This window comes from Pseudomonas palmensis (genome assembly GCF_017848315.1).
Taxonomy (GTDB): domain Bacteria; phylum Pseudomonadota; class Gammaproteobacteria; order Pseudomonadales; family Pseudomonadaceae; genus Aquipseudomonas; species Aquipseudomonas palmensis.
The window spans coordinates 1-45480 of sequence record NZ_JAFKEC010000045.1 but is presented as its reverse complement, the minus strand read 5'-3'; the positions used below and the strand labels follow the sequence as shown (position 1 = coordinate 45480).

Genomic DNA, 45480 nt, shown 5'->3' with positions numbered 1-45480 from the left:
CAATCGACCCTCGATTCGCGCCTGCAGGGCCTGCGGCGAACTGTTCACCGCACTGAACAGCACATCCCGGCCCGGCACCCGCCCGGCCTCCTCGAATGCCTGCATCGCGCCGAACGCCATCTCGTCATTGGCCGACCACACCAGCTGCGTACGCGGATAACGCGCACCCAGCAACTGCGCCTGTTCATAGGCGCGCTGGCGACTCCATTCCCCATACACCAGCTGGCGCAGGTGCACGCCGGGCAACTCGGCCAACGCCCGGTGCATGCCCTGCTCACGCAACTGCGCTGCCGGGGTGTGCTTCAACCCAGAGAACGCCAGCAGGTCCACGCCCTGCTCTAGGGCAGCGGGCGGCAACTGCTCGACCAGCGTCTTGAGCATGCGGTAGCCGGCCTCCTCGTCGTTGCCGGTCAGGGTGCCGAGGACCGGCGGATAACGGTCCGGATACTCGTGCACCTGCCGCGCCTGGTCGACCGTCAGGCCGTTGTTGACCAGAAACAGCCTGACCCCGCTGCCGCGCGACAGGCGGATGATCTCCGGCGCCACGTACTGCTCGTTGACCAGCACCAGGTAGTCCGGCCGCTGCGGCCCCTGAAGCGCCTGTCGCGCCTGATGCAGCACACGCTGGCGATCACGCCCGCTGTACTCGACTCGCAGGGACATGCCCAGGTTCTGCGCGGCGCCTTGCATGAAACGCGAGTAACTGACCCAGAAGGTCTCGTCGGCATTGCCCGGATTGAGAAACACCACCGAGGCCGCCTGGGCGCCACTCACCAGCGACAGGCCCAGCCACACCGACAGGCACAAGGCCTTGAGCATTCGAGTACGCTCCTGCAACGCAAAGCGCCGAGTATAACCGCGACGGCACGGGCAACGCTCAGGTGACAGCCAAACGCTAGCCAGTCTCACTTAGTCCATATAGTTCTTTTCATATGCAAAAACATCACTTTTGCGCATAAACGCAAACTGCTATCTTGCCTCGGCTCCGCCCCGGAGTGCGCGGCCGTGCGCGCGATTAGCTGCAAGCAGCCTGAGAACAGGACCCCTATGTACGTATACGACGAGTACGATCAGCGGATCATCGAGGACCGCGTCAAGCAGTTCCGAGACCAGACCCGACGCTACCTGGCCGGTGAGCTGAGCGAAGAAGAGTTCCGCCCCCTGCGCCTGCAAAATGGCCTCTATATTCAACGTTTTGCCCCGATGTTGCGGGTAGCCGTGCCCTACGGCCAGCTGACGTCGCGCCAGACCCGGATGCTGGCCAAAATCGCTCGCGACTACGACAAAGGCTACGCGCACATCAGTACCCGGCAGAACGTGCAGTACAACTGGCCTGCCCTGGAGGACATCCCCGAGATCCTCGCCGAGCTGGCCACGGTGCAGATGCACGCGATCCAGACCAGCGGCAACTGCCTGCGCAACGTCACCACCGACCAGTTCGCCGGCGTTGCCGCGGACGAAGTGATCGACCCGCGCCCATGGTGTGAAATCGTGCGTCAGTGGACCACCTTCCACCCCGAGTTCGCGTACCTGCCGCGCAAGTTCAAGATCGCCATCAATGGCTCGGCCAGCGACCGTGCGGCCATCGAAGTGCACGACATCGGCCTGGAGCCGGTGCACAACGCGGCCGGCGAACTGGGCTTTCGCGTGCTGGTCGGCGGCGGCCTGGGCCGTACCCCGGTGGTGGGCGCCTTCATCAACGAATTTCTGCCCTGGCAGGACCTGCTCAGCTACCTGGACGCGATCCTGCGCGTGTACAACCGTTACGGTCGCCGTGACAACAAGTACAAGGCGCGCATCAAGATCCTGGTCAAGGCCCTCACGCCGGAGGTGTTCGCCCAGAAGGTCGACGCCGAAATGGAGCACCTGCGCGGCGGCAGCACCACCCTGACCGATGCCGAAGTGCATCGCGTGGCCAAGCACTTCGTCGACCCCGACTACCTGGCGCTGGACAACCTCGACAGCCAGCTGGCCGAGCTCGACCAGCAGCACCCGGGCTTCGCCCGCTGGCGCACGCGCAATACCCTGGCGCACAAGAAGCCGGGCTATGTGGCCGTTACCCTGTCGCTCAAGCCGACCGGCGTGGCGCCGGGCGACCTGACCGACAAGCAGCTGGACGCGGTGGCCGACCTTGCCGAACGCTACAGCTTCGGCCAGTTGCGCACCTCCCACGAGCAGAACATCATCCTGGCCGACGTCGAGCAGCGCCAGCTGCACGCGCTGTGGCTGGAGCTGCGTGAAAACGGCTTCGCCACGCCGAACATCGGCCTGCTGACCGACATCATCTGCTGCCCGGGTGGCGACTTCTGCTCGCTGGCCAACGCCAAGTCGATCCCGATCGCCGAATCCATCCAGCGCCGTTTCGACGACCTGGACTACCTGTTCGACATCGGCGAACTGGACCTGAACATCTCCGGCTGCATGAACGCCTGCGGCCACCACCACGTCGGCCATATCGGCATTCTCGGGGTGGACAAGAAGGGCGAGGAGTTCTACCAGGTGTCCCTGGGTGGCAGCGCCAGCCGCGACGCCAGCCTGGGCAAGATCCTCGGCCCCTCGTTCGCCCAGGACGACATGCCGGACGTGATCGAGAAGCTGATCGATGTGTACGTCGAGAAACGTACTGAAGACGAGCGCTTCATCGACACCTACCAACGTATTGGCATCGACCCTTTCAAGGAGCGCGTCTATGCAGCGAATCATTAAGGGCAACCAGATCGTCGACGAAACCTGGCACCTGCTGCCCAAGGACGTCACCCTGGACGAACTGACCAACTGCGACGACTACATCGTGCCGCTGCACCTGTGGCGCGAGCACGCCCATGCCCTCAAGGCCCGCGACGGCGGCCTGGGCGTGTGGCTGGATGCCGACGAGGAAGCCGAGGAAATCGGCGATGACGTGGCCAGCTTCCAGGTCATCGCGTTGAACTTCCCGGCCTTCACCGACGGGCGCAACTACTCCAATGCGCGCCTGCTGCGTGACCGCTACAAGTTCACCGGCGAGCTGCGTGCCATCGGCGACGTGCTGCGCGACCAGCTGTTCTACATGAAGCGTTGCGGTTTCGACGCCTTCGCCCTGCGGGCCGACAAGGACCCGGTCGAAGCGCTGCAGAGCCTGCAGGACTTCTCGGTGACCTACCAGGCCGCCACCGACGAGCCGCAGCCGCTGTTCCGTCGACGCTGAACACCGCCCCATGAAAAAGGCCCCTTGCGGGGCCTTTTTTTGTGGCGTCGAATTTACAACCGGGTGACCTGGTCGGGCACGCTGTTCCAGATTTCTGCCGTCAGCGTCTCCAGCAACTTTTTCTCCTCCTTGGCCAGGTTGGCTTGCAGTACGTGGCTCTGGCGCAGGTACGCCGCTTCGGTGATGTGCCCTGCATCTGCATCTGCCTGCAAGGCCTCCATGCGGGCGTGCAGCGGCTTGGCGATGCGCTGGTAGCGCTCGGCATACTGCACCTTCAGGTAGCTGACCCAGAAGTCGCGCTGGGCAATCGAAGCCTTGAGCACTGCCGGCGTCTCGCCCTCTTCGATCTCCTTCTGCGCAGCCTTGATATCGGCATCGGTGACCTGGGCAGTGGCTCGGTAGCGCATGGTGTTGGGCTGCCCCGGCAGTTCGAGCGGCTCGGTCAGCGCGGTACGGTAAGCCAGCCGCACTTCGACCTCGTCCACCACCGTGCCAGCACGCACACGTGCATCGATGACCCGTTGGGCAATCAGCTCGACCTGCTCCAGACGATACAGCCCACGCGCCAGCTTCATCAGTGACCACTCGGCACCCAACTGGCTACCCAGCGCCAGGGCGTGGTTGATCAGCACCTGCACCTCAAGCTGGCTGAACACCAGGATCACCGCATCGCCACAATTGCGCACGCTGTCCAGGGTCTGCAGTACCTCCTCGCGCAGCGCCGTGTTGGCGCTCACTGCCTTGATCAGCGCCCACACCCGCTGCTTGAGGTCGTCGTAGGTCTCGCGAAAATCGGACGTCTCCCCCAGGTCATCGAACAGCCGGAACAGTTCGCCGGTGCCCGGTTCGGCCTTGAGCGCATCCCACATCGCCTGCAGTTCGGCCGCCTGCACCGCATCTGCACCGGCAAGCCAGGCCGTGGCACCGGCAGCCATCGGCTCGGGCGCAAAATGGACGCGCAGGTTCGGCGTCACGCCAAAGCTGATACGCGTGCGCTGACGATAGACCGTCAGCCTGACCTGGCTGTCGGCATCGATCGGGTTGCCGTGCAGGCTGGTGACCCGATTGATCCTCAACACCCGATCGACACGCTCGGCTGAGGGCGCCAGCACGTCCTGCGGCACCACCTGAATGTTGTTGGCGCGCAGGTCGACCTCTTCGAGCATGTCAAGGTCCATCAGGCCGGTCGGCCAGGTACTGATGCCCGTGTGCTGCAGCCTGAGCCCGCGCAGGTCGACCAGGGTCGAAACATCGGGCGCGGTTATCAACGGGTTATGGTCCAGGTTGAGGATTCTCAGGCGAACCAGTTTGGCCAGCACCGCATTGGCAGCAGCATCAATGACCAGGCTGTTGTAGCTGAACGTCAGCCGGGTGATGCGCGGTATGGCTTCCAGCGCGGCAGGCAGGGTGCTGAACAGGTTGTTGGAAAGGTTGAGCCAGCGCGTATTGGCAAACTGCTCGACAAAGGCTTCGGGCAATTCGCTCAACTGCATGTCGCGCATGAACAGCGACGCCACATGGCTGAAATCGGCACTCAGAATCGGCAGACCTTCAAGGCGCGTCTCCGACAGGTTGAGGGTGTAGCCGACGGTTCGCCCTTCAAAGGTTACCACCGGGCTGGTCTGGCGCCGCCAGCAACGCTCGATGCGATCGGCCGCCACCTCCCGGTGGCGACGGGTGGCGAAACTCACGGACTGATCGTTGCGCCAGGCGGTCAGCTCATCGATCAGCTTGAACAGTTCCTGGCGACGCCCCTCAAGCTTGACCAGCAGCTCCTCCTCACTGAGCCCCTCGCCTAGCTCCTGCAAAAAGGCCTGCACCTCGTCCACCGCCAGGTCGGGGTACAGCGCCCGGACCCTCTGCATCGGCGTCTGCGGCCTGCCGAACGGGCGCCGGCCACTGAGCGGATAACCGATCTGGCCATCGAGCATGCGCATTGGCGGCTTGAACCAGCGCGTGCGCGGACGCACGCCGATGCTGCTACGCACCGCAGCCGTATCCTTGGCGGCATTCTCGGCCAACATCAGGCGCAACGCGTCGGCCTGGTTGATGTTCAGGCCCAGCAGCACGCGCTCGCTGTCGGGCAGCGCATGCAGCATGGCGGCGCACAACGGCTCCACCCCGCCCAGCGCGTTATGCTCGCTGTCATAGGCCTGATAGCCTTCGTCCAGCCGCGCGAGAATACGCTTGGTGCCGGTGGCCGTGCTGCTCCCGACCGCCTTGAGCTCATCGCCCCACGGGCTGCCCTCACGTACCTGCAACAGCACATCGCCAGACCAACCCGGCAAGGCCTGCAACTGGTCCATGGCAACCTTCAGGCAGTCCAGGCGATCGGTGTAGCCCAGGTAGAGGCCCTCACGGGCACGCACCACGCGCGCCTGCTCCGCCAGCCAGCGGGCCTGTTCGGCCAGGCGCAACGGCACCCGCGGCGGGTTGGCGGTGAGCTGCGCTCGCTCGCTGACGCTGGCACTCTCGACCAGCTCTCTGGCCTGCCGCCACGCCAGCCCGGCAAACTGCTTGCGTACCACCGCCATGCCCGCCACCTCCTGCACCGGGTCGGCGCGGTAGAGGCTGTCGAACACCTGGCTGCGGTTGACGCTGGCGTAACGGGCATAGGCTTCACGCAATTGCGTCAGGCGACCAGCCTCGGTCCTGGCCAGGTAGGGGCCGAACAGGGCCTTCTCTTCCTGTTCGGTCAAGCCCTGCAGCAGCGTTGTCAGGAAGCGACCGTCGACCAGTTCCTGGCGCGTGATCGACAGGGTCCGGTTGTCGGCGCTCAGCGGCGTACCGTACTCCTTGACCAGCTGCCCGTCCTCCATCACCCGCACCAGCACACCGGCCGGCCAACCCGGCATGCGTGTGAGCAAGGCCAGGGGCAAGGCATCGAGCTCGGTGGCCAGTGGTTGCCCGTCGCGCATGGCCGCAATCACATCCGCCACCCTGCGGCTCATCTGCCAGCGCACCAGGCTGTCGCCGAGCAACGCCGGCAAAGGCTCGTTGTTGCTGTGCAGGCGGCGCAGGCGTGCCTCGTCGATGCCGGTGATGGCGGCCATGTTCAGCAGGTCCTCGTCACCCATGCCGTCCACCAGATGGCCCAGGCGCCGCCACAACGTCAGGCCTTCCCACTGCTGCGGGTCTTCGGCCTCGAGGCGCCAGGCCCCGGCGCCGTTGTGCACCACCGGCGGCTGGTAGGCGTCATCGCGAGGATGGCGGACCTGGTACTGGCCCGCTTCGGTGCCGACCACCTCGTAGGCGCGGCCCTGCACACGAATGTAGGTCTTGTCGCCCACGCTGTAGCGCCCCTGAAGGTCCGGCACGACCCCCGACAGATCGACATCCGCGGCATAGGGCTCCAGCTGCGGCTTCCACAGCCGGTACTGCCCGTTGGCCAGCCTGATCTGGACTGTGCCTTCCAGCAACTCGCTGCCCGGCCCGACGGCCAACGGCTTGAGGGCAAGCCCCAGGCCCACGGCGAATGCAATGTTCAGTGCCACCGACTGCAGGTGCGCCATGGCCAGCTCGCGATCACCCACCTCCCAGTCTTCGATGCCCTCGACCACCTCCCCGATCAACTGGCCGGCCGCCACCACCGCCATCACCTCCCCCAGCCCGGGTACGAAGAAGGCGGCGCTGTTGAGCACGTTCAGACCGATGCTTTCCCAGTACGCCAGGCGCGCCTCGCGGGCCGCTTCGTCCGCGTCGGCACTGGGCACGGCCAGGTGCCGCGCATCAGCCTTGGCCTTCTCGATCAGGCGTCGATGCTGCAACTCGAACAGGTCATCTTCCACACGGTGTTCACGCAGGTACAGGTCCGCCTCCAGGTTGGGCTGGCGCTCCAGCAGCCCGTGCTGGCCATCGACCAGGTGAAACAGATTGCTTTCCAGCAGCCCGAAGAAGCGCTCTTCATCGGCCCGGGCCACACACGCGCGCATGGCCTGCTGATAGGCCGGCGAAATCAGGTTGATGCGCAGGTCGCGCTTGAACGCCTCGATGCTCGGGTATTCCTTGAGCGGGTACAGGGGCGCGCCAGGCACATACACCAGCACAGGCTCGGTCTGCTCGCTGAGCAGGCGGTCGGCACTGGCCACCCAGATACCGGACAAGCCAATGCCGAACATTTCCAGGGTGCTGAACACCAGGGGCTTGCCGTTGTACTGGGCGGCACCGGTGCCATCGAGCCAGCCGAGCAAGGCGCTGCGGGCAGCCTCGCCAATCTCGCCCTTCATCGCCGCAATCCAGGTGCGCACGCGCAGGCGCGCCTTGTAGGCCTCGATGGACTGCCGGCGAACCCGATCATGGGTGGCCGGCGCCTCGTACACCGCAGCCAGGTGGTCCTGGTACTGCTTGCCCAAGTCCAGCTCATGGCACACGCGGGCAAAGTCGCGCGGGGCCACCGCCAGCTTGCTGCTGTAAACGTAGCGATAGCGCGGCGCGTGCTCGCTGCCAGGTACCAGCGCCATGGAAAATGCGCCCTTGGCCGCCAGGGCCGTACCGTCGTCGAATTCGGCATCCCGGGCAAAGTTCTGCAGCGCCGCCTGCAGCAGGCTCTGGCGCCTGGGCACCACGCGTACCAGCGCGCCCAGCAGTTCGGTGTCGTGGGTGACGTGCACGAATTCGTGGGTGTTGACGTCGTCGTCGCGCTGCAAGTCGCGCTTGAGCCTGGCCTTGAGCAGCGGCTCGGCGAACTCGACGATGCCTTTGAGGGGGCGCAGGGTACGCGCCAACGCGTCGGCGCAGGCGCGGGCGCGCTGCTGGCAGGCGAGCAGTGCCTGGCGCTGGTCCTCGCGGGCATGGCTGAACCAGGGCGCCGGCGCATCCCCTGCGCCCTGGTGCTGTTCGGCGCCCCAGGGCCGGCTCAGGGCCGCGAAACTTGCAGGGGTGGAGTGCTTGAGCCAGTCAGGCATGCGCTGATGGATGAAGGGGCCATGCGGCCCCGGGGTGACATAGGTGTGGGTGGAATCGGTGGGAGTGGTCATGATGGTCCTCGGGGTAGATTGAACCCCAAGCAGACCCCATCATGACGCAGGTGAAGTGCTACATATTGCTCAGCGCCAGCGGCCCAGACGGCTCCACAAGCCCACCAGGGTGTTCTCGATGGAGGCGCTGGCAGCCAGGCCAACGCGCTCCTGCAGGCTCTTGCGTTCGGCAAAATGCAGGTGATACAGGTTCGAATCGCGAGCGCGTTCGCTCAGGTATTCGTCACTGGTGCGCAGCTCGTCCACCAGTTGCTTGTTCAGTGCCGCCACACCCAGCCAGACCTCGCCGGTGGCCACCTCATCGATGTGCAACTGCGGGCGGTAACGCGAGACGAAATCCTTGAACAGCTGATGGGTCACGTCCAGGTCTTCCTGGAACTTCTCGCGGCCCTTCTCGGTGTTTTCGCCAAACACGGTCACGGTGCGCTTGTACTCACCCGCCGTGAACACCTCGAAGTCGACATCGTGCTTTTTCAGCAGGCGGTTGACGTTGGGCAACTGCGCCACCACCCCGATGGAGCCCAGAATGGCGAAGGGCGCACTGACGATCCTGTCACCGATGCAGGCCATCATGTAGCCGCCGCTGGCCGCCACCTTGTCGATGCACACCGTCAGCGGCACGCCGGCCTGGCGGATACGCGCCAGCTGCGAGGAGGCCAGGCCATAGCTGTGCACCATGCCGCCACCGCTTTCAAGGCGCAGTACCACTTCGTCCTTGGGCGTGGCGAGGGTCAGCAGCGCGGTGATTTCATTGCGCAGGCTCTCGGTGGCCGAGGCCTTGATGTCGCCGTCGAAATCCAGCACGAACACCCGCGGCTTGTCCTCGGGCTTTTTCTTCTGCTGCTTGTCGCGCTTGGCCTGCTGCTTGCGCAGGGCCTTGAGCTGGGCCTTGTCGAGCAGACCCGACTCCAGGCGCTCGCGCAGGTCCTTGTAGAAATCGTTGAGGCGAGTCACGTGCAACTGCCCCCCGGCCTTGCGCCGGCCCTTGCCGCGCAACCCGGCAATGGCCGACAACACCACCAGGAGCGCGATCACCAGGGTCGCGGTCTTGGCCAGAAAGCTGGCGTATTCAGCAAGAAAATCCACAGTAGCTCCTTAACATGTCTGCGCCCGTACGGCGCCAAACGTGGCCCAAGCATACCGGCGCGGCCACGCCTCCACCAGCGTGGGCAACGCCCCGAAACGCAGTTCAAACGACCTTTTCAAACGCTTGTATGTTTTTTCGTTGACAGGCCGCCATCGGCCACCTACCCTCGCCAGAACCTTCACTCCAGGCATACGACGTGGGCAGCATCTACCTCATTCGACATGGCCAGGCCTCCTTTGGTGCCGACGACTACGACGTGTTGTCGCCGACCGGCATTGCCCAGAGCGAAGCACTGGGCGATCACCTCGCCCAGCTGGGCCTGCGCCTGGATCGCTGCATGGCCGGCGACCTGCGCCGCCAGCAGCACACCGCCCGCCTGGCCCTGGCCCGCCTGCAGGCTGCCGGCAGCGCGGTACCCAGCCTGGAAACCGACCCTGCCTTCAACGAGTTCGACGCCGACGCCGTCATACGCGCGCTGCTGCCCGGCCTGCTGCCGGACGAGCCCGAGGCGCTGCACATCCTGCGCAATGCCCGCGACAACCGCAGCGAGTTCCAGCGCCTGTTCGCCCTGCTGGTGCAGCGCTGGCACGGCGGCGAGCACGATGTCGACGGCCTGCAAAGCTGGCAGGGCTTCGTCGAGCAGGTGCACGACGGCCTGCAACGCCTGCTGCGCGAGGCCGGGCAAGGCGACAACATTGCCATCTTCACCTCCGGCGGCACCATCACCGCCCTGCTCCACCTGATCACCGGCATCACCCCCAGCCAGGCGTTCGCGCTGAACTGGCAGATCGTCAACACCTCGCTCAGCCAGCTGAAGTTTCGTGGCCGCGAGGTGGCGCTGGCTTCCTTCAACAACCAGGCCCACGTGCAGTTGCTGAGGGTGCCGGCGCTCATCACCTACCGATGAGCACCGGCCTGTTGCGGCCCCAGGGTCGCTTACATCACTTAATAAGGAATACACCATGACCGACGTAGCTAAAGCCGTTCAAGCCATGCAAGAGAAGTTCAACCCTGCCGCCGCTGCCGGCCTGGACCTGGTGTTCGGCTTCAACATCACCGACGAAGACAAGCACTTCTCGCTGATCGTCAAGGACGGTACCTGCGACCTGCAGGAAGGCGAAAACCCTGACGCCAACTGCACCCTGGTGCTGGACAGCGAAACCCTCAAGGGCATCGTCAGCGGCGAAACCGACGGCATGCAGGCCTTCATGGGCGGCAAGCTGCGCGTCGAAGGCGACATGATGCTGTCGATGAAACTCAGCGAGCTGTTCCCGGCCTGAGCCTTGCGCTGATGCCGACCAGAACCGAAGCCTTGTGCTTCGGTTTTTTTTCGCCCGGCATCAGGGGTGGTGATCGTGGTGCAACACGCTGGCCTATAACACAGTCAAACACTTGTTCGGTTTATCCACGAGAATTAGATTAAACAATAATCAGCGACTTTCAGAATAAGGGAAAAGCATGACGCTCACCGACCAGTCGACCCAGGTTCGCCCCGGCGAAGAACTCGATGCCGCCCTCATCGACCCTTATCTCAAGGCCAGCATTCCGGGCCTGAGCGGCACGCCGGTGATCAGCCAGTTCCCCGGTGGCGCGTCCAACCTCACCTACCTGCTCAGCTACCCGGACCGCGAGTTCGTGCTGCGCCGCCCGCCGTTCGGGCAAAAGGCCAAGTCGGCCCACGACATGGGCCGCGAGTTTCGCATCCTCAACCAGCTCAACAGCGGCTTCCCCTATTGCCCCAAGGCCTACGTGCACTGCACCGACGAGTCGCTGATCGGCGGCGAGTTCTACGTGATGGACCGGGTCAAGGGCATCATCCTGCGCTCGGACCTGCCCCCCGAACTGGGCCTGGACAGCCAGCGCACCGAAGCCCTGTGCAAGAGCTTCATCGACCGCCTGGTCGAGCTGCACCAGGTGGACTACACCGCCTGCGGCCTGGCCGACCTGGGCAAGCCCGAAGGCTATGTGCAGCGCCAGATCGAAGGCTGGAGCGCACGTTATGAAAAGGCCCTGACCCCGGATGCACCGCGCTGGGAAGCGGTGATCGCCTGGCTGCGCGAGAAGATGCCGGCCGACCACCCACGCCCCGCCATCGTGCACAACGACTACCGCTTCGACAACGTGATCCTCGACGCCGACAACCCCATGCGCATCATCGGCGTGCTGGACTGGGAAATGACCACCCTCGGCGACCCGCTGATGGACCTGGGCAATACCCTGGCCTACTGGATCGAAGCCGGCGACCCTGCGCCCGTGCAACTGATGCGTCGCCAGCCGAGCAACGCACCGGGCATGCTCACCCGGCGCCAGTTCGTCGACTACTACGCCGAACGTGCCGGGCTGCAGATCGACAACTTCGACTTCTACTACACCTACGGCCTGTTCCGCCTGGCCGGCATCGTGCAGCAGATCTACTACCGCTTCTTCCATGGCCAGACCCAGGACAAGCGCTTCGCCCAGTTCGTGCACATGAACAAGCTGCTGGAGCACATGAGCCTGCAGGTCATCGGCAAATCCACGCTCTGACGCCCTACAACTACAAGGAACCCGCCCCATGTCCAAGACCCAGTTGTTCGACCTCGACGGCAAGATCGCCTTCGTGTCCGGCGCCAGCCGCGGCATCGGCGAGGCGATTGCCCACCTGCTGGCCCAGCAGGGTGCCCACGTGATCGTGTCCAGCCGCAAGCTCGACGGCTGCCAGCACGTGGCCGACGCGATCATCGCCGCCGGCGGCAAGGCCACGGCGGTGGCCTGCCACATTGGCGAGATGGAACAGATCGGCGCGGTGTTCGCCGGCATTCGCGAGCAGTTCGGTCGCCTGGACATCCTGGTCAACAACGCCGCCACCAACCCGCAGTTCTGCAACGTGCTGGACACCGACCTGAGCGCCTTCCAGAAGACCGTCGACGTGAACATCCGCGGCTACTTCTTCATGTCGGTCGAGGCCGGCAAGCTGATGCGCGAAAACGGCGGCGGCAGCATCATCAACGTGGCATCGATCAATGGCGTATCGCCGGGGGTGTTCCAGGGGATCTACTCGGTGACCAAGGCGGCGGTGATCAACATGACCAAGGTGTTCGCCAAGGAATGCGCCCCCTTTGGCATCCGCTGCAATGCGCTGCTGCCGGGGCTGACCGACACCAGGTTCGCCTCGGCGCTGGTCAAGAACGAAGCGATCCTGAACACGGCGCTACAGCAGATCCCGCTCAAGCGCGTGGCCGATCCGAAGGAGATGGCGGGCGCGGTGCTGTACCTGGCCAGCGATGCGTCCAGCTACACCACCGGTACGGCGTTGAATGTGGATGGGGGGTTCCTGTCCTGATACCACATAGCGGGTCAAGCCCGCTCCCACAAGGATCACCGCTATTTCTGTGGGAGCGGGCTTGACCCGCGATAGGGCCCTGACAGGCACGCACCATCTCCTTTACCATAGCGCCCCTCAGGCGCAGCTTTACCGTTCTGCGCCCCAGTCGAATAAGCCCAACACCATGCCCTTCGAACTCAGCGTAGATCTCACCACCCTTGCCATTCTTGCCGCCGTGGCCTTCGTGGCCGGGTTCATCGACGCCATCGCCGGCGGCGGCGGCCTGCTCACCACCCCCGCCCTGCTCACCGCCGGCATGCCGCCGCACCTGGTGCTGGGCACCAACAAGCTCAGCTCCACCTTCGGCTCGGCCACCGCCGGCTTCACCTACTACCGGCGCAAGCTGTTCCACCCCGCACAGTGGCGACACGCCCTGGTCGGTACCCTGGTAGGGGCCTTCATCGGCGCCATCGTTGCCCACTACCTGCCGGCCGAATGGCTGAACAAGATGCTCCCGGTGGTGGTGTTCGCCTGCGGTGTTTACCTGCTGTTCGGCGGCACGCCCAAGGCGCCGCTGGACGCCGATGCGCCGATCAAGAAGAAGTGGCAACTGCCCCAGGGCCTGACCCTGGGTTTCTATGACGGCGTGGCCGGCCCGGGCACCGGCGCGTTCTGGACCGTCAGCACCCTGCTGCTCTACCCCATCGACCTGGTCAAGGCCAGTGGCGTGGCGCGCAGCATGAACTTCGTGAGCAACGCCGCAGCACTGTCGGTGTTCATCTTCTCCGGCCAGGTAGACTGGGCGGTGGGCCTGGCCATGGGCTCGTCGCTGATGGTCGGCGCGTTCTTCGGCGCACGCACCGCCATCAGCGGCGGCAGCAAGTTCATCCGCCCGGTGTTCATCACCGTGGTGCTGGCCCTGACCGTACGCCTAGCGTGGCAGCACTGGTTCGGCCAGGCCTAGGCGGCGCGCCACGTACAGGTCGATCAGGTAACGCGCAATCGAGCGGCCCGCCGGCAACGGCGGCAGCGCATGCACGCTGAACCACTGGGCATCCTCGATCTCGTCGGCCTGCATCACGATCTCGCCGCCGGCGTATTCGGCATGAAAGCCCAGCATCATCGAATGCGGGAACGGCCAGCACTGGCTGCCCACGTACTGGAGGTTCTTCACCTCCAGCGCCACCTCTTCACGCACCTCGCGCACCAGGCAGTCCTCGGCCGACTCGCCCGGCTCGGCAAACCCGGCCAGGGTGCTGTACACGCCGGTCACGAAGCGTGGCGAGCGCGCCAGCAGTATCTCGTCGCCACGGGTGATCAGCACGATCATGCTCGGCGAGATGCGCGGGTAGCTGCGCAGCTCGCAGCCGGCGCAGTACATCGCGCGCTCCCACTGGATCTGCACCATCGCCTGCCCGCAACTGCCGCAAAAGCGGTGCTCGCGGGCCCAGGTGGCGATCTGCGCGGCGTAACCGAGGAGGGTATAGGTATCGGAATCGCCTTCCAGCATGAACTGGCGCAGGCCGCGCCAGCTGCAGCCCTGCGGCGCCTGTGCCGAGCGCAGTTCAAGCAGAAACACCGGCTGGCCGTCGAAGTGGCCGATGCCGTGCTCGCACACCACGTCCAGGTCCTGGCGCCTGAGCCAGTCCCGCGGGAACAGCGCGCCGTTGGCGTCCACCAGAAAGCCCTCGGCACAGTGGGCGACGGCCAGGCCGCCGGGGGTGTTGGGGTCCAGTACTGCAGTGGTCCAGCGCGCTGACATGTTGCGTTCCTTGAGGGTTCGCGACCGGGCTCAGTCGTCGAACTGCGGTTTCTGTTTGCTCATGCTGGCGGCCATCGCCACCCGCAGGTCGGTGGATTGCAACATGGCAGCGTTCCAGGTGGCAATGTATTCCAGCCCGTCGTCGATGCGGTGATCGCGCATGTAGCTGAGCATCTCCTTGGTGCCGGCCACGGCAATCGGGGATTTGCCCGCGATCTCGGCGGCAATCGCAAAGACCCCGTCCAGCAGGCTGGCCTGATCGTCGAAGGTGCGGTTGACCAGGCCGATCTGGCGCGCCTCGTCAGCGCCGACAGTGCGCCCGGTGTAGGCCAGCTCGCGCAGCATGCCGTCGCCGATGATGCGTGGCAGGCGCTGCAGGGTGCCGACGTCGGCGGCCATGCCCATGTCGATTTCCTTGATCGAGAACTGCGCATCGGCAGCCGCGTAGCGCATGTCGCAGGCGGCGATCAGGTCGATCGCGCCGCCCAGGCAGTAGCCCTGGATGGCTGCCAGCACCGGCTTGCGGCAAGTATCCACGGCATTGAACGAGGCCTGCATCTGCAGGATCTTGCGCCGCAGCAGGCGCGCGTTGCGGCCTACGTCCTTGCCCATTTCGTTGGCCACCGAGGCCAGCAGCATCAGGTCGATGCCGGAAGAAAAATGCTTGCCGGCGCCGCTGATCACCACCACGCGCACCGCGTCGGTCTCGTCGATCCACTGGAAGATCTCGACGATCTCGCTCCAGAACGCGGCATTCATGGCGTTGATCTTTTCCGGGCGGTTGATCTGGACGTGGGCGATGCTGTTCGACAGTTCGACCTTGAACGCGGTGTAGTCGGTCACGTGGCACTCCTTGGGCTGACGCGGGATGGGGTGGCTGGACTATATCGCAGACCGTAGGCGGCGCTTGTGCCAAAGGCTGGGCTGTTGCTCCTGCACTGCAGGAGCCGACCTTGCCGGCGAAGCGGCCGCCGCAGTCACCCGCAGCGGGCCCTGTCGCGCACCGGACACTGCGCCCGGTGCAGGTTCAGCGCCGTGTTGATGATGCCGATATGGCTGAAGGCCTGCGGGAAATTGCCCAGCATGCGGCCACCTTGCGGGTCGTACTGCTCGGCCAGCAGCCCCACATCGTTGCACAGCCCGCACAGGCGCTCGAACAACGCCTGGGCCTCTTGCTGACGCCCCAGCAGCACGTACACGTCCGCCAGCCAGAACGAGCACACCAGAAACGTACCCTCCCCCGGCGCCAGCCCATCGCAGCCGCTGTCGCTGTCGTAGCGGCGCACCAGCCCGTCATGCAGCAGGCGCTTCTCGATCTGCGCCAGGGTTGCCAGAAACCTCGGGTCGTCGGCTGGCAGAAAACCGGTCAGGGCAATCTGCAGCAGGCTCGCGTCCATCTCCTGCGAGCCATAGGCCTGCACAAAACAGCCCAGCTGCGCATCGACGCCCTGCTCGCACACCTGGCGATGGATCTGCGCGGCCACCTCGCGGTAGTGCGCAGCCTGGGCTTTGCCCTCCTCGGTCGGCTCGCTCAGGCTGGCGGCCCGATCGAACGCCACCCAGGCCATCACCTTGGAGTGGGTGAAATGCTGCTGCGGCCCGCGCACCTCCCAGATGCCCTCGTCGGGCTGGCGCCAGATGGTCTCCAGGTACGGCATGATCACCCGCCCGATCGCCGCACTGCGCGGCAAGCGCGGCAGGCCGCCACGCATCGCCTGACACAGCGCATCGGCCACCTCGCCATAGATGTCCAGCTGGTGCTGCACCGCCGCGGCATTGCCCACCCGCACCGGCTGCGAACCGGCATAGCCGGCCAGCCAGGGCAGCTCGTACTCCGGCAGCCGGCGCTCGCCGGCCAGGCCGTACATGATCTGCATCTGCTCGGGGTTGCCCGCCACCGAGCGCAGCAGCCATTCGCGCCAGGCCTGGGCCTCCTCGAAGTAGCCCAGGTTCATGAACGCCAGCAAGGTCATGGTGGCATCGCGCAGCCAGCAGTAGCGGTAATCCCAATTGCGCTCGCCACCCAGGTGCTCCGGCAGCGAGGTGGTGGCCGCGGCCACGATGCCGCCGGTGGGTGCATAGGTCAGCGCCTTGAGGGTGATCAGCGAGCGCTTGACCCGCGCCGTGTGCTCGCCCACCTGCGGGCAGCGCGCAGCAAACTCGCGCCACTTGTGCGCGGTGTCCAGCAGCGCCTGCTCCGGCTCGAAGGCCGGCTGCAACGGCAGGTGCGATGGCTGGTGGCTCAGGCTGAAGGTGTGGCGCTGCCCGGCTTTCACGCTGAAGCGGCTGCCGGTATGGTGATCGCGCGCGTGGGTGCTCACCGTGCTGCGCAGGGTCAGGCGGTCCGGCCCGGCCACGGCGGTCAGGGTCAGCGGATCGAGCTTCTCGACCCAGGGCACGCTGCTGCCATAGTCGAAGCGCATCACCAGGTCCATGTCGAAGGCCACCTCGCCCTCCAGCCCCTCGACGATGCGCAGCACGCTGTGGTGCGCGTCGTCCAGCGGCATGCAGTCGATCAGCCGCGCACGGCCGCTGGCAGTCACGAAGGTGGTGTGCAGGATCAGGGTGTCCTGCTGGTACTCGCGGGTTACCTCCAGTGGTGCTTCGCGCGGCGCGATCTGCCAGCGCCCGTTTTCTTCGTCGCCCAGCAGCGCGGCAAAGCAGGCCGGCGAGTCGAAGCGTGGAAAGCACAGCCAGTCCAGCGAGCCGTCCCGGCCCACCAGTGCTGCGCTGCGGCAATTGCCCAGTAGTGCGTAGTCTTCGATGGCGCCCGTCATGAACCTCCCGTCAACCAATGCTGTGCCAGACCCGCCGATCGCGGGCCAGCAGTTCGTCGGCCGCCTGCGGCCCGTCTTCCCCGGCCGCATACGGCTGCACCTCGCCGCCCTGCGCCCAGGCGTCCAGGAACGGCTGCACCGCACGCCAGCCGTTCTCGATGTTGTCGGCACGCTGGAACAGCGTCTGGTCGCCCGTCAGGCAGTCGTAGATCAGGGTCTCGTAGCCCGTGGAGGGCTGCATCTTGAAGAAGTCCTTGTAGGCAAAACCCAGCTCGACGTTCTCCATGGCCAGGGTCGGCCCCGGGCGCTTGGCCTGCAGGTCGAACCACATGCCCTCGTTGGGCTGGATCTGGATCTTCAGGTAGTTGGGCTTGGGCCGCTCGGCGTCGCTGTCGCGAAACTGCGCATAGGGCGCCGGCTTGAAGCAGATGGCGATCTCGGTGTCACGCACGCTCATGCGCTTGCCGGTGCGCAGGTAGAACGGCACGCCCACCCAGCGCCAGTTGTCGATCATCACCTTGAGCGCCACGTAGGTTTCGGTCTGGCTGTCGGGGTCGACCCGTGGCTCTTCGCGGTAACCGGCCAGCTTCTTGCGCCCCTGCTTGCCGGCGGTGTACTGCCCGCGCACCGAGTTCTTCAGGGCCATGGCCTTGGACCACGGGCGAATCGCGCCGATCACCTTGGCCTTTTCACTGCGCACCGCGTCCGCGCCAAAGGCGGCGGGCGGCTCCATCGCCACCATCGCCAGCAGCTGGAACAGGTGGTTGGGCACCATGTCGCGCAGTGCCCCGGTGGTGTCGTAGAAGGCGCCACGGGTTTCCACGCCCACCGTCTCGGCAGCGGTGATCTGCACGTGATCGATGTAGTGGTTGTTCCAGAACGCCTCGAACAGGCCGTTGGAAAAACGGCTGACCAGGATGTTCTGTACCGTCTCCTTGCCCAGGTAGTGGTCGATGCGGTAGATCTGCTTTTCGCTCATCACCTTGAGCAGGCAGGCGTTCAGCGCCTCGGCGCTGGCCAGGTCCGAACCGAAGGGTTTCTCCACCACCACCCGACGAAAGCCGTTGGCCTCGTCCAGCAGCCCGGCCGCCCCCAGTTGCTGCACCACGCCGCTGAAAAAACGCGGCGAGGTGGCCAGGTAGAAGATCGCGTTGCCGGTGCGCCCCTTGTCGATGCGCTCGGCGATGGCCTGGTAGGTGGAGGGCTCCATGAAGTCGCCGGTGAGGTAGCCGATGCCCTTGGCCAGGCGCTTCCACAGCTTGTCGTCCAGGCACCGGGTGGCACCCTCGCCCTGGTCGCGTTCACGCATGAAGGTTTCCAGGCGCTCGGCGAATTCGCCGTCGGTGGCCGGGTTGTGGTCGACCCCGACGATGCGCATGCCTTTGTCCAGCAGGCCGTCGCGGTGCAGGTTGTACAGCGCCGGCATCAGCAGGCGTTTGACCAGGTCGCCATTGGCGCCAAACAGGAACAGGGTACAGGCTGGTGCCGCTTCGACGTCGTGTTCACTCATTCGGGCTTCTCGACATGGCCACCAAAACCGAAGCGCATCGCCGACAGCAGCTTGTCACCGTAGGTGCCCTGCTGCTGGCGTGAGCGAAAGCGCGCGAACAGTGCGCTGGACAACACCGGTACCGGCACCGCCTGCTCCACCGCCGCATCGATGGTCCAGCGCCCTTCGCCGCTGTCGGACACCGAGCCGCTGTAGCTGCCCAGCTGCGGGTCGGCCACCAGTGCATCGGCGGTCAGGTCCAGCAGCCACGAGGTGACCACGCTGCCGCGGCGCCACACCTCGGCGATTTCGGGCAGGTTGAGGTCGAAGCGCTGGTCGGCCGGCAGGCTCTCGCTGGCCTTGGTCTTGAGAATGTCGAAGCCCTCGGCATAGGCCTGCATCAGGCCGTACTCGATGCCGTTGTGGATCATCTTGACGAAATGCCCGGCGCCGGGTGGCCCGGCATGGATATAGCCCTTTTCGGCGCGCTCGCTGGGGCCGGTTCGGCCACGGGTACGTGGAATGTCGCCCTCACCCGGTGCCAGGGTGGCGAACAGCGGCTCGAGGCGTTCGAAAATCGCCTGCTCGCCGCCGATCATCATGCAGTAGCCGCGCTCAAGGCCCCACACGCCACCGGAGGTGCCGACGTCCACGTAGTGCAACTGGCGCTCGGCCAGGTGCTGGGCGCGGCGGATGTCATCCTTGTAGAAGGTATTGCCGCCGTCGATGATCACATCGTCCGCTTCCAGCAGGTCGGCCAGTTGCGCGATGGTCTGCTCGGTGGCCTCGCCCGCCGGCAGCATCACCCAGACCGCGCGCGGCGCGTCCAGTTGCTGCACCAGTGCGGCCAGGTCGGCGGCGCCTGTGGCGCCCTCGGCCACCAGCGTATCGATGGCGGGCGCGTTGCGGTCATGCACCACGGTGTGGTGCCCCTCGCGCATCAGGCGTCTTGCAATATTGCCGCCCATGCGGCCCAGCCCCACGATTCCCAGTTGCATGTGCCGATGCTCCGTAAAGTGTAGAAAGCCTGCTCAGGCCTTCAAGGTTAGTCCAGGCAGGCCCGGGTTGGTTTCATCGACCAACGGCACGACAGCGATAAACAAAAAAGTTCCCATGACAGGAAAAAGAATTCAGAATCGCGGCCGATCGAGCGTCTACGCTCAAACCATGTACCAAACCAATTGCGAGGTGTGCAATGGGAACCTTGATGTCAGCGAGCCCACCCCAGACCCTTTACGTGAGCGTGCGCCGCGACGAACTGCGCCGCCTCAAGGAAGAACGCGACCAGTTGCAGCGTCAGGTGGCGCAGCTGAGCCTGCTGTTGCAACAGGCCCAGGGCAGCGACAAGGCCGTGGTCACCCTCTAGGCGGCCAGCAGCGCCCGCGCCGAATACACAGCGCCCGCCACCGCCACCAGCAACAGCACCAGCCCCGACAGCCGGGCCACCAGCACCCGGTGCCGCTGCGCCAGGGCGCCGCGCATCAGCGCGATGTACAGCGCCAGCACCCCCAGGTCGACCACCAGCCACAACGCCGCCAGCACCCCGATGCTGGTGCCGAACGAGGCCGTGACGTGGATGAACTGCGGGAAGAACGCCACGAAGAACAGAATGTCCTTGGGGTTGGCGATACCCACCGCAAAGCCGTGCCACCAGCCACTTGCCCTGGGCGGCGGCGCATCCTCCACGGCTGGCGCACGCAGCGCCCCCAGCCCCAGCCAGGCCATGAACACGCACCCCACCAGCGCCACCGCATTGAGAACCACCGGGCTGAGTGCCAGGCTGCCGGCCAGGATCAGCGCAGCGGCGGCCACCAGCACCAGGGAGGCGGCATTGGCCCCCAGCGCCGTGCGTATGGCCGCCCCGGTGCCCGAACGCCCGCTGGTGCCGACCACCAGCGCCACCACCGGCCCAGGGGTGGCGATCAGAATGAGTACAGTGCCCAGGTAGGCCAACAGCAGCGTGGTGTTCAAAAGAGGCTCCTTTGTCGTCAATGCAGGTCAGGTGCAGAGTGTGCGCAGCTGCATGGCCCTTGAAAAACGCAAAATGCTCTGCCCTACTACGACAAATACTCATCATGGACTGCCCCTGGCATGGTTGAACGTCTGCCCCCGTTGTATGCACTGCGCGCCTTTGAAGTGGCGGCGCGTACCTGTTCGTTCACCCGCGCCGGGGAAGAGCTGGCGCTGACCCAGAGCGCCATCAGCCGCCATATCCGCACCCTGGAGGCCCAGTTCGGTTGCCGCCTGTTCGAGCGCCACGGCCCGCGCCTGCGCCTCACCGATGCCGGGCGGCGCCTGGCCGAGCAACTGGGGGCCGGCTTTGCCCTGATCGAACAGGCCTGCCAGCCGTTTCGCAGCGCTTCGCGCCACCTGCGTCTGAAGGCGCCCTCCACCCTGACCATGCGCTGGCTGCTGGGCTGCATCCAGCGTTACGCCCAGGCCGACACCGTGCAGCTGGCAAGCGTGTGGATGGACGTCGACAGCGTGGATTTTGCCAGCGAGCCCTACGACTGCGCGGTGCTGCTGGGCAATGGGCAGTTCGGTGGGCAGGTCGAGGTGTGCAAGCTGTTCGATGAGCGATTGATCCCGATCTGTGCGCCGGGGTTGCTGGGAGAAGGCGTGTGGGATGCGCAGCGGCTGGCCGGGGTGGCGTTGCTGCACCCGTCCAATGACCGGCGGGACTGGCAGCGCTGGCTGCGCGGGGCGGGCCTGCTCGAGCAGGTCGACCTGCAGCGCGGCACGCTGTTCGATACGCTGGAGCAAGGGATTGCGGCGGCCATGGCCGGGCATGGCGTGTCGATCGGCGACCTGGCGCTGGTGAGCGACGATGTCCGCGCCGGGCGGCTGGCGTTGCCGTTCGAACAGGCGGTGGCAACGGGGGATGCCTACTACCTGGTGTGGCCGGTGGGCAGTGCGTGGCGCGAGAGCATCGAGCGATTGCGGGTGTACCTGCTGGCCTCTTCGCCGGCAAGGCCGGCTCCTACAGACGGCGCAACCTTGTAGGAGCCGGCCTTGCCGGCGAAGAGGCCCGCAAGAGCGACCTCAGAACCGCGTCGTGGCACTCACCCCGAACGTCCTGCGATCCCCCCGCGCATCCCACGCCACATCGAACGGCAGCGGCACGCTGTCGGTCTTGTACTGCTTGTCGGTGAGGTTGTTCACGTAGGCGGTGAAGTCCAGGTCATATTGCCCGCCCACATGGTACGTGGCGCTGGCATTGCCCAGTGTGTAGCCACCCTGCGACACGCTGTGGTCGGCCTGCGCGGTGGGCAGAAAGAAGATCCGGCTCTGGTAGCGCCAGTCGGTGCCCAGGGTGATGTCGTCGCCGTTCTCCAGCGCAATGCGATAACTGCCCCCCACCGCCAGCGTGCGCGACGGCGAACGTGCAATGCGGTTGCCCGAGTAGTCCACACCCCCCGATTCGAAGTCCTGCAACTCGGTATGCAGCAGCCCCAGCGAGCCATGCAGTTCCAGGTTGGCCAAGGGCAGCGCCTGCAACTCGAACTCGGCACCGCGTATCACGCCCTGGCCGCTGTTGGTCAGCAGCGACACCACCTGCCCGTTGCGCACCGACACCGCGTTCACCTGGATGTCCGAATAGTCGTAGTAGAACACGTTGGCATTGGCGATCAGGCGCTCGTCGAACCACTCGCTCTTGACCCCCAGTTCGTAGGCGTCGACGTTCTCCGGCGCCACCACCGAGGCCTCGGCCTGCACCTGCGCCCCGCCGCTGAAGCCGCCGGAACGAAAGCCCTTGGCATAACGCAAGTACACCCGCGCGTTGTCGTTGAGCTGGTATTCGGGGGTGAAATCATAGGTCAGCTTGTTCCAGGTGCGCTTCTCGTCCTGCACCACCGTGGTCACCAGCGGCCCGCTGTAATGCTTCCACCAGTCGTTGCGGTTGCTGAAGTCGACACTGGCAGCGTCTGGCGCGGCCACCCGGCGCAGGTCGATGTCCTTGGTTTCGCGGGTCCAGCGCAGGCCGGCGGTGAAGCTCAGGTCGTCGGTGGCCTGCCAGGTGCTGCTGCCGAACAGCGCGAAGCTGTCGGTCTTCTGGTCGATGTCGGTACGCCCGAAGTCGGCCACGCCGAAGGCCTGGTTGTAGGCTTCGGGGAACAGCGCGTTGCTGTTGTGGCTGTCGAGCTGTTCGTGGAACAGGTGGGTGCCGACGATCCAGCTCACCGGCTGGTTCTTCGCCGACGACAGGCGCAGCTCCTGCGACACCTGCTTCCAGCGGTCGTCGTTATAGCCACGGCCGAACTCGTAGATGCTCATGTTCGGGCTCTGGGCCTTTTCGTGCACGTCGTCGAAGGCGGTGATCGAGTCCAGCTGCAGCTCGCCCAGGTCCCACTTGAGCGCCAGTTGCAGGCCGTTGTGCTCGATGCGGTCATCGGCCTTGCCGGTGAAGGCGACCTTGTCGGAGGCAGGCTTGGGCGCAGGCCCGAACAGCGTGCTGCCGCCCGGCCCGGCACCCCAGGCGCGGGCCACGATACCTTGCCCCTTGTAGTCACGGGCGTGCAGCTGCAGGGTGGCCTGCAGGTCGTCGTTGACCTGGGCCAGCAGTTGCAGGCGCAGGGCCTGGTCGTGGATGTCGCCGGCAGTGTTGCCATCTACCTCGTTCTTGAGCTGGCCGTCGCTGCTCTGGTCGATGAACGCCACCCGCGCGGCCAGGCGGTCCTTGACCAGGGTATCGCCGTAGGCACCTTCGTACAGGCGCGAATTGTAGTTGCCCAGGTCGAGCTTGAAGTAGCCGTTGGCGCCGTCTTCGAAGCTTGGCTTGCGCGACACGAAGTTGATCGCGCCACCGGTGGTGTTCTTGCCCCACAGCGTGCCTTGCGGGCCGCGCAGCACCTCGACGCGCTCCATGTCGTAGAGCGGGAAGCCGGTGGCCACGTGCGGGTCGATGTACACGTCATCGGTATAGATGCCCACCGGGTACACGGTGGTCGAGGCCATGTCGCCCGAGCCCATGCCGCGGATGTACCAGCGCGGGCGCTGGTGCCCGGCGAACTCGGGGGCGATGGCGTTGGGCACGTTCTGCAGGGCCTTGCCGGCACTGAAGCCGCCGCCGCTGCGGTCGATCTGGCGGTCACTGACCACCGAGATCGCCGAGGGTACGTCCTGTACCGATTCTTCGCGCTTCTGCGCGGTCACGGTGACGGTGGGCAAGGCGTCGGCGGGCGGTGCGGCGGCAAGCGCAGCGGCGCCGTGCAACGTGGCGGCAATGGCCAGGGCAAGGGGTAGATAGGCGGTAGGGGCAGGCATGGCGGGGGTTCCGATGAGTCAGGGTAAGCGGACTATCGCAAGCGGCGTGCCAATGAGACATGTACTTGATTTATATGAGTTTTATGGATAAACAGCGAGCGTACTGCTGGCCAGGCAACAGTGAGGCAGCAGTGGGTTGTGTGCCAGGCATCAGGGCCTGTTCACCGGCAAAATGCTGCCCTGCGACAACGCCTTGATTTAAGGTAGGCGCTTGCTGCCACCCACCAGGAGCCTGCCGATGATCCGCCCCGCCACCGCCCACGACGTTGCACCTGTACAGGCACTGATCGAGGCTGCCTATGCGCTGTACATTCCACGCATCGGTGCCAGGCCGGGGCCGATGCTGGAGGATTACGCCGCGCTGATCGCCCAGGGTCGGGTCGAGGTGTTCGAAGAGCAGGGTCAGGTGCTCGGTGTACTGGTGCTGATCGCCCAGGCCGATGGCCTGTTGCTCGACAATGTCGCGGTAAGCCCGGCCGCTCAGGGCCGCGGGCTGGGGCGACAACTGATGGCGCATGCCGAAGCGCGGGCCCGGCAGTTGGGGCTGGAGGTGGTGCGGCTGTACACCAATGAAGCGATGAGCGAAAACCTGGGGCTGTATGAGCGGCTGGGTTATCGCGAAACCCACAGGGCCGTGCAGGCGGGGTTTCGGCGGGTGTTCATGGAGAAGCGGCTGGGCGACTGAAGTGCCTGGCCGGCAAGGCCGACGTCTACAGGCGTAGCGCTGAACCTGTAGGCGCCGGCCTTGCCGGCGAAGGGGTGTCTCAGTCTTCCAGCGGCTTGGGCGGCGCAGCCGGCTTGGCGGGCTTGGCCGGCTTGGCATGCTTGCCCGGCTTGCCCTCTGGCGCAGGCTCGGCGGCGGGCGCTGCGACCGTCGGCGCCACAATGGCCTTTTCGCTGGCCGGCAACTGGTCGACCGCCGCGAAGATCTGCTCCGGCTCCACCGTGCCGTCATGCTCGATGATGTGCTTCTCGCCGTCCTTGCCCACCAGCACCACCTGGGTGCCCTTGCGCGCGCCCAGGCTGAGTTCGCGAATCAGCGCCATGGTGGTCTGCTGCTCGAGGTTCTTGTCGTCACGCTTGCCGACCATGCCCGCCACGCTGTAGAGCACCAGGTTGCGCTCCTCGAACTTGCTCTTGGTCGCCGGGTCCTTGAGGGCCTCGTTCAGGGTGCGCAAGGTCGGGTCGGCGGTGCTGGGGGCAATCACGATCAAGGGTCTGGACTTGCCCAGGTCAACGGCCAGGGGCGCGTCGTCGGCGAGCAGCGGGCTGGCGACTGCCAGCAGGGTGGCGAAGGTCAGTGACCGAACAAGCATGTGCATCTCCTTCTTGTTTCCATGCACCAAAGACTACAGATCAAAGCGAAAGATCCGAGCGAGCCTAAACGACTGCCCGCGTGTGTGGACGTTTACAAAAGTAACTTTCGGTTTCAAAGGTAGCTGTGCATGTGCAGAGGATAGCTGAAGGTCAGGGATGTGTCGGGCCACTGGCCCCTTCGCCGGCCAGGCCGGTTCCTGCAGGTTCGCTCAATGGTGGTGTGCAGGGGCGCAACAGCCCCATCAGAACAACCCCATCTGCCGATCGATCAGGGTGCTGAAGTCATCCCCCACAAACGGCAGTATCGCATCGGCCACCGGCTGCAGCTGCCGGGTCAGGTAATGCTCGTAGTCGATGCCGTTGCGCCGGTTTTCCAAAGGCTCGGGCCCGGCCAGGGTCATCACGTAGCTGATCCACCCGCCATTCTGGTACTGGCGTGGCCGCCCCTGGCTGTCGTTGAACTCGTCGGCCATGCGTGCCGCCCGCACATGCGGCGGCACGTTGCGCTGGTAGTCGTCCAGGGGCCGGCGCAGGCGCTTGCGGTAGACCAGCTGATCGTCCAGCTCGCCGGCCAGGGTGCGCTGCACGTAGTCCTTCACATAGGCCTGGTGCGGCCTGCGCTCGAAAATGCGCTGGTACAGCTCCTGCTGAAAGTGCTGGGCCAGCGGCGACCAGTCGGTGCGCACGGCCTCCAGGCCCTTGTAGACCATCTCGTCGGGCCCGCCCTCGCGGTGTACCAGGCCCGCATAGCGCTTCTTGCTGCCCTCCTCGGCACCGCGGATGGTGGGCATCAGAAAGCGCTTGTAGTGGGTTTCGTACTGCAGCTCCAGCGCACTGTCCAGGCCGTACTCATCGCGCAGGTGCTCGCGCCACCACTGGTTGACCTGCTGCACCAGGGCACGCCCGATCTCCCCGGCCTGCGCCTCGTCATGGGCCCGCTTGAGCCACACGAAGGTCGAGTCGGTATCGCCGTAGATCACCGTGTAGCCCTGGGCCTCGATCAGCTCGCGGGTGCGGCGCATGATCGCGTGCCCGCGCATTGTGATCGACGACGCCAGGCGCGGGTCGAAAAAGCGGCAGCCACTGGAACCCAGCACCCCGTAGAAGGCGTTCATGATGATCTTCAGCGCCTGCGACAGCGGCGCATTGTGTTCGCGCTTGGCCTGCTCGCGGCCCTGCCACACGCGCTCGACGATGGCCGGCAGGCAATGCCGGGTGCGCGAGAAGCGTGCGCCGCGAAAACCCGGCACCGAGTGTTCGTCATCCGGCTCGCGCAGGCCCTCGACCAGGCCGATGGGGTCGATCAGGAAGGTGCGGATGATCGACGGGTACAGGCTCTTGTAGTCCAGCACCAGCACCGACTCGTACAGGCCGGGGCGCGAATCCATCACGAAGCCGCCGGGGCTGGCCTCGTCCGGGCGCCCGCCCAGGCTTGGGGCGACGAAGCCCTGGCGGTGCATCAGCGGTATGTACAGGTGACAGAACGCCGCCACCGAACCGCCGCTGCGGTCGGCCGGCAGGCCGGTGACCGTGGCGCGTTCGAGCAGAAAGGTCAGCAGCTCGGTCCTGGCGAAGATGCGCGTGACCAGCTCGCAGTCCTTGAGGTTGTAGCGCGCCAGGGCCGGCTTGTCCTCGGCGAACATGCGGTTGATTTCGTCCATGCGCTGGTACGGCGTATCGATGGCCTTGCCTTCGCCGAGCAGGGTCTGGGCGACGTTCTCCAGGCTGAACGAGGGGAAGCTCCAGGTCGCCGACCGCAGCGCCTCGATGCCGTCGATGATCAGGCGCCCGGCAGCGGCGGCAAAAAAGTGCGTGCGGCTGCCGTGCTCGCGCCATTCCATCACCTCGCCGCCGCGCCCCAGGCGCAGCGGCACCTGCAACTGCTGGGCATGGGCGTGCAGCACGCGCAGGTCGAACTGCACCAGGTTCCAGCCGATGATCGCGTCGGGGTCGTGCCGGGCCATCCAGTCGTTCAGGCGCTCCAGCAGCTGGGCACGGCTGGCGCAGTACTCCAGGTCGAAGTCCACGCCACTGGCGTCGCCGTTGGCCGGGCCGAGCATGTACACCTGGCGCTGGCCACAACCTTCCAGGGCAATCGAATACAGCTCGCCGCGCTCGGTGGTCTCGATGTCCAGCGACACCAGGCGCAGGTTCGGCCGGTAGTCCGGGGCCGGCTTGAGCTGGGCGTCGAGCAGCAGGCCGTCGGCATCGGGGCGGCCGCTGAACGTCACCGGGGCAGTGATGAAGCGCTCCATCAGGTAGCGCTCGGGCGGGCGGATGTCGGCTTCCAGCAGGTCGACGCCCGCGGCGCGCAGGCGTTTTTCCAGCTGCATCAGCTGGCGATGCTGGCGGCAGTACAGGCCCAGCACCGGTCGGTGGCGGAAGTCGCACAGCGCCAGCTCGCGCAGCTCGACGTCGCGTTCGGTGCGCAGCACCGCCTCGACATGGGCACGCTGGGTGGCGGCGACGAACGCCACCGACGTCTGCACGGGCAGGCGCAACTGGCGCGGGCCCTGGTCGGTCGCCAGCCAGAACTCCACGCATGTGCCCTCTGGCGTATCCCGCCAGTGCCGGGTCAGGACAAAGCCCTGTTGAACCTCCACCTCTGCAACCTCGTACCCCTGTCAATGCGCCGATTCTACCTGATAGTGCCGGGCTTACCCGGCATTGCGCCGCCCCAGCGGAAAACCGTGCCGGTGCGAACGCAGGGTCAGGGTCAACGCCAGCCCCACCAGCGCCAGCAGCAGCCACGGGAAACTCTGCACGCCCCAGTGGCTCAGCAGCACGCCGCCCACCAGCCCGGCCACGGCGATGGCCAGGTTCCACACGGTGACGATCATCGACTGCGCCACGTCCGCACCCTCGCCCGCCGCATCGGCACTGGCGGTCTGCAGCAGGGTGCCGGCGCCGCCGAAGCTCAGGCCCCACAGCGCCACACTGAAGTACACCAGCAGCGGCGCACCGGTAGCCAGGCCCAGCAGCACCGACGCCACGCCGAAACCGACCAGGCTGCCCAGCACCAGCCGGCGCAGGTGGCGGTCGATCAGCACGCCCACCACGCCAATCCCCACCAGCGCGGCGCAGCCGAACAGCAGCAGTACCGGGCCGGTGCTGCCGGCCATGCCGCCGGCCTGCAGAAACGGCACGATGTAGGTGTACAGCACGTTGTGCGCCAGCACCCAGGTGAAGATCACCGCCAGCACCGCGCTCACCCCGGGGGTGGCCAGCACCTGGCCGATGGCGGCACGCCTGCCGGCCGGCTGGCCGTCGAAGTCCGGCACGCTGAGCAGCACCCAGCCCATCAGCACCAGGGTCGCCAGCGATACCAGCACGAAGGTGCTGCGCCAGCCCAGCAGGTCGCCCAGCCAGGTGCCCGCCGGCACCCCCAGCGACAGCGCCAGGGGCGCGCCGATCATGGCCACCGCCATCGCCCGACCCTGCTGGCTCACGCTGACCATGCGCCGTGCGTACCCGGCGATCACGCCCCACGCCAGGCCGGCCGCCACCCCGCACATGAAGCGCGCCGCCAGGGTCAGGGTGTAGTGCTCGGACACCGCCGTCACCGTGTTGAACACCCCGAAGCCGAGCACCGCCAGCATCAGCACCCTGCGTCGGCGCCAGCCCTGGGTCAGGGTCACCAGCGGGATCGCCGCCAGCAGCGAGCCCAGCGCATAGGCCGTGACCAGTTGCCCGGCCATCGCCTCGCTGACCTGCAGGCCGCTGGCGATGTGCCCCAGCAGGCCGGCCGGCAGGGTCTCGGTGAGAATCGCGATAAAGCCGGCCATCGACAACGCCAGCAGGCCGGACAACGGGAACGCCGGTTCGGCCTCCACCCCTGCTGCGGCCTGGGCCGGGCAACTGCTCTGGGACATGGTGCAAACTCCTGAAATAAAAAAGTGACTGCACGGTAATCCTTCCCGCCACTGCGGAAAAAGACGGGTAGAATTCCGCACAATCCGGACACATCTGTCCGCAATCGGAGAACGACCATGGACAGCCTCAGCGGCTTCGTGGTGTTTGTGAAAGTGGCCGAAACCCGCAGTTTCGTGGCCGCCGGCAAGGCCCTGGGGGTCAGCGCCTCGGCGGTGGGCAAGCGCGTGGCACGGCTGGAGAGCCGGCTGGCGGTACGCCTGTTCCACCGCAGCACCCGCAGCATCACCCTCACTGCCGAGGGCGCGCTGTTTCTGGAGCGCAGCCGGCGCATCCTGGCCGAAATCGAAGCCACCGAAGCCGAGCTGTCCCAGGCCAGCCAGGCCCCGCGCGGCAAGCTGCGGGTGAGCCTGCCCCAGGTCAGCAGCATGATCGTGCCGCTGCTCAGCGACTTCATCGGGCAGTACCCGCAGATCGAACTGGACCTGGACTTCAGCGACCGCATGGTGGATATCGTCGGCGAAGGTTTCGACGTGGTACTGCGCGCCGGCGAACCCTCCGATTCGCGTCTCAATGCCCGCCGCCTGGGCGACTTCCGGCATGTGCTGGTGGGCTCGCCGGCCTACTTCGCCGAGCACGGCACACCGCGCCATCCCAGCGAGCTGGCCCGTCACGCCGGGCTGCACTACCGCTTCCTGACCACCGGCAAACTCCAGCGCTGGCCACTGCGCCGCGCCGACAACGGCGCCGACCACGAGGTGCCGGTGTCGATGGTGTGCAACCACCTGGAAACACGCATCTGCTTTGCCATGCGCGGCCACGGTATCGCCTGCCTGCCGGACTTCACCATCACCCAGCAACTGGAACGCGGCGAATTGGTGACGGTATTGGATGAACACCTGGACCACGGCGGTTGTCTGTACCTGTTGTGGCCATCGGGGCGACAGATGTCGCCCAAGCTGCGGGTATTCATCGACTTCATGGAGCAACGGCTGTTTGCCCCGGTGCCGCCAACCGCTAGAATGCCGACCCAGGAGCCCCACCCAACCATGGATAGCCGGATACCGACATGACCAGCGCTGCCCTTTTTTCGCGGATGGAACGTTAACGTGTTTTCTGCCTGTCGCTACATCAGCCTGCTCTGTCTGCTGCCCACCCTGGCCCTGGCCGATGAGGTGCGCATCGACCCCCACGCCGACCTGCTGTACCGCCAGGCCCTGCCGTTTCTGGAGCAGGCCGATGCACGCAGCCGTGCCCTGCCACTGACCCCCGAGCCCGGCGACCAGGAGCTGATCGGCGAGGTCGAGGCGCTGGGGCGCATCCTGGAACCGGCGGTGGCGCTGCTGCGCAAGGCGGCCGAACTCGACCACCCGGTGGCGCAGTACCGCCTGGCGCTGTTCTACATCACCTACCTGCCGCAGAACGACATCGCCAGGTCCGCCTGCCCGCTGCTCGAAGCCAGCATTCGCCAGGGCTTCGCCCCGGCCGCCCTGGGCATCACCACCTGGTGCCCGGCCTTCAGCGACAGCGCCGACTACCGCCAGGCGCTGGAACGCATACCGCTGAACAACACCCTGTACGCCCCCTATTACCCGCAGCCGGCGGTGCGCCTGGAATGCAATCGCCAGCAGCCCCAGGGGCTGAACATGCAGTGGGGGCGCCAGCGTGACTTCCAGGCCGAGGTCTACCGCCTGCTGGGCACCATCGACCCGGGCCAGCGCCTTACCTACTACCAGAAGGCCGTCGACATCAATGGCTGCCTGCCGGCGCAGCGACGCCTCACCAGCCAGCGCTGAAGTACGCGGGCACCGCAAGATCGTACAAGGCAAGCGCCCACGGCTCTGGCATCCTGTGCAACCGACCCCAAGCGTGTGTTGTCATGTCCCGTTCTGCCGTTGCCCGCACTGCCTACATCCAAGGCGCGATCGCCTGCCTGCCGCTGTCGCTGGCGGTGGCCCCCTGGGGGCTGCTGGCCGGTTCCATGGCCATAGAGGCCAACCTCACCCCGCTCGAAGGCCAGGGCCTGTCGGCCATCGTGTTCGCCGGCGCCGCGCAACTGGTGGCCATCGGCATGCTCAAGGGCGGCGCCAACCTGTTCTCGATCCTGCTCACCACCCTGCTGCTGACCTCCCAGCACCTGCTGTACGGCCTGTCGATGCGCCCAGTGATCGCCGACCTGCCGCTGCGCTGGCGGCTGGGCCTGGGCTTTCTGCTGACCGACGAATTCTTCGCCCTCACCAGCCAGTACGACCGCCAGCAGTTCAACCGCTGGTACGCGCTGGGCGTGGGCCTGACCTTCTACATTGCCTGGAACCTGTTCACCCTGGCCGGCATCGTGCTGGGGCGCAACATCCCGCACCTGGACCAGCTGGGCCTGGACTTCTCCATCGTCGCCACCTTCGTGGCGCTGATCGCGCCGCTGGTACGCAACCTGGCCACTGTGGTGTGCGTGGCGGTGGCCCTGTTCAGCTCGGTGCTGTTCAGCTACTGGCACTGGGAAACCGCGCTGGTGCTGGCCGGGCTGCTGGGCATGAGCGCAGGCTTCATCTGCCAGAAACTGACCGGAGCACGCACATGATCATGCTGCTGATCGTTGCCATGGGCCTGCTGGTGTTTCTCAACCGCTACGCCTTTCTCGAACCCCGCCTGCCGTTGCGCCTGAGTTCCAATGCGCGGCAGTTCCTGGGGTTTGCCGTGCCGGGCATGCTCACCGCCATCTGCGGGCCGATCGTGTTCATGCCTGACCACCAGCTCGACCTGAGCCTGGCCAACCCCTACCTGCTGGGCGCGATCGTGGCCGTCGTGCTGGTGCTGTGGACCCGCAGCGTGCTGCTGAGCATGTTGCTGAGCATGGGGTTGTTCTTCGTGCTGCGCTGGTGGTTGAACGGCGCCCCATGAAAACCGTGCTGCGTGAACAGACCCGCCTGTGGCAGGCCCAGGCGCTGGGCGACATCGAGATGCTGCATGCGCGCTACGTGCAGCAGCGCTTCGCCCCGCATGTGCACGAAGGCTACGTGATCACCATCATCGAGTCCGGTGCACAGCGCTTCTGGCACCGTGGCAGCGAGCACCTGGCGCCCGAGGGCAGCATGGTGCTGATCAACCCGGACGAGCTGCACACCGGTGCCAAGGCGCATGCCCACGGCTGGCGCTACCGTGGCTACTACCCCGAGCAGGAGCGCATCACCTCGGTGCTGGACGAGCTGGAGCTCAAGCGCGGCGGCCTGCCCATCTTCAAGGCCAGCGTGCTGCACGACCCGCAGCTGGCGCGTGCCTTCAGTGGCTTGCACAGCCTGGCCGAGCATGGCGCCAGTGCGCTGGAGCAGCAGACTGCGTGGCGCGAGGCGGTGTTGCTGCTGGTGCAGCGTCATGCCGGGGCGCGCGAGGCGCGTGCACCGGGGCAGGAGCCGCAGTCGGTGGCCAGGGCCAAGGAGCTGATGGAAAGCCGGCTGGCCTACCCGCCGTCGCTGGAGGAGTTGGCGCTTGCGGTGGGGTTGTCGCCGTTTCATTTTGCCCGGGTGTTTCGCCAGGCTACCGGCCTGCCGCCGCATGCCTGGCTCAAGCAGCGCCGGCTGAGCCGTGCACGGGAATTGCTCAAGGCTGATTGCCTGCCGTTCAACGTTGCGTTTGCGCTGGGGTATTCGGACCAGAGTCATCTGAACCGGCAATTCAAGCAGGCGTACGGCGTGACGCCGGGGGAGTATCGGCGGGCGTGTTCGATGTAAGGTGCCGGGCTGCCCCCACGACCTGGAGCCAATGCAGGAGTCGGCCTTGCCGGCGAAGGGGTCAGCCCCTCACCCATGCACCCAGCGCCGATGCAGCCCTCGCGCCAGTGCATCCAGCATGAAGCCCAGCACCCCGATCACCAGCACCATCGCCATCAGCTCCGAGTACGCCAGCCGGTCGCGGGTATCCAGAATGAAATACCCCAGCCCCGCACTCACCCCGAGCATCTCGCACGGCACCAGCACGATCCACACTATGCCGATGGCCAGCCGCACGCCGGTCAGCACATGCCCCACCACCCCCGGCAGGATCACCTTGCGCAAGGTCTCCCAGCGCGTGGCGCTCAGGCTGCGGCTCAACTGCAACCAGCGCGGGTCGAGCTGACGCACACCCGCCGCCGTGTTGAGCAAGATCGGCCACAACGCGGCAAACGCCAGCAGGAAGTAGATCGGCGCATCACCCACCCCCATCAGCATCACCACCACCGGCATCCACGACAGCGGCGAGATCATGCGCAGGAACTGGAACGCCGGGGTGGTCGCCGCGTCCAGGCGCCGGTAGCTGCCCACCAGCAAACCCAGCGGCACGCCCACCAGCAACGCCAGCACCAACCCCACCAGAATGCGCTTGAGGCTCACCGCCACATGCTCGTACAGCTCGGCATGCCCCAAAAGCTCCAGCAGGCTGGCAAAGGTGGCCTGCGGCGCAAACCGCAAGGCCAGCCCGTCACCGCCGAACAGCACGATCCCACCCCACCACAGCAACAACAGCACCAGCAGCCCGGCGATACCCAGGGCCGCGTGTTTGACTGGCTTGACCATCAGACCGCGAACTCCTCGCTACGCTCGAAGCTGTCGGGCAAGCCGAAGGCCTTGAGCCCGCCGACGGCACCGATGGCGTTGCGCACGAAGCGGTCATCCACCAGGTCGCGGGCGGTCTGTTGCGGGTCCAATGCGGCCAGGAAGCCCTTGTCGCCTTCGATCAGGGTGTCCTTGAGGCGGCGCACCAGTTCCTCGGTGTAGCTGGGGAACGGGTACGGCTGGAAGTCGATGCGCTGCTCGTCCCACTGCGCATGCCGGATCGCCCCGCTCTGCACATACTGTTCGCGGCTGTCGGCAGCCGGCGTGAGCACCCGGCCCAGCACCTCGGGGGCATGCGGGGTGTAGCGGTTGGCACCGCTCTTGGACAGAATCTGCGCCGCCTCGGCGCGGTGGTCGCGGGTCCACAGCTGGGCCTTGACGATGGCGTTGACCACCTTCTGCGACCACTCGGGGCGGTTGTTCAGGTCGTGCTCGTGCATGAACACCACGCAGCATGCATGGTTGCGCCACACGTCCCCGGTAAAGCGCTGCACGCGCCCGACCTTGAGTTCCTCGGCCAGGGCATTGAACGGCTCGGCGACGATGTAGCCGGCAATGCGCTTGCTGGCCAACGCCGGCGGCATGTCCGAAGGCGGCAGCACCACCAGGTTGACCTCGTTGGCCGCCACCGCAGCCGCCGCCGCCCGCGACACCGGCTCCAAGCCGTTATCACGGAACAGTTGCTGCACCACCACGTTGTGAATGGAGTACCAGAACGGGATCGCCACCGTCTTGCCGCCCAGCTGCTTCACCTCGGTGATGTCAGGGGCCACGGTCAGCCCCGAGCCGCCCACGTGGTTCCAGGCCACCACCTTTGCCGGCACCTTGCTGCCGTAACGCGCCCATACGGTCATCGGCGACAGCAGGTGGATCACGTTGACCTGCCCGGAAATGAACGCCTCGATCACCTGCGCCCAGCTGCGCAGCAGCACCGGGCGCTCGGCCTTGATGCCCTCGGCCTCGAACAGGCCATTGTTGTGCGCCACCAGCAGCGGCGTGGCGTCGGTGATCGGCAGGTAGCCGATGCGCACCGGCGCATCCGGCTCGGCGGCGGCACGCGCCTGCAGGCTGCTCAGCAGCGGCATCGCACCGGCGGCACTGAGCACCGCGCTGAGTTTGAGAAAATCACGACGAGTGTGGGTGAAGTCGTCCAGGCACATGGGCAGTCTCCGACGGCGTAGGCAAAGAATCGGTTGGGGAAGTGTGGGTGCGGCTCGCCCGCCGAAGGGTCTTGAGAATCTCGATGCGCAACGCGCCCAGCGCCTCGACCTGCTGCTCACGCGGGTGCGCCAGGTCGATGGGCCATTGGCCGAGGGTCCGCGCCGGGTGGTCGCCCAGTAGCAGGATGCGGTCGGACAACAGCAGGGCCTCGTCGATATCGTGGGTGATCAGCACCGCAGCGGTGCCGTGTTCGGCGATCACGCTCAGCAGCAGCTGCTGCATGTCGGCGCGGGTCACTTCGTCCAGCGCGCCAAAGGGCTCGTCCAGCAGCAGTACATGGGGCTGGCGCGCCAGGCAGCGCGCCAGCGCGGTGCGCTGGGCCATGCCGCCGGACAACTGCGCCGGGTAATGCTGGCGTGCATGCTGCAGGCCCACGGCGGCGATCGCATGGTCGATGCGCGCCTCGCGCTCGGCCTTGGCCAATCGCGGCTGGCGAGCGAAATCCAGGCCGAAGGCGACGTTGCTTTCCAGGCTCAGCCAGGGCAGCAGGCTGGGGTCCTGGAACGCCACCGCCACCCGTGGATGCGGGCCGTCCAGCGGCTCGCCGAGCAGGCTCACGCGACCATCGCGCGCCGCCTGCAAGCCGGCCAGTACCCGCAGCAGGCTGGACTTGCCCACCCCGCTGGGGCCCAGGATCGACACCACTTCGCCCGGCGCCAGGTCCAGGTCGAAGCCTTCGAGCAGGGTTTGCCAGCCCTGTTCGCGGGCGTAGCCCAGGCTGATACCGCGGGCCTGCAGTACCACCTTGCTCATGCTGCGCGTGCCTGGCGTTGCAGCTCGGCGCGCAGTTGCACCAGGCTCGGGGTCACGATCGGCACGAACGCCGACTCGCGCCAGCGCCGCGCAAAGCCTGCGCCGTACTCGCTCAGGTAGGCCTTGCCACCGCTGGCCTGCAGCTCCAGTTGCAGCGCCTCGCCAACAATCTCGGCCAGGCTGATGCGTACCTTGAACAGCGACGCCGGGTTGCCCAGGAAGCGCCCGTCGAGCAGGCCGGCCTTGAGCTCGCTCACCACATCGGCCAGCAGCTCGCGCTGCGCCTCGAGGGTTTGCGCCAGCACCGAACGCACCCCCTGCAGATGCCCCTGCGCTTCCTGCAAGGCGCGCCGCGCCAGGCCGATGGCCATGCCGCACTGCAGGCCCAGGAACGCCGGGCGCACCGCCGGCAGGAACTGCCGGGCATCCTCATGCAGCAGCCAGTCGCGGCCCAGGGCCACCTGATCGAAATCCAGCGCGGCGGTATTGCTCGACTGCAGGCCCATCAGTTGCAGGTCGGGGGAGCGCTGCACCCCCGCGATGCCGTCGGGGATCGCCACCACGAACGGTGCACCGCCTTCGGCGCGGTCGATGGCGGCGGCCACCACGAAGCCGCCCTTGCGCAGGTTGGTGACCCAGTGCAGGCGCCCGTTGAGCGCCCAGCCCTGCTCGCCGCGCGCCGTGGCGCTGACCTGCAGCGACTCGATGCCGGACAGAAACTTCATTGCGTTGGAGAGCCCGGTGGCACCGGCCAGCTCACCGCTGAGCAACGACGGCAGCAGGCGCTCGCGCAGGGCGCTGTTGGGGCTGTGCAGCAGGTATTCGATAAAGGCCCGCTGGCCCCAGAACACGAAGGCGGCGGCCAGCGAATAGCTGGCAACGCTGGCCACGGTTTCCACGGCGTCGGCCACACTGGCGCCGCTGCCGCCCTGACGCGGGTCCACACCCACACCCAGCACCTTGGCTGCGGCCAGTTGCCCCAGCACCTGCTGCGGGTCGCACCGGCCCTGGTCGAGCGCCTCGGCATTGGCCTCCAGCCAGTGCTGCAATACGGGATCAAGCATGTTCTTTCCTCCTTAGAACAGGGCGCCAGCCACACACTGGCGCCACGGGGCTCACTGAGCGTCGGCCTGCCAGCGGTACTTGGCCAGCTCGTCATTGAGCGGCGTGCGCGCAAACACGTTGGCGAAATTGCACAGCGTGGCCAGGCTCACCCCCAGGATAACTTCCAGGGCATGGCCTTCGGTGTAACCGGCCTCGCGAAACTCAGCGTAGGTGGCATCGCTCACATTGCCACGGGTGGCAATCACTTCGCGGGCAAACTTGGCCAGGGTTTCGAGCCTGGGCGATGGTAACTCGCCGCGCGCACGCAGGGCCTGCACCACTTCTTCGGGCAGCTTGGCCTTGTTCAGCGCCACCGCGGTATGGCCGGCCACGCAGAAGTCGCAGCCGTGCTGGGTGGCGGCAATCAGCTGCACCACTTCGCGCTCGGCCAGGCTCAGCTCGGCCTTGCCATTGAGCGCCGAAACCGTCACATAGGTTTCCAGCGCGGCCGGCGCGTTGGCCAGCACGCCCAGCAGGTTAGGAATGAAGCCGGAATTCTTCTGCGCGTTCTCCAGGAACGGGCGCGCGGCTTCCGGGGCGCTTTGCACGGTGTGTAGAGTGATGCGTGACATGGCGTGGTCTCCTACATACTGAAGGTGTTCGCCAAGTCTGTTGGTTATAAGAAAACCGATCCATATTCTACAGTCGCGATTACTTGCTCCTGAGTGTTTCCATTAGATGATTTCTTCCAGCGTTTTGGTCGATTGGTTATTAGAGCGTCTGGAACTGGACGCCAGCCTTTTCCATGTGGGGCGCTACTGCGGTGGCTGGCACGCCAGCACCCAGGGCCTGGCCCGGGCCAGCTTTCACGTGGTGGTGCAGGGCCACTGCTGGCTGCACATCGACGGCCAGCCCGAGCCGCAGCGGCTGGAGGCCGGCGAGGCGGTGTTCCTGCTGCGCGACCTGCCCTATCGCCTGTCCGACAGCGCCGACAGCGACACCGCGCGCTGCCAACCACGCATCCCGATGCAGGCATTCGACAGCCAGGCGGCGGATGGCGTGGGGCTGGTGTGCGGGTTCTTTCACTTCCAGCCGGGGCTGTCGTCGCTGATGGCCGAGTCGCTGGCCGACTGGATCATCCTGCGCACCGGCGACCCGTCGCTGCAGGCGGCGCGGGCGCTGTTCGAGCTGATTCTGGAGGAATGCCAGCGCACCCCCGCGCCCTCCTCCACCCTGCTGGAGCGCCTGAGCCAGTTGCTGTTCTTGTACGTGCTGCGCCAGCAGGTGAGCGACAACCAGGACCTTGGCGGCCTGGTCGCCCTGGCCCGTCACCCCGCGTTCGCCCCGCTGCTGGAGCAGTTGATCGAACACCCCGAACAGCCCTGGTCGCTGGAAAGCATGGCCGCCTGCACAGGGCTGTCGCGCTCGGCCTTCTTCAAGCGTTTCAACGAGCTGGCCGGCCAGTCGCCGGGCCAGGTGCTGCTGGCGCTGCGCATGCGTCACGCCTGCCAGTTGCTCAAGGCCAACAACACCGTCGAACAGGTCTGCCCAGCGGTGGGCTACCAGTCCATCGCCGCCTTCACCCGGGCGTTCGGCAAGGCCATCGGCGTGCAGCCCGGCGCCTACCGCCGCCAGCACGAGGGCCGCTGAAACAAAGGCTGTGCGGTAATCGAACAGAACCCGTAGTCGCCCCCTAAAGTCATGCGCCGCGCCTCCGATAGCAGCCTACCCACCGCACAGAGTGGGGGTATTTTTTACTGCCAGGAGTAATGCCCGCATGCTTGCCGACCTCAAGATCCGCACCGGAATGTTCTGGGTGCTGCTGCTGTTCAGCGCCACCCTGCTGTTTTCCACCGTCAGCGCCTGGCGGGCGGCGGTGGGCAGCGACGCGCAGATCAACGAGCTGGACCAGACCGCCCAGCAGTCCGACCGCCTCAACAACGCGCTGCTGATGGCGATTCGCGCCAGTGCCAACGTGTCGTCGGGCTTTATCGAGCAGCAAGGCGGCCACCTCGACAGTGCCAAGGCGCGCCTGGCCATGTCGCAAAAGCTGCTGGGCGACAGCCAGGCGCTGGTCGACGCCTTCGTCACCAACACCCATGAGCCGGCGCAAAAGGCCCTGGCCCAGGACCTGCAGCGCACCTTCGCCGACTACGCCAACGCCGTGGCCGGGCAGCGCGCCGCCACGCTCAAGGGCTCGCTGGACGACTACTTCACCGTCAACGTGGATGCCGGCAACGCCATGCGTACCCTGCAGGCGCTGCGTCAGCAACTGGTGGCAGCCCTGGCCGAGCGCAGCCGGCAGATCATGGCCGAGTCCGACCAGCGCCTGGCCACGGCCCAGTGGCTGAGCGTGCTGCTGGGGCTGTTGACCCTGGTGCTGGCCGCCGTGTGCTGGGCCTTTATCGTCGCCCGTGTGCTGCGCCCGCTGCGCGAGGCCGGCGTGCATTTTCAGCGCATTGCCGGGGGCGACCTGAGCGTGCCGGTGACGGTACGCAGCCACAACGAGATCGGCCAGCTGTTCGCCGAACTGGAGCGCATGCAGCACAGCCAGCGCGATACCCTGGGGCAGATCACCGCCTGCGCCACGCAGCTGTCCAGCGCCGCCCAGGCCCTGGACAGCGTGACCGAGCAGAGCACCCAGAGCCTGCGCCAGCAGGACCAGGAGCTGGAACAGGCCGCCACGGCGGTTACCGAGATGACCACGGCGGTCGAGGAAGTGGCGCGCAATGCGGTGTCCACCTCCCAGGCGGCCAGTGCCTCCAATGCCTTGGCCGAACAGAGCCGCCAGCAGGTGGCCGACAACATCGACGGCACCCAGGCCATGGCTCGCGAAGTGGCGATCAGCGGCGAGCGCCTGCAACAGCTGGCGGTGCAGATTCGCGAGATAGGCACGGTGCTGGAGGTGATCCGTTCGGTGTCGGAGCAGACCAACCTGCTGGCGCTCAATGCCGCCATCGAGGCGGCGCGTGCCGGCGAGGCCGGGCGCGGGTTTGCGGTGGTGGCCGATGAGGTCAGGACCCTGGCCTACCGCACGCAGCAATCGACCCAGGAAATCGAGCAGATGATCAACAGCGTGCAACAGGGCACCCAGGCGGCGGTGGACTCGATGCAGGCCAGTACCGGCCGCGCGCAGTCCACGCTGGGCATCACCCAGGCGTCAGGCCAGGTGCTGGAGGGCATCTACACGGCCATCGGCCAGATCAACGAGCGCAACCTGGTGATTGCCAGCGCGGCAGAGGAGCAGGCCCAGGTGGCCCGCGAGGTGGATCGCAACCTGCTGAACATTCGTGAATTGTCGGGCCGCTCGGCGGCGGGCGCCGAGCAGACCCGCGTCGCCAGCCATGCGCTGTCGCAGTTGGCCACGCAACTGACCACGCTGGTCACGCGCTTTATCGTCTGAGGTGCGGCGCCGGTTCGCCGGCAAAGCCGGCGCCTACAGGGCACCGCGCCCCTTCAGAACCACTCCCGACGCTCCTCGAACGCGGCCCGGATCATAGTCACCAGCACCTGCACCAACGCCGCCTGCGCCGCACGCTCATGCACCGCCAGCCACACCGTGCGGCGCATCGGCGCCTCCAGCAACCCCGGCAATGCCAGCAGGCCACGGTCCAGCTGCGCCGCATAATGCGGCAGCAAGCCGATGCACGCGCTGCACTTGATCAACTGGCTGAACAGGTCGTAGCCCGGCACCCGCGTCACCCCCGCCTCGCGCTCGCTCAACAGGCGGTTCCACGGCGCCAGCGCCGCCACCTGGGCCTCGCCCTGCCACTGCACCAGCATGTAGTCGCGCAGGTCGTCCCGGCACACCGGCCGGTTGCTCTCGCGCGAATAGCGCTTGGCAATGTGCGGGTGATACTCCAGCTGCGCCAGGCGCGTCGGTGCCTCGCCGGCAAACCCCGGCAGCGGCACGCTGCCCGCCTCGTCATCGAGCCACAGCACCACATCGGCCTGCGCCAATCCCTGTGCATCCAGGCCGCTGACGTCCAGGCGGATCCCGGCGTTCTGGCGCACGAAGGCCACCAGGTTGCGCGCCAGAATGTCCTGCATGATCGGTTCGGCCACCGCCAGGCGCACCAGCACCGGCGCATCCAGCGCGGTCATGGCCTGTGGCTTGCTGCTCAGGCTCGACTGCAGCAACGCCTGCAACTGGCGCCCCTCGCGGCTGAGCACCAGGGCATGGCCGCGGTTGACGAACAATGGATACCCCACCCGCGCTTCCAGCTGCGCCAGCTTCTTGCGCAACAGGGTGGACTTGAGGTTGAGGCTGCGCGCAGCCTGCATGAAGCAGCCGCACCGCGCACTGGCCAGAAAACAGCTGAGCATCTGCTCGTCCTGCACCCAGCCCAGCCCGGCCCGCACCTTGGCCAGCGGCTCGGCCGGCGGATAATCGGGCACGTAGTGCGGCATATCGAACATCGGCATCCTCGCCTCCTGCCGGGCCCCGGCCAGGGCCCGCTCTTCCTTGATCGACGCCGCCTAGCGGCTGGCGTCCATGACCTGATTGAGCGCAGCGCCATCGATACTCAGCGTCGCGCTGTTGAACATGCCGTCCACGTAGGCCCGGGCCACCTGTTCCTGGCGCTGGGCGCGCAACAGGTCACGCAGGCTGTCGCGCACCTCGTCCAGGCTGGCCACACGCGGCGGCTGCACCTCGATGAGCTTGACGATGTGAAAGCCCGCCGCACTCTGCAACGGCTCGCTCACCGCCCCTTCCTTGAGCTGCGGCACCGCATCGCGCACCTGCGGCAGCAACTGACTAAGCGGCTGCAGACCACTGTCGCCGCCACGCTGCGCGCTCTCGCGGTCCTGCGAGTTGGCCCTGGCCAGCGCGGCAAAGTCGGCATTGGCAGCCTGGGCCTGCTTGCTCAGGGCCAGCGCCTGCTTGCGCACGCGTGCCACCGACTGCTCGTCCGGCACCGCCAGGAAGATCTGGCTCAGGTGATAGCGCGTGGGCAGTTGCAGGCTGGCCTTGCCGTTCTCGTAGGCCGCCTGCAGTTCAGCCTCGCTGGGGTAGTCGGCCGGTACCTGGCTGACCGAGTTCAGGTAGTCGCGCAGCACGATCTGCTCCACCACCGCATGGGTCTGCGCCTGCACATCGGGACGCTCCGACCAGCCCTGGGCCTGGGCCTGCTGGTACAGCGCCTTTTCCGCCAGGCGCGAGCGAATCCAGCCCTCCAGGGCCTGGCGATTGCCGCTCAGTTCCTCGCGCGCCGGCGCCGGCAGCTTGGCGAACAGCGCCTTGAGCTCCTCCACGCTGACCTGCTGGTCGCCCAGGCGCGCCAGCGCCGGCCCCGCATCGCTCGCCACAGCGGCAACCGCCGGCGCTTTCGCGCTGGCTGCCACCGGGTCATCCCCCGTGCGCAGTGCCAACACCACTGCCACGCCCAGAACGGCCAGCGCGCCCGCGCCGGCCCACAGCGTACGTCGAGTCACGAAGCGCTCACCGCTTCAGCCCCGGCCACCGCCTCGTCCTGCACCTGGGCCACGTTGCGGCTGTAGTCGCGCAGGTACACGATGAACTCCTGCAGCAGGCGGTCCCACAGCACCAGGCTGCCCAGCAGGTGCTTGTGGCTGACGCCGTCGGCCACCATCACGTCCATCTCCATCACCAGGAACTCGCCCTGCACCGACAGCCGCGCGAAGCGGCGCGACACGTTCCAGCGTTCGGCCAGCCCGGCCGGCAGCTCACCCTGGATGCGCAGAGCGCAGCTGTAGGTGAAGTCGAGAAACTCGCCCTCGCGCTCGGCACGGTTGCCAAAGCGCACCGCATAGCCCACGCCCTGGCTGGCACTGAGCAGTTGCACCACGGCATTCTGCTCGCTGCGATTGACTCGGCAACCTGCATCCTGCAACAGGGTGGTCAGAGAGTCGGCGCTGACGGTTTCGATCAGTTGGTTGTCGCTCATGGCTTCGCTTCCTTGTGTCAATTGACTTGCGGTTTGCTGCCGCCCTGCGCGGCATCGAACTGGGTCTGGTACAGCTGATCGCCGTAGGCCTGGGCAAGTTCCTCGAACTTCACCCGGGCGCCCCCGGCAAAGGGTTGGCGCATCTTCATCACATCCGCCACATCGATCTTTTCGTAGGCCGCAAGAATCCCCTTGGCGACCCCGTACATCTGCTGATTCTTTGCCGAACACGCCAGCACCTGCTGCTCGCGCTCGGCCAGGCTGGCGGCCAGGCGCGCACGCTCGGCTTCCTTGGCCTTGGCCATGCCCAGCAGCTCGTCGTAGGCCTGCTTGTACTTGCCCAGTTGCGCGTTGCTGCTGGCCACCAGCGCCTGCGCCTGGCCGTGCAGGGCCTGCTGCTGGCCCAGCAGCTGCTCGGCCTGGCCACGGGCCTGGGCCAGTTGCGCGGTCAGTTGCTGCACCTGGGCCTGGGCCGCATCGCGTTGCTGCTCGGCGCTCTGGCGCGCCGCCGAAGCCTGCGCCTGTTCGCTCTGCAGCGCCTGCAACTGCTGGGTGGTACTGCGCAGCTGGGTGCGCAGGCGCTCTTCCATGCCTTCGGCCGCAGCCACCCCCGCCCAGCTCACGCCCAACGCCACCAGCAGGTACGAACAACAGGCCCGATAGGCTCGCTTGTTCATGCTCTTTCTCCCTGTGCGCGCCTGCTAGAAGCGCGTGTTGACTTCAAGTTGTAGCACATCGATATCGAACGGCGCGCCGTACACCGCCTCGGTACTCATCCAGCGCGCCGTGGCGTACACGTTCTGGTCCAGGCCGTAGTTGGCACCGAGGATGTAGCCCTTGGCGTTGGTGCCGCCCAGGTGGAACGAGGAATCGTTGAAGCCGTCGGGCAAGGCATCGGGCTGGATGTGCTTGTAGCCGGCGAACAGGTTCCAGTCGCCCTGCTTTTTCAGCTCCAGCGCGTTGCCCAGGGTGAACTGCACCATCCACGCATTGGCACCGCTCTTGATGTTGCCGTCGCTGTCGAGGTTGTTGGCCAACTGGCCGGCCGAACGCTTGCGCATCTCGCCTTCGTCGTAGGCCAGGTTGTGGATGTAGTTGGCCTGGCTGCGCAGCTTGAAGTCGTGCGGCAGCTCGGTGTCCCATACCGCGTTCAGGTCCAGCAGGTTGAACTCCGACGCCAGCCCCACGAACTGCGGTTGCGGGGTGGCGGCCGGGTTGGCCGGGTTGGGCGTGATGTCGCGCAGCAGGAACAGCGTGTTGCCCTTCTGCATGAAGGTCGGGCGGCTGCCGTCACTGTCGCAGCCGGGGTCGCCGTTCCACGGCTCGCATGCCCCGGAGCGCTCGCCGGCAATGTCGTCGAAGCGGTAGTAGGCCAGCGCGCCCTTGAGCCGGTTGCTGTCGTTGATCTGCCAGTTGGCGCCCAGCTGCGCGCCGTACAGCCACTTGTTGTCGCTGCTCTCCTTGTCCAGCCCGTTGCTGCTGGCGGTGTCGGCGCTGTACTCCACCGGGAACGCGCCGAGGGTCCCGAACAGGCTCAGGCTGTCGCTCAGCGGCTGGTTGAACAGGGCCGCCACGCCGTCGAAGTTGAGGTCGTTGGAATACAGCATATCGGTGGACATGAACGGGTTGGCGATACGCCCGCCGGTCAGGGTCACGCGCTCGCTGGCCACCCAGCTCAGGTAGCCCTGGTCGAGCCACAGGTCCTTCTTGCCGAAGCCGCCGCCCAGGGTCTGGGTGGTGGACACCGGGCCGTTGTCGCTGCCGGTGCCGATGCGGATACCCGCCGTCCAGCTCGGCGACAGCACCGCCTTCAGGCCCAGGCGCGCGCGCAGGCGCAGCAGGTTCTCGCGGTCTTCGCGGGTATTGAGCAGCGGCGGCAGGTTGCGCCCGTTGTTGGGGTTGACGTCGTAGGGGCCGTCGGCGTTGAGCTTGGCGAAATCGATGATCTGGTTGCTGTTGTTGCCCGAGAAGTAGCGCGACTCGTCGCGCAGGCGCACGTCGCCATCGAAGCTGATGCGCGAGGCCCAGTCGGGGAAGGTGTTGGGCGCGGCCCAGTTCTCCTGCTTGGCCTTGGCCATCACCTCGGCCTTGACCTCGTCGCGGATCTGGTCGCGCACGATGGCCGGCACATACTGCACGCGCACCTCGCCATTGGCCGCCGGCACCGCCGCCACGCTGGCGCGGGCCTGCACCGCCTCGCTTTCGGCCTGGTCGATCAGGGCCTGGGCCTGGTCCTGCTTGAGCACACCCTGCTGCACCAGCAGGCGGATCAGGTTGATCGTCGCGTTCTGCGACGGCGCCGGGGTCTGCGCCACGGCCGGACCGACCGCCGCGGCGACCACCAGGCCGACTGCCAGGGTCAATCGGTTCACTGAGCACATCATGGATTTACCGCTCCTGTTGGTAAGTCGTGCGTCGTAGGGATCGGGCGCCGGGTTCATCCGCGGCGCCCCTGCAAGGCGATGCGCACCGGCAGGGTCAGGCTCGCCGGCGGTCGCTGGGTCATGGCCGGGGCGGCGCGCAATGCGGCCAGCACCTGGGCGTCCACCGCGGAATCGCCGCTGGAGCGCACCAGCTCGACGCGGGTCACCTCGCCGGTTTCGCTGAGCCAAACATCGCCCTGCAGGTTGAAGGTCAGGTTGCGCAGCTCGGGGTTGTCGCGCAGCAGGCGCTGGAAGGCATACGCCAGGAACTGGCCGTAGCTGCCGCTGCCCAGCCCGCCACCGCCGCCGGCCATGCCGCCGCCCTTGCCGGCACCGATGTTGAAAGCGTCCCCGCCCGCCTGTGCATCGCCGTCGATCTGCATCGGGTTGGCCATGTCATCGGCCGGGCTCGGCGGCGCCTCCTCGGCCGGCTTGACCTCCTCGGCCTCGGGCACCGGCTGCGGCTCGACAATCTTTTCTTCCACGGGCGGCTCCGGTTCCTTGGGGGGCTCG

At 66.5% G+C, this 45480-nt stretch carries 40 protein-coding genes and 1 pseudogene; 17 read left to right on the top strand and 24 right to left on the bottom strand.

Translation table 11 applies throughout. The annotated features are described in order from the left end of the window. Window positions 1-819 (bottom strand): ABC transporter substrate-binding protein (locus tag JZZ72_RS20470; RefSeq protein ID WP_210015019.1); only part of this gene is annotated, 819 nt, incomplete at its 3' end. Window positions 820-1047: 228 nt separating this feature from the next. Here JZZ72_RS20470 and JZZ72_RS20465 point away from each other — a divergent pair. Beyond that, window positions 1048-2706, top strand: coding sequence for a nitrite/sulfite reductase (locus JZZ72_RS20465; RefSeq protein ID WP_043859916.1), 1659 nt, complete (start codon window positions 1048-1050; stop codon window positions 2704-2706). Next, window positions 2690-3184, top strand: coding sequence for a DUF934 domain-containing protein (locus tag JZZ72_RS20460; RefSeq protein ID WP_043859917.1), 495 nt, complete (start codon window positions 2690-2692; stop codon window positions 3182-3184). The genes JZZ72_RS20465 and JZZ72_RS20460 overlap by 17 nt, the downstream gene beginning before the upstream one ends. 53 nt (window positions 3185-3237) lie before the next feature. Here the strand turns inward: JZZ72_RS20460 and JZZ72_RS20455 are convergent, their stop codons facing one another. Continuing rightward, entirely contained in the window at window positions 3238-8160 is a 4923-nt protein-coding gene (locus JZZ72_RS20455; protein WP_210015018.1) for an NEL-type E3 ubiquitin ligase domain-containing protein, read from the bottom strand. A 69-nt stretch (window positions 8161-8229) separates the two neighbouring features. Further along, window positions 8230-9246, bottom strand: a complete 1017-nt coding sequence (gene sohB, locus JZZ72_RS20450) for a protease SohB (protein ID WP_054915449.1) — start codon at window positions 9244-9246, stop codon at window positions 8230-8232. Between the two features lie 197 nt (window positions 9247-9443). On the opposite strand from sohB, the gene JZZ72_RS20445 reads away from it, so the two are divergent. The 5 genes from JZZ72_RS20445 (at window position 9444) to JZZ72_RS20425 (ending at window position 13515) form a co-directional block, all read left to right on the top strand. Further along, window positions 9444-10154, top strand: a complete 711-nt coding sequence (locus JZZ72_RS20445) for a histidine phosphatase family protein (protein ID WP_058541137.1) — start codon at window positions 9444-9446, stop codon at window positions 10152-10154. A gap of 55 nt (window positions 10155-10209) precedes the next feature. Continuing rightward, window positions 10210-10527 (top strand): SCP2 sterol-binding domain-containing protein, encoded by a 318-nt coding sequence (locus JZZ72_RS20440; RefSeq protein WP_043859921.1) that lies wholly within the window; start codon window positions 10210-10212, stop codon window positions 10525-10527. 178 nt (window positions 10528-10705) lie between these two features. Then, window positions 10706-11773, top strand: a complete 1068-nt coding sequence (locus tag JZZ72_RS20435) for a phosphotransferase family protein (protein ID WP_054915451.1) — start codon at window positions 10706-10708, stop codon at window positions 11771-11773. 28 nt (window positions 11774-11801) lie between these two features. After that, the gene (locus JZZ72_RS20430) at window positions 11802-12569 is read left to right on the top strand and encodes an SDR family oxidoreductase (protein WP_043859923.1); all 768 of its coding nucleotides are present in this window, start codon (window positions 11802-11804) and stop codon (window positions 12567-12569) included. Between the two features lie 166 nt (window positions 12570-12735). Then, the gene (locus tag JZZ72_RS20425) at window positions 12736-13515 is read left to right on the top strand and encodes a TSUP family transporter (RefSeq protein WP_043859924.1); all 780 of its coding nucleotides are present in this window, start codon (window positions 12736-12738) and stop codon (window positions 13513-13515) included. Here the strand turns inward: JZZ72_RS20425 and nudC are convergent. The 5 genes and pseudogenes from nudC to gnd form a co-directional block, all read right to left on the bottom strand. Then, window positions 13483-14313 (bottom strand): NAD(+) diphosphatase, encoded by an 831-nt coding sequence (nudC, locus tag JZZ72_RS20420; RefSeq protein WP_058541138.1) that lies wholly within the window; start codon window positions 14311-14313, stop codon window positions 13483-13485. The two genes, JZZ72_RS20425 and nudC, sit on opposite strands and share 33 nt — an antisense overlap. A 30-nt stretch (window positions 14314-14343) precedes the next feature. Then, on the bottom strand, window positions 14344-15156 hold the full coding sequence (locus JZZ72_RS20415) for a crotonase/enoyl-CoA hydratase family protein (protein ID WP_043859926.1): 813 nt from the start codon (window positions 15154-15156) through the stop codon (window positions 14344-14346). 134 nt (window positions 15157-15290) lie between these two features. Beyond that, window positions 15291-17090: a glycoside hydrolase family 15 protein gene (locus JZZ72_RS20410; protein ID WP_054915454.1), complete on the bottom strand. Its 1800-nt coding sequence runs from the start codon at window positions 17088-17090 to the stop codon at window positions 15291-15293. Between the two features lie 10 nt (window positions 17091-17100). Next, entirely contained in the window at window positions 17101-18600 is a 1500-nt protein-coding gene (zwf, locus tag JZZ72_RS20405) for a glucose-6-phosphate dehydrogenase (protein WP_054915455.1), read from the bottom strand. Further along, window positions 18597-19583, bottom strand: a pseudogene (gnd, locus tag JZZ72_RS20400) (phosphogluconate dehydrogenase (NAD(+)-dependent, decarboxylating)); the annotation flags it as partial. The pseudogene gnd and the gene zwf, both read right to left, overlap by 4 nt. Before the next feature lie 191 nt (window positions 19584-19774). Here gnd and JZZ72_RS20395 point away from each other — a divergent pair. After that, window positions 19775-19945: a DUF6026 family protein gene (locus tag JZZ72_RS20395; RefSeq protein ID WP_221181553.1), complete on the top strand. Its 171-nt coding sequence runs from the start codon at window positions 19775-19777 to the stop codon at window positions 19943-19945. Here the strand turns inward: JZZ72_RS20395 and JZZ72_RS20390 are convergent. Further along, window positions 19942-20550: a LysE family translocator gene (locus JZZ72_RS20390; RefSeq protein WP_058541140.1), complete on the bottom strand. Its 609-nt coding sequence runs from the start codon at window positions 20548-20550 to the stop codon at window positions 19942-19944. The two genes, JZZ72_RS20395 and JZZ72_RS20390, sit on opposite strands and share 4 nt — an antisense overlap. A gap of 120 nt (window positions 20551-20670) precedes the next feature. Between JZZ72_RS20390 and JZZ72_RS20385 the strand changes: the two genes are divergently transcribed. Then, the gene (locus JZZ72_RS20385) at window positions 20671-21582 is read left to right on the top strand and encodes a LysR family transcriptional regulator (protein ID WP_058541141.1); all 912 of its coding nucleotides are present in this window, start codon (window positions 20671-20673) and stop codon (window positions 21580-21582) included. Between the two features lie 39 nt (window positions 21583-21621). Here the strand turns inward: JZZ72_RS20385 and JZZ72_RS20380 are convergent, their stop codons facing one another. Beyond that, on the bottom strand, window positions 21622-23844 hold the full coding sequence (locus JZZ72_RS20380) for a TonB-dependent receptor (protein WP_058541142.1): 2223 nt from the start codon (window positions 23842-23844) through the stop codon (window positions 21622-21624). A 238-nt stretch (window positions 23845-24082) separates the two neighbouring features. On the opposite strand from JZZ72_RS20380, the gene JZZ72_RS20375 reads away from it, so the two are divergent. Continuing rightward, the gene (locus JZZ72_RS20375) at window positions 24083-24529 is read left to right on the top strand and encodes a GNAT family N-acetyltransferase (protein ID WP_058541143.1); all 447 of its coding nucleotides are present in this window, start codon (window positions 24083-24085) and stop codon (window positions 24527-24529) included. Window positions 24530-24608: 79 nt separating this feature from the next. Here the strand turns inward: JZZ72_RS20375 and JZZ72_RS20370 are convergent, their stop codons facing one another. From JZZ72_RS20370 to JZZ72_RS20360, 3 genes are all read right to left on the bottom strand, one after another. Then, window positions 24609-25160, bottom strand: coding sequence for a DUF4174 domain-containing protein (locus JZZ72_RS20370; RefSeq protein WP_043860195.1), 552 nt, complete (start codon window positions 25158-25160; stop codon window positions 24609-24611). Between the two features lie 243 nt (window positions 25161-25403). Further along, window positions 25404-27764 (bottom strand): DNA polymerase II, encoded by a 2361-nt coding sequence (locus JZZ72_RS20365; RefSeq protein WP_054916068.1) that lies wholly within the window; start codon window positions 27762-27764, stop codon window positions 25404-25406. A 54-nt stretch (window positions 27765-27818) separates the two neighbouring features. Continuing rightward, window positions 27819-29033, bottom strand: coding sequence for an MFS transporter (locus tag JZZ72_RS20360; protein WP_058541144.1), 1215 nt, complete (start codon window positions 29031-29033; stop codon window positions 27819-27821). Between the two features lie 117 nt (window positions 29034-29150). Here JZZ72_RS20360 and JZZ72_RS20355 point away from each other — a divergent pair, with 117 nt between their 5' ends. From JZZ72_RS20355 to JZZ72_RS20335, 5 genes are all read left to right on the top strand, one after another. Further along, complete coding sequence (locus JZZ72_RS20355) at window positions 29151-30104, top strand: LysR family transcriptional regulator (RefSeq protein WP_080922829.1); 954 nt, start codon at window positions 29151-29153, stop codon at window positions 30102-30104. Between the two features lie 36 nt (window positions 30105-30140). Then, window positions 30141-30827, top strand: a complete 687-nt coding sequence (locus JZZ72_RS20350) for an SEL1-like repeat protein (RefSeq protein WP_058541145.1) — start codon at window positions 30141-30143, stop codon at window positions 30825-30827. A gap of 83 nt (window positions 30828-30910) precedes the next feature. Continuing rightward, on the top strand, window positions 30911-31609 hold the full coding sequence (locus JZZ72_RS20345) for an AzlC family ABC transporter permease (RefSeq protein WP_058541146.1): 699 nt from the start codon (window positions 30911-30913) through the stop codon (window positions 31607-31609). After that, entirely contained in the window at window positions 31606-31929 is a 324-nt protein-coding gene (locus tag JZZ72_RS20340) for an AzlD domain-containing protein (protein ID WP_043860190.1), read from the top strand. The genes JZZ72_RS20345 and JZZ72_RS20340 overlap by 4 nt, the downstream gene beginning before the upstream one ends. Further along, window positions 31926-32756, top strand: coding sequence for an AraC family transcriptional regulator (locus JZZ72_RS20335; RefSeq protein WP_058541147.1), 831 nt, complete (start codon window positions 31926-31928; stop codon window positions 32754-32756). The genes JZZ72_RS20340 and JZZ72_RS20335 overlap by 4 nt, the downstream gene beginning before the upstream one ends. 69 nt (window positions 32757-32825) lie before the next feature. Here JZZ72_RS20335 and JZZ72_RS20330 read toward each other — a convergent pair whose 3' ends face one another. The 5 genes from JZZ72_RS20330 to JZZ72_RS20310 are packed head-to-tail and all read right to left on the bottom strand — an operon-like array spanning window position 32826 to window position 37267. Continuing rightward, entirely contained in the window at window positions 32826-33578 is a 753-nt protein-coding gene (locus JZZ72_RS20330) for an ABC transporter permease (RefSeq protein WP_058541148.1), read from the bottom strand. After that, entirely contained in the window at window positions 33578-34777 is a 1200-nt protein-coding gene (locus JZZ72_RS20325) for an ABC transporter substrate-binding protein (RefSeq protein ID WP_043860187.1), read from the bottom strand. The genes JZZ72_RS20330 and JZZ72_RS20325 overlap by 1 nt, the downstream gene beginning before the upstream one ends. Next, window positions 34743-35591 (bottom strand): ABC transporter ATP-binding protein, encoded by an 849-nt coding sequence (locus JZZ72_RS20320; RefSeq protein ID WP_043860186.1) that lies wholly within the window; start codon window positions 35589-35591, stop codon window positions 34743-34745. The genes JZZ72_RS20325 and JZZ72_RS20320 overlap by 35 nt, the downstream gene beginning before the upstream one ends. Beyond that, entirely contained in the window at window positions 35588-36655 is a 1068-nt protein-coding gene (locus JZZ72_RS20315) for an acyl-CoA dehydrogenase family protein (protein ID WP_058541149.1), read from the bottom strand. The genes JZZ72_RS20320 and JZZ72_RS20315 overlap by 4 nt, the downstream gene beginning before the upstream one ends. Window positions 36656-36706: 51 nt before the next feature. Continuing rightward, window positions 36707-37267 carry a carboxymuconolactone decarboxylase family protein gene (locus JZZ72_RS20310; RefSeq protein WP_043860184.1) on the bottom strand — a complete coding sequence of 187 codons (561 nt, stop codon included), beginning with the start codon at window positions 37265-37267 and terminating at the stop codon, window positions 36707-36709. 106 nt (window positions 37268-37373) lie between these two features. Between JZZ72_RS20310 and JZZ72_RS20305 the strand changes: the two genes are divergently transcribed. Next, window positions 37374-38285: an AraC family transcriptional regulator gene (locus JZZ72_RS20305; RefSeq protein ID WP_058541150.1), complete on the top strand. Its 912-nt coding sequence runs from the start codon at window positions 37374-37376 to the stop codon at window positions 38283-38285. Window positions 38286-38412: 127 nt separating this feature from the next. After that, window positions 38413-40038, top strand: a complete 1626-nt coding sequence (locus JZZ72_RS20300) for a methyl-accepting chemotaxis protein (protein ID WP_058541151.1) — start codon at window positions 38413-38415, stop codon at window positions 40036-40038. Between the two features lie 53 nt (window positions 40039-40091). Here JZZ72_RS20300 and JZZ72_RS20295 read toward each other — a convergent pair whose 3' ends face one another. The 6 genes from JZZ72_RS20295 to JZZ72_RS20270 form a co-directional block, all read right to left on the bottom strand. Beyond that, window positions 40092-41060: a LysR family transcriptional regulator gene (locus tag JZZ72_RS20295; protein ID WP_078480219.1), complete on the bottom strand. Its 969-nt coding sequence runs from the start codon at window positions 41058-41060 to the stop codon at window positions 40092-40094. Window positions 41061-41114: 54 nt separating this feature from the next. Beyond that, window positions 41115-42071: a peptidylprolyl isomerase gene (locus JZZ72_RS20290; protein WP_058541152.1), complete on the bottom strand. Its 957-nt coding sequence runs from the start codon at window positions 42069-42071 to the stop codon at window positions 41115-41117. Then, the gene (locus JZZ72_RS20285) at window positions 42068-42544 is read right to left on the bottom strand and encodes a YbjN domain-containing protein (RefSeq protein ID WP_043860180.1); all 477 of its coding nucleotides are present in this window, start codon (window positions 42542-42544) and stop codon (window positions 42068-42070) included. Before JZZ72_RS20285 ends, JZZ72_RS20290 begins: the two co-directional genes overlap by 4 nt. 17 nt (window positions 42545-42561) lie before the next feature. Beyond that, window positions 42562-43221 carry a hypothetical protein gene (locus JZZ72_RS20280; protein ID WP_043860179.1) on the bottom strand — a complete coding sequence of 220 codons (660 nt, stop codon included), beginning with the start codon at window positions 43219-43221 and terminating at the stop codon, window positions 42562-42564. A gap of 24 nt (window positions 43222-43245) precedes the next feature. Then, entirely contained in the window at window positions 43246-44928 is a 1683-nt protein-coding gene (locus JZZ72_RS20275) for a putative porin (protein ID WP_058541153.1), read from the bottom strand. 53 nt (window positions 44929-44981) lie between these two features. Next, the coding region (locus JZZ72_RS20270) for an energy transducer TonB family protein (protein WP_210015017.1) at window positions 44982-45480 on the bottom strand (499 nt) is incomplete at its 5' end.

Bases quoted from the DNA above. Each gene is read 5' to 3' on its own strand.
- JZZ72_RS20465 (WP_043859916.1), top strand. From the start codon at position 1,048: ATGTACGTATACGACGAGTACGATCAGCGGATCATCGAGGACCGCGTC.
- JZZ72_RS20460 (WP_043859917.1), top strand. From the start codon at position 2,690: ATGCAGCGAATCATTAAGGGCAACCAGATCGTCGACGAAACCTGGCAC.
- JZZ72_RS20455 (WP_210015018.1), bottom strand. From the start codon at position 8,160: ATGACCACTCCCACCGATTCCACCCACACCTATGTCACCCCGGGGCCG.
- JZZ72_RS20440 (WP_043859921.1), top strand. From the start codon at position 10,210: ATGACCGACGTAGCTAAAGCCGTTCAAGCCATGCAAGAGAAGTTCAAC.
- JZZ72_RS20435 (WP_054915451.1), top strand. From the start codon at position 10,706: ATGACGCTCACCGACCAGTCGACCCAGGTTCGCCCCGGCGAAGAACTC.
- JZZ72_RS20430 (WP_043859923.1), top strand. From the start codon at position 11,802: ATGTCCAAGACCCAGTTGTTCGACCTCGACGGCAAGATCGCCTTCGTG.
- JZZ72_RS20425 (WP_043859924.1), top strand. From the start codon at position 12,736: ATGCCCTTCGAACTCAGCGTAGATCTCACCACCCTTGCCATTCTTGCC.
- nudC (WP_058541138.1), bottom strand. From the start codon at position 14,313: ATGTCAGCGCGCTGGACCACTGCAGTACTGGACCCCAACACCCCCGGC.
- JZZ72_RS20410 (WP_054915454.1), bottom strand. From the start codon at position 17,090: ATGACGGGCGCCATCGAAGACTACGCACTACTGGGCAATTGCCGCAGC.
- zwf (WP_054915455.1), bottom strand. From the start codon at position 18,600: ATGAGTGAACACGACGTCGAAGCGGCACCAGCCTGTACCCTGTTCCTG.
- JZZ72_RS20395 (WP_221181553.1), top strand. From the start codon at position 19,775: ATGGGAACCTTGATGTCAGCGAGCCCACCCCAGACCCTTTACGTGAGC.
- JZZ72_RS20385 (WP_058541141.1), top strand. From the start codon at position 20,671: ATGGTTGAACGTCTGCCCCCGTTGTATGCACTGCGCGCCTTTGAAGTG.
- JZZ72_RS20380 (WP_058541142.1), bottom strand. From the start codon at position 23,844: ATGCCTGCCCCTACCGCCTATCTACCCCTTGCCCTGGCCATTGCCGCC.
- JZZ72_RS20375 (WP_058541143.1), top strand. From the start codon at position 24,083: ATGATCCGCCCCGCCACCGCCCACGACGTTGCACCTGTACAGGCACTG.
- JZZ72_RS20370 (WP_043860195.1), bottom strand. From the start codon at position 25,160: ATGCTTGTTCGGTCACTGACCTTCGCCACCCTGCTGGCAGTCGCCAGC.
- JZZ72_RS20360 (WP_058541144.1), bottom strand. From the start codon at position 29,033: ATGTCCCAGAGCAGTTGCCCGGCCCAGGCCGCAGCAGGGGTGGAGGCC.
- JZZ72_RS20355 (WP_080922829.1), top strand. From the start codon at position 29,151: ATGGACAGCCTCAGCGGCTTCGTGGTGTTTGTGAAAGTGGCCGAAACC.
- JZZ72_RS20345 (WP_058541146.1), top strand. From the start codon at position 30,911: ATGTCCCGTTCTGCCGTTGCCCGCACTGCCTACATCCAAGGCGCGATC.
- JZZ72_RS20340 (WP_043860190.1), top strand. From the start codon at position 31,606: ATGATCATGCTGCTGATCGTTGCCATGGGCCTGCTGGTGTTTCTCAAC.
- JZZ72_RS20335 (WP_058541147.1), top strand. From the start codon at position 31,926: ATGAAAACCGTGCTGCGTGAACAGACCCGCCTGTGGCAGGCCCAGGCG.
- JZZ72_RS20330 (WP_058541148.1), bottom strand. From the start codon at position 33,578: ATGGTCAAGCCAGTCAAACACGCGGCCCTGGGTATCGCCGGGCTGCTG.
- JZZ72_RS20325 (WP_043860187.1), bottom strand. From the start codon at position 34,777: ATGTGCCTGGACGACTTCACCCACACTCGTCGTGATTTTCTCAAACTC.
- JZZ72_RS20320 (WP_043860186.1), bottom strand. From the start codon at position 35,591: ATGAGCAAGGTGGTACTGCAGGCCCGCGGTATCAGCCTGGGCTACGCC.
- JZZ72_RS20315 (WP_058541149.1), bottom strand. From the start codon at position 36,655: ATGCTTGATCCCGTATTGCAGCACTGGCTGGAGGCCAATGCCGAGGCG.
- JZZ72_RS20310 (WP_043860184.1), bottom strand. From the start codon at position 37,267: ATGTCACGCATCACTCTACACACCGTGCAAAGCGCCCCGGAAGCCGCG.
- JZZ72_RS20305 (WP_058541150.1), top strand. From the start codon at position 37,374: ATGATTTCTTCCAGCGTTTTGGTCGATTGGTTATTAGAGCGTCTGGAA.
- JZZ72_RS20300 (WP_058541151.1), top strand. From the start codon at position 38,413: ATGCTTGCCGACCTCAAGATCCGCACCGGAATGTTCTGGGTGCTGCTG.
- JZZ72_RS20295 (WP_078480219.1), bottom strand. From the start codon at position 41,060: ATGCCGATGTTCGATATGCCGCACTACGTGCCCGATTATCCGCCGGCC.
- JZZ72_RS20285 (WP_043860180.1), bottom strand. From the start codon at position 42,544: ATGAGCGACAACCAACTGATCGAAACCGTCAGCGCCGACTCTCTGACC.
- JZZ72_RS20280 (WP_043860179.1), bottom strand. From the start codon at position 43,221: ATGAACAAGCGAGCCTATCGGGCCTGTTGTTCGTACCTGCTGGTGGCG.
- JZZ72_RS20275 (WP_058541153.1), bottom strand. From the start codon at position 44,928: ATGATGTGCTCAGTGAACCGATTGACCCTGGCAGTCGGCCTGGTGGTC.